The organism is Paraburkholderia sediminicola, assembly GCF_046027825.1.
Lineage (GTDB): Bacteria > Pseudomonadota > Gammaproteobacteria > Burkholderiales > Burkholderiaceae > Paraburkholderia > Paraburkholderia sediminicola_D.
The window spans coordinates 1-57,671 of sequence record NZ_JAQQDU010000016.1; the positions used below are offsets into that span (position 1 = coordinate 1).

Annotated in this window: 48 protein-coding genes (1 of these 48 running past the window's edge); 32 read left to right on the forward strand and 16 right to left on the reverse strand. The window is 61.6% G+C overall.

Annotation, left to right across the window (positions count from 1 at the left end; all coding sequences use genetic code 11):
- Window positions 1-319: 319 nt before the first annotated feature.
- Window positions 320-2,149 (reverse strand): ABC transporter ATP-binding protein, encoded by a 1,830-nt coding sequence (locus PQQ96_RS11275; protein WP_408291613.1) that lies wholly within the window; start codon window positions 2,147-2,149, stop codon window positions 320-322.
- A 311-nt stretch (window positions 2,150-2,460) separates the two neighbouring features.
- On the opposite strand from PQQ96_RS11275, the gene katE reads away from it, so the two are divergent.
- Window positions 2,461-4,566 (forward strand): catalase HPII, encoded by a 2,106-nt coding sequence (gene katE / locus PQQ96_RS11280; RefSeq protein WP_408291614.1) that lies wholly within the window; start codon window positions 2,461-2,463, stop codon window positions 4,564-4,566.
- Window positions 4,567-4,710: 144 nt separating this feature from the next.
- Here the strand turns inward: katE and PQQ96_RS11285 are convergent, their stop codons facing one another.
- The 7 genes from PQQ96_RS11285 to PQQ96_RS11315 form a co-directional block, all read right to left on the reverse strand.
- Window positions 4,711-6,234, reverse strand: coding sequence for a fumarate hydratase (locus PQQ96_RS11285; protein WP_408291616.1), 1,524 nt, complete (start codon window positions 6,232-6,234; stop codon window positions 4,711-4,713).
- A 97-nt stretch (window positions 6,235-6,331) separates the two neighbouring features.
- Window positions 6,332-7,159: a helix-turn-helix transcriptional regulator gene (locus PQQ96_RS11290; RefSeq protein WP_408291618.1), complete on the reverse strand. Its 828-nt coding sequence runs from the start codon at window positions 7,157-7,159 to the stop codon at window positions 6,332-6,334.
- 133 nt (window positions 7,160-7,292) lie between these two features.
- Complete coding sequence (locus PQQ96_RS11295; protein WP_408291620.1) at window positions 7,293-8,288, reverse strand: fumarylacetoacetate hydrolase family protein; 996 nt, start codon at window positions 8,286-8,288, stop codon at window positions 7,293-7,295.
- Between the two features lie 13 nt (window positions 8,289-8,301).
- Window positions 8,302-9,252, reverse strand: coding sequence for an MBL fold metallo-hydrolase (locus PQQ96_RS11300; protein WP_408291622.1), 951 nt, complete (start codon window positions 9,250-9,252; stop codon window positions 8,302-8,304).
- 6 nt (window positions 9,253-9,258) lie between these two features.
- Entirely contained in the window at window positions 9,259-9,453 is a 195-nt protein-coding gene (locus PQQ96_RS11305) for a DUF2783 domain-containing protein (RefSeq protein WP_408291623.1), read from the reverse strand.
- Window positions 9,450-11,141, reverse strand: coding sequence for an FAD-dependent oxidoreductase (locus tag PQQ96_RS11310; protein WP_408291625.1), 1,692 nt, complete (start codon window positions 11,139-11,141; stop codon window positions 9,450-9,452). The genes PQQ96_RS11305 and PQQ96_RS11310 overlap by 4 nt, the downstream gene beginning before the upstream one ends.
- A gap of 2 nt (window positions 11,142-11,143) precedes the next feature.
- Complete coding sequence (locus PQQ96_RS11315) at window positions 11,144-11,662, reverse strand: VOC family protein (RefSeq protein WP_408291626.1); 519 nt, start codon at window positions 11,660-11,662, stop codon at window positions 11,144-11,146.
- A 207-nt stretch (window positions 11,663-11,869) separates the two neighbouring features.
- On the opposite strand from PQQ96_RS11315, the gene maiA reads away from it, so the two are divergent.
- The 3 genes from maiA to PQQ96_RS11330 all read left to right on the forward strand — a co-directional run bounded on the left by maiA (window position 11,870) and on the right by PQQ96_RS11330 (window position 15,089).
- On the forward strand, window positions 11,870-12,514 hold the full coding sequence (maiA, locus tag PQQ96_RS11320) for a maleylacetoacetate isomerase (RefSeq protein ID WP_408291628.1): 645 nt from the start codon (window positions 11,870-11,872) through the stop codon (window positions 12,512-12,514).
- 76 nt (window positions 12,515-12,590) lie between these two features.
- A complete protein-coding gene (locus PQQ96_RS11325; protein ID WP_408291629.1) occupies window positions 12,591-13,913 on the forward strand; it encodes an MFS transporter in 1,323 nt (440 codons plus the stop codon).
- 51 nt (window positions 13,914-13,964) lie between these two features.
- Window positions 13,965-15,089 carry a porin gene (locus tag PQQ96_RS11330; RefSeq protein WP_408291630.1) on the forward strand — a complete coding sequence of 375 codons (1,125 nt, stop codon included), beginning with the start codon at window positions 13,965-13,967 and terminating at the stop codon, window positions 15,087-15,089.
- Between the two features lie 99 nt (window positions 15,090-15,188).
- On the opposite strand, the gene PQQ96_RS11335 is transcribed toward PQQ96_RS11330, so the two are convergent.
- From PQQ96_RS11335 to PQQ96_RS11355, 5 genes are all read right to left on the reverse strand, one after another.
- On the reverse strand, window positions 15,189-15,962 hold the full coding sequence (locus tag PQQ96_RS11335) for a hypothetical protein (protein WP_408291632.1): 774 nt from the start codon (window positions 15,960-15,962) through the stop codon (window positions 15,189-15,191).
- A 10-nt stretch (window positions 15,963-15,972) separates the two neighbouring features.
- The gene (locus PQQ96_RS11340) at window positions 15,973-16,839 is read right to left on the reverse strand and encodes a DUF2092 domain-containing protein (RefSeq protein ID WP_408291634.1); all 867 of its coding nucleotides are present in this window, start codon (window positions 16,837-16,839) and stop codon (window positions 15,973-15,975) included.
- Window positions 16,840-16,886: 47 nt separating this feature from the next.
- Window positions 16,887-17,207, reverse strand: a complete 321-nt coding sequence (locus PQQ96_RS11345) for a hypothetical protein (protein WP_408291635.1) — start codon at window positions 17,205-17,207, stop codon at window positions 16,887-16,889.
- 90 nt (window positions 17,208-17,297) lie between these two features.
- Window positions 17,298-17,864 carry a lipid-binding SYLF domain-containing protein gene (locus PQQ96_RS11350; protein ID WP_408291637.1) on the reverse strand — a complete coding sequence of 189 codons (567 nt, stop codon included), beginning with the start codon at window positions 17,862-17,864 and terminating at the stop codon, window positions 17,298-17,300.
- A 211-nt stretch (window positions 17,865-18,075) separates the two neighbouring features.
- Window positions 18,076-20,601, reverse strand: a complete 2,526-nt coding sequence (locus PQQ96_RS11355; protein ID WP_408291638.1) for a hypothetical protein — start codon at window positions 20,599-20,601, stop codon at window positions 18,076-18,078.
- A 240-nt stretch (window positions 20,602-20,841) separates the two neighbouring features.
- On the opposite strand from PQQ96_RS11355, the gene PQQ96_RS11360 reads away from it, so the two are divergent.
- Window positions 20,842-21,603, forward strand: a complete 762-nt coding sequence (locus tag PQQ96_RS11360) for a bestrophin-like domain (RefSeq protein ID WP_459252138.1) — start codon at window positions 20,842-20,844, stop codon at window positions 21,601-21,603.
- 56 nt (window positions 21,604-21,659) lie between these two features.
- On the opposite strand, the gene PQQ96_RS11365 is transcribed toward PQQ96_RS11360, so the two are convergent.
- Window positions 21,660-22,631, reverse strand: coding sequence for a transporter (locus PQQ96_RS11365; RefSeq protein ID WP_408291642.1), 972 nt, complete (start codon window positions 22,629-22,631; stop codon window positions 21,660-21,662).
- A gap of 214 nt (window positions 22,632-22,845) precedes the next feature.
- Here PQQ96_RS11365 and PQQ96_RS11370 point away from each other — a divergent pair, with 214 nt between their 5' ends.
- From PQQ96_RS11370 to PQQ96_RS11435, 14 genes are all read left to right on the forward strand, one after another.
- Entirely contained in the window at window positions 22,846-23,130 is a 285-nt protein-coding gene (locus PQQ96_RS11370) for a hypothetical protein (protein WP_408291644.1), read from the forward strand.
- A gap of 242 nt (window positions 23,131-23,372) precedes the next feature.
- Window positions 23,373-23,576, forward strand: coding sequence for a hypothetical protein (locus PQQ96_RS11375; RefSeq protein WP_408291645.1), 204 nt, complete (start codon window positions 23,373-23,375; stop codon window positions 23,574-23,576).
- A gap of 238 nt (window positions 23,577-23,814) precedes the next feature.
- A complete protein-coding gene (locus PQQ96_RS11380) occupies window positions 23,815-25,020 on the forward strand; it encodes a PAS domain-containing sensor histidine kinase (protein WP_408291647.1) in 1,206 nt (401 codons plus the stop codon).
- A gap of 5 nt (window positions 25,021-25,025) precedes the next feature.
- Window positions 25,026-25,661 (forward strand): response regulator transcription factor, encoded by a 636-nt coding sequence (locus PQQ96_RS11385; RefSeq protein ID WP_408291649.1) that lies wholly within the window; start codon window positions 25,026-25,028, stop codon window positions 25,659-25,661.
- A 220-nt stretch (window positions 25,662-25,881) separates the two neighbouring features.
- Window positions 25,882-26,268 (forward strand): response regulator transcription factor, encoded by a 387-nt coding sequence (locus PQQ96_RS11390; RefSeq protein ID WP_408291651.1) that lies wholly within the window; start codon window positions 25,882-25,884, stop codon window positions 26,266-26,268.
- 192 nt (window positions 26,269-26,460) lie between these two features.
- A complete protein-coding gene (locus PQQ96_RS11395) occupies window positions 26,461-26,934 on the forward strand; it encodes a glycine zipper domain-containing protein (RefSeq protein WP_408291652.1) in 474 nt (157 codons plus the stop codon).
- Between the two features lie 27 nt (window positions 26,935-26,961).
- Window positions 26,962-28,170, forward strand: coding sequence for an efflux RND transporter periplasmic adaptor subunit (locus tag PQQ96_RS11400; RefSeq protein WP_408291653.1), 1,209 nt, complete (start codon window positions 26,962-26,964; stop codon window positions 28,168-28,170).
- Window positions 28,171-28,182: 12 nt separating this feature from the next.
- Complete coding sequence (locus PQQ96_RS11405; protein WP_408291655.1) at window positions 28,183-31,422, forward strand: efflux RND transporter permease subunit; 3,240 nt, start codon at window positions 28,183-28,185, stop codon at window positions 31,420-31,422.
- A gap of 1 nt (window position 31,423) precedes the next feature.
- A complete protein-coding gene (locus PQQ96_RS11410; RefSeq protein WP_408291657.1) occupies window positions 31,424-33,058 on the forward strand; it encodes an efflux transporter outer membrane subunit in 1,635 nt (544 codons plus the stop codon).
- Window positions 33,055-34,353, forward strand: a complete 1,299-nt coding sequence (locus PQQ96_RS11415; RefSeq protein ID WP_408291659.1) for a paraquat-inducible protein A — start codon at window positions 33,055-33,057, stop codon at window positions 34,351-34,353. Before PQQ96_RS11410 ends, PQQ96_RS11415 begins: the two co-directional genes overlap by 4 nt.
- On the forward strand, window positions 34,346-35,962 hold the full coding sequence (locus PQQ96_RS11420; protein ID WP_408291660.1) for a PqiB family protein: 1,617 nt from the start codon (window positions 34,346-34,348) through the stop codon (window positions 35,960-35,962). The genes PQQ96_RS11415 and PQQ96_RS11420 overlap by 8 nt, the downstream gene beginning before the upstream one ends.
- Entirely contained in the window at window positions 35,959-36,546 is a 588-nt protein-coding gene (locus PQQ96_RS11425) for a PqiC family protein (protein ID WP_408291662.1), read from the forward strand. The genes PQQ96_RS11420 and PQQ96_RS11425 overlap by 4 nt, the downstream gene beginning before the upstream one ends.
- A gap of 138 nt (window positions 36,547-36,684) precedes the next feature.
- Window positions 36,685-36,969, forward strand: a complete 285-nt coding sequence (locus PQQ96_RS11430) for a c-type cytochrome (RefSeq protein ID WP_408291803.1) — start codon at window positions 36,685-36,687, stop codon at window positions 36,967-36,969.
- A complete protein-coding gene (locus tag PQQ96_RS11435) occupies window positions 36,966-38,159 on the forward strand; it encodes a monovalent cation:proton antiporter-2 (CPA2) family protein (RefSeq protein ID WP_408291664.1) in 1,194 nt (397 codons plus the stop codon). The genes PQQ96_RS11430 and PQQ96_RS11435 overlap by 4 nt, the downstream gene beginning before the upstream one ends.
- A 35-nt stretch (window positions 38,160-38,194) precedes the next feature.
- On the opposite strand, the gene PQQ96_RS11440 is transcribed toward PQQ96_RS11435, so the two are convergent.
- Window positions 38,195-39,241, reverse strand: coding sequence for an AraC family transcriptional regulator (locus PQQ96_RS11440; protein WP_408291666.1), 1,047 nt, complete (start codon window positions 39,239-39,241; stop codon window positions 38,195-38,197).
- Window positions 39,242-39,712: 471 nt separating this feature from the next.
- Here PQQ96_RS11440 and PQQ96_RS11445 point away from each other — a divergent pair, with 471 nt between their 5' ends.
- The 13 genes from PQQ96_RS11445 (at window position 39,713) to PQQ96_RS11505 (ending at window position 56,976) form a co-directional block, all read left to right on the forward strand.
- Window positions 39,713-42,112, forward strand: a complete 2,400-nt coding sequence (locus tag PQQ96_RS11445; RefSeq protein ID WP_408291667.1) for an arylsulfatase — start codon at window positions 39,713-39,715, stop codon at window positions 42,110-42,112.
- A complete protein-coding gene (locus PQQ96_RS11450; protein ID WP_408291669.1) occupies window positions 42,109-43,737 on the forward strand; it encodes a GMC family oxidoreductase in 1,629 nt (542 codons plus the stop codon). The genes PQQ96_RS11445 and PQQ96_RS11450 overlap by 4 nt, the downstream gene beginning before the upstream one ends.
- Window positions 43,722-43,994, forward strand: a complete 273-nt coding sequence (locus PQQ96_RS11455) for a hypothetical protein (protein WP_408291671.1) — start codon at window positions 43,722-43,724, stop codon at window positions 43,992-43,994. The genes PQQ96_RS11450 and PQQ96_RS11455 overlap by 16 nt, the downstream gene beginning before the upstream one ends.
- Window positions 43,995-44,106: 112 nt before the next feature.
- Window positions 44,107-45,240 (forward strand): CaiB/BaiF CoA transferase family protein, encoded by a 1,134-nt coding sequence (locus tag PQQ96_RS11460; protein WP_408291673.1) that lies wholly within the window; start codon window positions 44,107-44,109, stop codon window positions 45,238-45,240.
- Between the two features lie 194 nt (window positions 45,241-45,434).
- A complete protein-coding gene (locus PQQ96_RS11465; protein WP_408291675.1) occupies window positions 45,435-46,220 on the forward strand; it encodes an enoyl-CoA hydratase/isomerase family protein in 786 nt (261 codons plus the stop codon).
- Between the two features lie 25 nt (window positions 46,221-46,245).
- A complete protein-coding gene (locus tag PQQ96_RS11470; protein WP_408291676.1) occupies window positions 46,246-47,487 on the forward strand; it encodes a thiolase family protein in 1,242 nt (413 codons plus the stop codon).
- Between the two features lie 21 nt (window positions 47,488-47,508).
- Entirely contained in the window at window positions 47,509-48,666 is a 1,158-nt protein-coding gene (locus tag PQQ96_RS11475) for an acyl-CoA dehydrogenase family protein (RefSeq protein ID WP_408291677.1), read from the forward strand.
- Between the two features lie 70 nt (window positions 48,667-48,736).
- Window positions 48,737-49,513, forward strand: coding sequence for an SDR family NAD(P)-dependent oxidoreductase (locus PQQ96_RS11480; protein WP_408291679.1), 777 nt, complete (start codon window positions 48,737-48,739; stop codon window positions 49,511-49,513).
- Between the two features lie 52 nt (window positions 49,514-49,565).
- Entirely contained in the window at window positions 49,566-51,119 is a 1,554-nt protein-coding gene (locus PQQ96_RS11485; RefSeq protein WP_408291681.1) for a class I adenylate-forming enzyme family protein, read from the forward strand.
- 121 nt (window positions 51,120-51,240) lie between these two features.
- Window positions 51,241-52,734 (forward strand): coniferyl aldehyde dehydrogenase, encoded by a 1,494-nt coding sequence (locus tag PQQ96_RS11490; protein ID WP_408291683.1) that lies wholly within the window; start codon window positions 51,241-51,243, stop codon window positions 52,732-52,734.
- Complete coding sequence (locus PQQ96_RS11495; protein WP_408291684.1) at window positions 52,731-54,032, forward strand: MFS transporter; 1,302 nt, start codon at window positions 52,731-52,733, stop codon at window positions 54,030-54,032. The genes PQQ96_RS11490 and PQQ96_RS11495 overlap by 4 nt, the downstream gene beginning before the upstream one ends.
- A 265-nt stretch (window positions 54,033-54,297) precedes the next feature.
- A complete protein-coding gene (locus PQQ96_RS11500; protein ID WP_408291686.1) occupies window positions 54,298-55,566 on the forward strand; it encodes an anaerobic sulfatase maturase in 1,269 nt (422 codons plus the stop codon).
- A 285-nt stretch (window positions 55,567-55,851) separates the two neighbouring features.
- A complete protein-coding gene (locus tag PQQ96_RS11505) occupies window positions 55,852-56,976 on the forward strand; it encodes a porin (protein ID WP_408291804.1) in 1,125 nt (374 codons plus the stop codon).
- Between the two features lie 305 nt (window positions 56,977-57,281).
- Here PQQ96_RS11505 and PQQ96_RS11510 read toward each other — a convergent pair whose 3' ends face one another.
- On the reverse strand, window positions 57,282-57,671 hold the 3' end of the coding sequence (locus PQQ96_RS11510; RefSeq protein WP_408291687.1) for a bifunctional DedA family/phosphatase PAP2 family protein. Its footprint extends 1,617 nt past the window's final position; 390 of the gene's 2,007 nt are visible here — the last part of the coding sequence; the start codon falls outside the window, past its right edge; it ends in the stop codon at window positions 57,282-57,284.

The following is a 57,671-nucleotide window of genomic DNA, read 5'->3' on the forward strand; positions in this document are numbered from 1 at the left end:
ATCAGGATAATCTGGAGCAACCAAAGCGATTCCACGTCGTCATCGACGAGAAGGATGGTAGACATTTCAAGAATCCGAGGATATTCCGGTTTTCCGCAACACCCATGCCTGCCAGACCTGTGTGGGGCCCGCGTCGCTTTCGAGTTATGCATGCGCCGTCGTGATCTTCCCGACTCGGTAAAGCCAGAATAAGTCCACAGTCGCCGCACCGAAGACTGTTCGTTTGAGCGTTGGGCGCGACGATCGATGCCATGGCAAATAGAAGCGAGGGTTGGCCAGAACATGGAAAGGCCCAGCGACCGCACAGGTCACGCTTTCTTCAGGATACGTCCGGGGAGGCCATGCGCCTGCGCTGGCGTGCAAGCGTCTCACGATAGATGCCGGGGACGGCGGCCAGCTCCGTCGGCGAGCCGTCCTGAACCACACGTCCTCGATTGATCACGACGATGCGATCGAACGTCTGCAGAGTGGAGAGGCGGTGGGCAATGGCGATAACAGTACGGTTTTGCATCAACCGTTCAAGGGCTGACTGTATCGCGAGCTCTGAAACCGTGTCGAGTGCTGAAGTGGCTTCATCGAGCAGAAGGATAGGCGAGTCCTTGAGAACAGCGCGCGCGATGGCGATTCTTTGACGTTGGCCGCCCGATAACTTTGCGCCGCGGTCGCCAGCGGTGGTGTCGAGTCCTCCCGGCAAGGCGGCGAGGAAATCCATACAGTTTGCGTCCTCGCACGCACGGCGAACATCGGCTTCCGTCGCGTTTGGGACGCCGTAGCGAATGTTATCCAGCAGGGATCGGTGAAAGAGGGGCGCGTCCTGCGGCACGATTGAAAGTGCCGCTTGCAGACTATGTTGGGTTACACGGGAGATATCCTGCCCCGAAATCCGCACGCTGCCTGTCTGCGGTCCGTAAAAGTGCTGGATCAAAGCGAAGATGGTCGATTTGCCGGCGCCAGAAGGACCAATCAGACCCACCCGCTCGCCAGCGCGAATGTGCAGGTTAAATGCGCTGAGCACCGGCCGGCGGCCAGAATAGGCGAAGGACACGTTGTCGAAGTCCACGGTGGCCCGTTCTATATGCAGGGGCTGCGTATTGCCGAGCTCTGTCATCTCATGCGGGATAAGCAGAGTCCGCGTCGCCTCGCCTAGACGCGCAATATGTTGCGTGAGGTCGACAAGCGCCACCGCGAGATCCCGAGTGCCGTGGAGGATTGCAAAGCCGAGCGAGCTGATGAGCACTACGTCACCGGTCGTCGCACGTTCCTGGCTCCACAGCCACAGTATCCAGCCCAGAAGTCCTGCGGAGAAGAGTGCCGTAGTAGCGGAGTGCAGTAGACGAAGTTTTTCGAGGTAAAGTAGGCTTTGCGTGCGGGCGGCGCCTTCGGTGTGCAGGTGTGCGTCGAGCCGTTGACACTCCAGCGGCACCGCTGAAAATGTGCGTATAAGTCCCATGTTACCGATCACGTCCACGAGTTCGCCATCCACCGATGCGGCCTGCGCGGCAAATGCCTGATGTCGCGCTGTTCCTTTGCTCGCAAGCCGGAAGAGCCACAACGCGAGCCCAACGGAGACTGCGACGAGCGCGAGGCTCATCGGCGCGCTGACAACAGCGACCATGGCAATGGCGCCCACCATGGTCAGGCACGGCGGCAGTGCCGTCCATGCAATAGTATTTTCTACGGTGTAAACAGCGTTCGCCATGGCCGATACCCGGCTGGACAGGACACCAGGCTGCTTGTCGGCGAAGAATGCCGGAGCATGTCCCGACAGGTACGCGAACATCTCGTTGCGGATATCGCCCGTCACTCCGACGAACGCTCGCGCGGCGATCCAGCCTCCGACTCGCCAGAACAGGTTGTCGGCCAGAATCAGTATCACCAATAGTGCGAAGGCGCGAATCACGGTCTCCGGATGTGCACGTCCGGCCGGCAGTGCATCGATAAGGTTCTTGATGCCGTATTGCGATGCCAGCGCGCACCCCACCGCGATCAGGACGCTTGCCAGCACTGTGGCATGGGCTAGCTTGCGGCGGCCAATATAGCGCCAAAGCAAGCGGATCGGCTTGCCCGCGTATCTCGAGATCTCGCGTGAGCGCCGACGACGGCGCACGCGTCCAGCCCGGCTATTGTCAGCATCATCTGCAAGTTGCATCGTTTAACTCCGCGGCGGCGACGGAGCGATAACCTGGTTGCGGCGACGACTGCAATCGGCGGCGACAAAGAGGATGGAATGATTCGCTCCCGAGACATGCAGGCGCAACCGCCGTGCCACGCGGCACGCTCTCAACCTGTCAATATCCGCCAAACGCGAGGTCTGGCATGCGCATTCCGGATCTTTCGTTCTACTGCACGAGCCTGACCGAAGTGGGCAGGGTCCCCTTCGGCGGGAACAACGCTTGCTGATCCCGACGTTCGAGCCAGTGCGAATCATCGCCTGGCACCGTCAACGCAAGGAGTGTTTCCATGGCACGTAAAACCGGCCCCCGCCAGCCCACCACGCCGGCCGACGACAGTAAATCGCAGGATCTTGAAGCGTTCCGCGTGCGTCCCGGCGGTGAGGCGCTGCGAACCAACCAGGGCGTCAAGATCGCCGACAATCAGAACACATTGCGCGCCGGCCCGCGCGGTCCCTCGCTGCTCGAAGACTTCATCATGCGCGAGAAGATTACGCACTTCGATCATGAGCGGATTCCCGAGCGAATCGTGCATGCACGCGGCTCCGCCGCACACGGCGTGTTCCAGTTGTACGAGGCGATGACCGAATATACAAAAGCCGCGTTCCTGCAGGACCCGGCCGCGCAGACACCGGTCTATGTGCGCTTTTCGACCGTGCAGGGGCCGCGCGGCTCGGCGGATACGGTGCGCGACGTGCGCGGTTTCGCGGTGAAGTTCTACACGCAGGAGGGCAATTACGATCTGGTAGGCAACAACATGCCGGTGTTTTTCATCCAGGACGCGATCAAGTTCCCGGACTTCGTCCACGCCGTCAAACCGGAGGCGCCCAACGAGATGCCCACCGGCGGTTCCGCGCATGACACGTTCTGGGATTTCGTGTCGCTGGTGCCTGAATCCGCGCACATGGTGCTGTGGACCATGTCTGACCGCGCTATCCCACGCAGCCTCCGCACGATGGAAGGCTTCGGCATTCACACCTTCCGCTTCGTGAATGCGCAAGGCAAGGCGCGATTCGTCAAATTTCACTGGCGCCCGGTGCTGGGCTCCTATTCGCTGTTGTGGGATGAAGCGCAAAAGCTCGCCGGCAAGGACCCCGACTTCCATCGGCGCGACTTGTGGGAAGCGATCGAACGGGGCGACTTCCCCGAATACGAACTCGGTGTACAGATCGTCGAGGAACACGATGAACACAGCTTCGGTTTCGATCTGCTCGATCCGACCAAGCTGATTCCGGAAGAAAGCGTACCGGTAAAAATTATTGGCAAGATGACGCTCAATCGTAATCCGGACAACTTCTTTGCCGAGACCGAACAGGTTGCATTCCATCCGGGTCACGTGGTACCGGGCATCGACTTCAGCAATGACCCGTTGCTGCAAGGGCGGCTCTTTTCGTACACGGATACGCAGATCAGTCGGCTAGGCGGCCCGAACTTCCACGAAATTCCGATCAACCGGCCGGTGTGCCCGTTCCAGAACAACCAGCGCGACGCGATGCATCGCCAGGCGATTCATGTCGGGCAGGCGTCCTATGAGCCCAATTCGCTGAACGGTGGCTGGCCGAAGGAAACCGATCCGGCGCCGTCGGACGGCGGCTTCGAGAGCTATCAGGAACGCGTCGACGGCGAGAAGATCCGCGTGCGCAGCGAGTCCTTTGCCGATCACTTCTCGCAAGCCGCGCTCTTCTATCGCAGCATGTCCGAGGTCGAGCAGGAGCACATTAGCGCGGCCTATCAATTCGAACTCGGCAAGGTCACGAAGCCGGAGATTCGCGAACGTGTGGTGAACGAAATTCTGGCCAATTTCGACGCCGGGCTGGCCGCCAAGGTCGCGGCCGGGCTCGGTTTGCCCGCCCCGAAGAAGGGTAAAGCGCCACCCGCCTCGGAGCCGCAGACTTCGCCGGCGCTTAGCCTGCTCAATCGTGTAAAACCGGGCATCAAGACATGCAAGATCGCGCTGCTCACGGCGCCCGGCGCCGATACCGCGTCGATCCATACGCTCCTGACGGCGTTGCGGGGCGAGGGCGCCACGCCGCTCCTCATCGCACCGACCCTTGCTGCGATCGACGGTTTGCAGCCGGACGCGACGATTGCCGGGATGCCGTCGATCATGTTCGACGCGGTGATCGTCTGCGGCGGCGAGGCCAGCGCAAAAACGCTGGCGCAATCCGGCGAGGCGCGGCATTTCGTGCTCGAAGCGTTCAAGCATCTGAAAGCGATTGCCGCCCTCGGGGCGGGGCGCGACGTGCTGGCCGCGGCGCAACTGCCCGATCATGCCGACGGGGTCGCGACCGGCGGCGATGGCCAGAGCGCCGACGTGCTGAAGGCGTTTATCGCGGCGGCGGAGCAGCACCGCGTGTGGTCGCGCGCGACGTTAGCCGAGTCCGTGCCAGCGTAAGGACGGTCAAGGCAATCGCGGCCCCGTTTGCCTTGACGTACCGAGGCCCGATCGGGGCACGGCGAAGTCTGCGGGGCGGGAGCGAGACAAATAAGCCTGCACCTGGCAGGCCGGGCATACCACCGGGCATGCCAGGTTACTCACTCATGCAACCCGTGTGGGAATGCGTTCGGCACGAATCATGTGCTGCCAGTAGTTGGGCCCGCTTGTATGAATCGACTCACCCAGCAAATCGATGCCGACGGTAACGGGCATGTCTTTGACTTCGAACTCATAGATGGCTTCCATGCCGAGATCGGCGAACGCGACCACGCGCGCGTGGCGGATGGCTTGCGAGACCAGATAGGCCGCACCGCCGACCGCAATCAGATACGTGGTGCGATGACGGTGAATAGCCTCGCTCGCTGCCGGTCCGCGCTCCGCCTTGCCAATCGTCAGCAACAGGCCCGTGGCGCCGAGTACGCGATCCATGAACTTGTCCATCCGCGTCGATGTGGTCGGCCCAGCAGGCCCGACTGCTTCATCACGCACAGGGTCGACCGGGCCGACGTAGTACAGCGCGCGCCCGGTAAAATCGGCCGGCAACGGTTGTCCAGCGTCCAGTAACTCGACAATGCGGCGATGCGCTGCATCGCGTGCCGTCAGCAACTTTCCTGACAGGAGCAGCGTCTGTCCGGCGCGCCAGGTGGCCATCTGTTCTCGCGTGAGCGTATCGAGGTCGACGCGCACCGCATCGGCCGCGGCGGACCAGGTCACGGCTGGCCAACTGTCCGTCGCCGGTGGAGTGAATGTCGCAGGGCCGCTGCCGTCCAGCGTGAAGCTGATATGCCGGTCTGCTGCGCAGTTCGGAATCAGTGCGACCGGTAGCGATGCGGCATGTGTCGGATAGGTCAGTAGCTTGACGTCGAGCACGGTGGTCAGGCCCCCCAGTCCCTGCGCACCGATACCCAGCGCGTTGATCGCCTCGTATAGCTCGATACGTAACGCCTCCACCGGAGATTGCGGGCCGCGCTCCAGCAAGTCGTGCATATCGATCGGTTCCATCAGCGATTCCTTGGCAAGCAGCATTGCCTTCTCCGCGCTGCCGCCGGCACCCAGGCCAATGATCCCCGGCGGACACCACCCCGCGCCGAGCGAAGGAATGACGGAGAGCACCCAGTCACGCACGCTGTCCGACGGGTTGAGCACCGCGAAGCGACTCTTGTTTTCGGCGCCGCCGCCTTTGGCCGCCACCGTGCAGCGTACGCTGTCGCCGGCCACGAGACGCACGTGCACGACGGCCGGTGTGTTGTCACGCGTATTGATCCGCGAGAACAGCGGGTCGTCGACAACCGACGCGCGCAGTGGATTGTGCGGATCGGTATAGGCCGAACGTACGCCCGCATTGACCAGCGTTTCAACATCGTGCGGCGTATTCCAACGCACCGCCATGCCGATCTCGAGGAATACGTTGACGACACCCGTGTCCTGGCACAACGGTCGTTGGCCCAGCGCGGCCATGCGCGAGTTCGTCAGGATCTGCGCGATCGCATCGCGTGCAGCCGGTGAACGTTCGCGAGCGTGAGCGCGAGCAAGATGGGCGAGATAAGGCGCCGGGTGGTGAACAGCAATGAACTGCAGTGCGTCCGCAATCGAACGCACGAAATCATGTTCGTGGATGACGGTCATAGGTCGGCGGAAAGAGACGCGCCCGCCCGCCGGCCGCGCCGGTCGGTGCAGAGGCGCGTGGGAATGCGTGAGGAAAAGCGGCTGCCGAAGCGTGCGTCTAGGCTGTCAGCCCGAACAGTTGCTTCAGGTCGTGAATGCCGAGCTTCAGATAAGCGTTCTTGCGATGCGTGACGACGCTGGTCGGCGCGATCTCGAGGTGCCGGGCGATCTGTTTCGCGGTCAGCCCGGCGAGAATGCCCTCGCACACTTCGCGCTCGCGGCGGCTGAGTTGCGGGAAACTTGCGGCGAGCCGCGCAGGCGCTGCGTCGCGTCTGGCGCCGGACGATGCCGCCACCTGCGTGGCCAGTTGCGCCTGCATTTCGGTCATATGCAGATGACGTTCGGTGGCGCTGGTGACGATGGGCGCCACCGTGCTGAGCAGATCGAGGTCGCTGTCCGAGAAGAATCCCTGCGAACGATCGCGATAGATGTTGACTGCAATCCACGTATCGCTGCCTGCGCAGCGTGCCTGAACCACCGAGACGCGATCGATGATGCCCGGCTGGTCGTAACACGAAGCACGGTAGCCATCGTCGAGCACATCGTGCGAGCGTTGCCGTTGGACGAACAGCGCCTGACCGTTCAGCGTGCGACTGGCCTCGCGCAACGACAGCGTCGGGTCGGCGAGGTAGTGGCGATCCAGATAGACGAAGGCGGTGTCGTGGGCGATACCCGGCGACACCACGCTGCTGGTGCCGAGCAATTGTGGCGCGTAGTGCGGCCGGAACGCAAAAGCGGACAGATGCCCGACGCGCAGGATTCGCGCGAGCGAGCTGATCAGGTCGCCGGCAAAACCTGCTTCGCCGATCCGCCCGACAATCGCGGCGGCTATCGACGCGCAGTCGGCCGGCCCGGCGGGCGACAAATCGATCGTTCGCACTTCCACGGCGTCCTCCTTGTGCAGGCAGGTCGAACCTGCCTGTAGCCGACGGTTGTCTCGCTGTCCCTGCGTCGACGGGGTGCTGGCAGGGTATCGCCGGTATTGTCCGCATCGCGTTCAGGCCGTCAATCCGTGAATGTCAGGATGCCGGCGGGACATACTGAACCACGCGCTGGTCGATCGCACCGAAGATCGATTGTCCGCTTGCATCGAACATCTCGACTCGCATCCGGTCGCCAAAGCGCAGGAGCGGTGTGACGGGCGCGCCGTCGCGCACGGTTTCGAGCGCCCGGCGTTCGGCGAGGCACGCCGAGCCGACGCTGCGATCCGCATTCGACACCGTGCCGGAGCCGATCACCGTGCCGGCGCCCAATGCCCGGCTCTTTGCCGCATGAGACACGAGGCGCGGAAAATCGAACACCATGTCCGTGCCGGCATGCGGGGTGCCGAGCACGGCGTCGTTGACCTGCACCGTCAGCGGCAAATGCAGCCGGGCGCCGTCCCAAGCATCGCCGAGTTCGTCGGGCGTCACGGCCACCGGCGAGAATGCGGTCGACGGTTTGCTCTGGAAAAAGCCGAAGCCCTTCTTGATTTCCGCCGGGACGAGCGCGCGCAGGCTGACATCGTTGACCAGCATCAGCAGCCGGATGTGGCGGCCGGCGTGCTCTGCGCGCGACCCCATCGGCACGTCGCCGGTAATGACGGCGATCTCGCCTTCGAGGTCGATGCCCCAGCTTTCCGATTCGAGCGCGACGTCGTCGCGCGGGCCGAGAAAGGTGTCCGAGCCGCCCTGATACATCAGCGGGTCTTGCCATAACTCTTCGTCGAGCAACGCGCCACGTGCGGCGCGCACCAGTTCGCTGTGGACCAGGTAGGCGCTGCCGTCGGCCCACTGATAAGCGCGTGGCAACGGCGCGGCCAGCGTCGTGGTGTCGAGCGCAAACGCGGATGCGGCACGACCAGCGCTGAGCGCGTCATAACGTTGCGACAGCGCGGGAGCGACAGCCTCCCAGTGGTCGAGCGCGGTCTGCAGCGTCGGGGCGATGTCGGCGGCGCTCACGCCGTGACTGAGGTCGCGGCTCACCAGCAGGAGTTCGCCGTCGCGCGTGCCGTTTTTTCGGGTTGCAAATTTCATGGGATGTCGCCGATCAGTTGTGCAGGGTGTTCCAGAGGGCCTGGTCGCGCTCGGCGGTCCAGACGCGCGGGTGTTCGATGCCGGTCAGTTCGTCGTAGGCGCGGGAGACGTCGAAGGCCAGCACGTGCTGGTAGATCGGCCAGTCGCCGAACTTCGGCCGCATCGCCGCATCGGCTAGCGCGTGACAGGCTTTCAGATCGCAACCGTCACGCAAGCCGGCGCCCACTGCGTCGAGCAGCGTCGAGATAAAGTCGCGGGTGCTGTCGATCGCCGCATTCACGTCCTCGCGCGAACGCAGTGCGGCGCCGCGGCCGGGCACCATCGTCGTCGCACCGAGGCTGCGCAGATGGCCGAGCGTGACGGTCCAGTCGCGCAGATAGGCGTCGCCCGTGTAGACCCCGCAATGATTTTCGACCAGATCGCCCGAGAACAGCACGCCGCAATCGGGCAGCCAGCACACCGAATCACCGTTCGAATGACCGCGTCCCAGATGCATGAAACGGATCTCGTGCTTGCCGAACCACATGCTCATCTCACGTTCGAACGTCACGTGCGGGTAGGTGAGTCCGGGTACTTCTTCAACACCATTGAAGAGCCGCGGAAAGCGGCCTACCTCGGAGTGGAAGTCGGCCTCGCCGCGCTCGTGAATCCAGTCGTGGGTGGCGCGTGACGCGAAGATGGTCGTATTGCCGAACGCGGCAGCACCGAGTACCCGCACCGCGTGATAGTGCGTGAGAAAGATATGGCGCACCGGCTTGTCGGTGACGGTCCGGATGTCGGCGAGCCAGTCGCGTGCGAGTTGCGGCGTGGCACGCGTGTCGATGGCCAGAACCGAATCGTCGCCGACGATGAACCCGCAGTTGGGATCGAACTCGCTGATATAGCCGTAGACGTTGGACGCGAGTTCCACGAGTCGCGGTTTCTGTTCAAGCAGGTCGGAAGCGGATGCGAATGAGGTGGTCATGATGGTTCAGTGTTGGGAAGTTGGATTGCGGGCGGCGCGCAGGCAGGCAAGCAGCACGTCGTGATCGCCGACCTGGTTGGCAAGCAGGAACAACAGCCGGGCGTTGAGCCTGGCGCTTTCGGCGCTTTCCAGTCCACGATGGACGTCGATCAGCGCGGCGTAGAAACTGTCCGCCTCGGGAATGTTCAGGTGGGTTTTCATGCGGTGATCTCCAGTGGCTGGGCGAGCGCGGCGGCGAGTACGTGATCGAGTGCTTCAGACGTGGGGGCCAGGAGGCGTGCGGCGAGATAAAGGTCGGGCCGCAGAAGCAATAGCGTGCCGGGCGCTTCGTCAAACGCACCGCCGTCGTCGAGATCGGCGCCTGGCGCACAGACGGCGATATGCAGCAGCGACCATTTGTCCTGATGTGCTCGCAAGTGGCTTGCGGTCGCGTCGTTCTCGTTCAGCGGAAAGTAGAGCGCCAGCAAGCGGGTCCCGTTTGACAGGCTGTAGCGCGCGAGCGTGGTCGGTCCTCGCGGGGTTCGCACGGGCAGGTTCTGGAGCGATTCACCCGCGCCGTCAATACCGGCAGCATTCGGATATCGATTCGGCACGGACAGGCGACCCGTATTGACCAGCGCACGGGCGAACGGATAGGCGCGTGCCAGCGACAGTACGGCGTCGCGCAGCAGCCGTTCCACATCGCTCTGCGGTGACAGAAAGCGCGCGGTGCGTTTGGTGACGGCGATGTTTTCCGCGGCGGCGGCGCGTCGTTCGGTGCAGTACGAATCGATTAGCGCATCGTTTGCCTGGCCGTTGAGGACCAGTGCGAGCCTCCAGCCCAGGTTGTCCGCGTCCTGAATGCCCGAGTTGCCGCCACGCGCGCCGAACGGGCTCATCGCGTGCGCCGCGTCGCCGATGAACAGCACGCGGCCGAGGCGAAAGTGATCGAGCATCTGGGTGCGGTAATGCCATGGGCCAATCCAGACCATGTCGAATTCGACGTCTTCGCCGAGATGGGCGCGCACACGTTCGCGAGCGACGTCGGGGTGGCTGACGCGCTCCGGGTCGCAGTCCGGGGCCATCTGGTAGTCGAGACGCCAGACATCGTCCGCCATAGGATGCTGCCAGACCGCCCGTCCTTCGTTGAACGGTGCGGCGACCCATGTCCAGCGTTCGGCCGGCAACGGCTTTTTGAAGCGAACGTCGCAGATGCACCAGCGGTCGGTGCCGTGCTCCGGCTGGATCGGTACGCCGAGATAGTCGCGCAACGGGCTGTTGGCGCCTGTTGCGTCGATGACCCAGTCCGCTTCGATCGCGTAGGCGCCCTCGGGCGTGTCGATCTGCAGAGCCGTGTGGTGCTCGTGACGTTCGGCGCCGGTCACGCGATGCTTCCAGCGCATGTCGGTGAGGCCAAGCTCGGCGATCCGATCGACCAGAAACCACTCCAGATAGAACTGTTGCAGGTTCAGGAACGGCACCTGCGCCGACAGGCTGGCGGGTTTTGCGTCGAAGCTATAGACCTCGTCGGTATCGGCGAGGGTTCGGCCAACCGACCAATGCACGCCTTTGGCCAGCAGGCGCTCATAGATGCCGAGCCGGTCGAACACTTCGAGACTCTTTTGCGCGTAGCACATGCCGCGGCTCGACGCACCGCGGACACCGACGGTATCGTCCTCATCGAGCACGACGGCGGCGATACCGCGGGTCGCGAGGTCACAGGCGAGCGTGAGGCCCACCAGCCCGCCACCGACGATGACAACGGAATAGCGCCTCGCTGCCGCGCCGGCGAGTTCGGGCGGCGTGACGAAAGGAAATACCGGCAACTGATAGCCGGCGCCGCCGTCGACCATGGTGTGCGTGGCCGGCGATGACGGCGGAGTGGTGATCGTGCGTGTGTTGTCCGGCATGCTCACGCTCCGTTCGCCTGGCGGCGCGCTGCTTTTCTGACCGTCCAGCGGTCGAGCTCGCCACGCGCGGCCGCCTTCTTGCTGCTCATGTACTCCGGCGAGCCGACATGGGTGGTCAGTTCAAGCCGGATGCCGTTGGGATCATGGAAGTAGATCGAGCGGATGAAGTGATGATCCACCACGCCGATCACGTCGATACCGGCCGCTTCTAGCCGGGCCTTTGCGTCCTTTAGCGCGGCTTCGTCGTCCACCTGCAGCGCAAGATGATTGACCCAGCCCGGTGTATTCGGCGACGGCGCCGCGATCGTGTCGTCACCCAGGTCGAAGAACGCCAGATGCGAACCGTCGCGCAGCCTGAAAAAGATGTGCACGTACGGGCAGTATTCGCCGGTGCTCGGCACGTTATCTGCCTGAACCAGGTGTACGAGCGGCAACCCGAGGATGTCTTCGTAGAAGCGGCGGGTTTCTTCTGCGTCGCGGCAACGCCATGCGAAATGATGCAAGCCATGAATCGGAACCATCGTGTCTCCTCAAATCAGAGTGTTGAACGCCCTGTTGAGGCTCATTGTGGACACGGGATGCCGGCATCGCATTCCTCCCGGAAGAGGAGGCCAGCGTGCGGGGGAGGGCGAAAGTCATGGCGCCGGGTCGGACTTCCTCTCTTGGGAGGATAGGCGGGGCGTCGCTAGCGGCGTAGAAATGAGCCCCATCCCAACTGGAGCCTAGCGATGCAGCTTTATTCGTATTTTCGTTCGTCCGCCGCCTACCGCGTCCGCATTGTGCTGAATCTGAAGGGTCTTCCCTTCGATACCGTGCCGGTTCATGTGCTGCGCGGCGGCGGGGAGCAGCACCACCCGCGGTATAGCGACATTCATCCGCTGCGGCTGGTGCCTTCGCTCGAAGTCGAGGGATCGCTGATGAGTCAGTCGATCGCTATCTGTGAGTATCTGGAGGAACGCTGGCCCACACCGTCCGTGTTGCCGGAGAGCCTTGAGGGGCGAGCACGCGTGCGCTCGATCGCCGCGGCCATCGCTTGCGATATTCATCCGCTGAATAACCTGCGAGCACTGCACTATCTCGTGAAGGAGTTAGGCCTCAGTGAGGCGCAGAAGCTCGACTGGTATCGACACTGGATCTTGTTGGGTATGGAGGGCGTGGAGCGGATGCTGGCCGATTCTCCCCAGACCGGCACGTATTGCCACGGCGATACGCCGACGCTCGCTGATGCGTTCCTGGTGCCGCAGGTTGCGAACGCGTTGCGCTATCGGTGCGACATGGATGCTTATCCGATCGCAATGCGGATCTATGCGATCTGTTCGGCGCATCCGGCTTTTATCGCGGCAGCTCCGGATCAGCAACCAGACAGGGAGTAAGCGTATAGGCAGCAAGTTTGATCGTAGCAACATTAAATTTTGCATAACTACATAAAATAATGAATGGAGACAACCCATGGAAGGTACCGTCGCACTTGACAGCCCATTATCGGATGCTTCATCCGATCGCCTTTACCGAAAGATCACCCTTCGCGTCATTCCGTTCCTCTTCGTTTCATACGTCATCTCCTTTCTGGATCGCATCAATATCGGCTTCGCACAATTGCAGATGAAGCAGGATCTCGGCTTTAGCGACTCGATCTATGGACTCGCCGCGGGGATGTTCGCGGTGGGATATGTTCTCATGGAAGTGCCGAGCAACCTGATGCTGGAGAAGGTCGGGGCGCGCCGGACCTTCTCTCGGATCATGTTGTGTTGGGGCGTGATCTCGTCCTGCATGATGTTCGTGAGCTCGCCGTGGCAGTTCTACGTACTGCGTTTCCTGCTCGGCGCGTTCGAGGCGGGCTTCTTCCCGGGGATCGTGCTCTATCTCACGTACTGGTATCCGGCGAAATACCGCGCGACGGTTGTATCGTGGTTCTTCGCCGGGGTGGCAATCGCCGGTCTGGTCGGTGGGCTGGCTTCCGGATGGATCATGCAGGGCATGGCGGGTGTCGGCGGCATGCATGGCTGGCAATGGATGTTCCTGATAGAAGGGGCGCCCGCCAGCGTTCTCGGTGTCATCGCTTACTTTCACCTGGTCGACGATCCGCAGAAGGTCGCATGGCTGTCCGACGCGGACAAGCGCAAGCACGCACAGACGCTTGAAGCTGATCGTATCGCGCGTGGCAGCGATCATCCCCACACGTTTCGTGCGGCGCTCAGGAGCGCCAGAGTCTTCGCCCTTGCGTTTGTCTATTTCACGCTGGCCTGTGGGTCGTTTGCGATCAGCTTCTGGGTTCCGACACTCATCCGCGGCTTCGGCGTCAAGGACGTGCTGTCGATCGGCCTGTATAGCGCGATTCCGTACGGAATTGGCGCGCTCGGCGTCGTGTTGATCTCGCGGCGCTCGGATGCACGGCTCGAGCGGCGGCGCCATTTTGCCGTATGCGCCGTAGGCGGTGCCGTCGCGCTATCGCTGCTGACGATACACAGCAGTAGTTTGCCGTTGATGCTCGCGATCCTTAGCGTCGCCATCGTCCTGGTGTATGCCGCGCTTCCGGTGTTCTGGACGGTTCCACCCGCGCACCTGGGCGGCGCCGCAGCCGCCGGCGGCATTGCATTGATCAGCAGTATCGGTCAGACCGGTGGTTTCGTGAGTCCCTATCTGATCGGCCTCATCAAGTCGCAAACCGGCAGGCTCGACTACGGGTTGTATCTGATGTCGATATTGCTGTGCCTCGGTGCCCTTGTGCTCTTCGTCACGGTTCGTGACGAACCCAAAGTGGAATCTTCCTAAGCCTTGCTTCCGGCTGGGAAAACAAAAAAATATCTAAAAGGAGACGCGTCAATGAAGAATCGATGGTCATGCGCAACGGCGCTCATGCTCGTATCGTGTCCTGTGCTTGCGCAAAGCAGTGTGACGATTTACGGCCTCATATCCGAAGGAATTGGCTGGGTCAACAATGAAGGTGGAGCACACAACACCAAGCTGATCAGCGGCCCCAATCAGAACAACCGCTTCGGCTTCAAGGTCGTCGAAGATCTGGGCGGCGGCAAGCGCGCGGTTGCGCAGCTTGAGAACGGCTTCGACATCACGAACGGCAAGTTCGGTCAAGGCGGCCGGATGTTCGGGCGTCAGGCATTCGTCGGCCTGTCGAGCAATACCTGGGGCACGGTCACCGCGGGGCGCCAATACGATATGTTCTGGGACTATATGGCGCCGCTATCCACCGCGTCTGCGACGGGCGGCCTGGCGGCTCACCCCGGCGATGCCGATAACCTGATGGGCAGTTGGCGCTACAGCAATTCGATCAAGTATGCGTCGCCGACCTTCGCGGGACTGAATGCGGAGGCGCTGTATGCGTTCAGCAATGCGGCCGGGGCATTCGCATTCAATCGCGCGTACAGCGCGGGAGTGGGATATGAGTACGGGAGGCTGAAGGTCGCGCTTGCGTACCTGCAGATCGACAATCCGGGTCTTGGCAACCCGAACGGTGCAGTGTCGGACGATTATGCGGGCGCGCCGTTCTTCCTGTTCCGGACGAGTCCACTGAATCCGTTGGCCGGTGTCGACAGGCAGCGCAACGTGGGTATTGGCGGTCGCTATGACTTTGGTCATGGGGTGCGCTGGAATGTGATGATCGACAATATTCAGTATTCCTATCACGACGGAACCAGTCTCACGTTGACCAATTACGATACGTCACTCACCTACAGCGCGACGGCTGCGCTAACGCTTGGCGCGGGGTACATCTACACCCATGGCAAATACGGAGGCTTGAACGCCAATCCACACTGGCATACGGCTCAGGTCAGCGTGGACTATCTGCTGTCTAGGCGGACCGATATCTATATCTTCGACGACTTTCAGCAAGTGTCTGGGCCGTATGCGGTTGCGGATATCTATCTGAATGCGCCGTCGAAGAGTCGGAACCAGAACCTGTTGCTGGCTGGGATTCGCCACAAATTCTGATTGGCATCGGGGCTGTCTTCTCGTCTGGATTTCACGATCAGGCAAGGCTGACGACGCGCGATGAAGCTTGAATTGGCGGCTGCTGAGCGCCCTGCAGTGTCAGGGCGCAGGCACGACGCGGTAGTAAACCCCGTTGGCGCCGTACGCGGGTTGGAACCACGTATTCCCGCACAGATAGTAGGTCGTGCCGTGAACGTTCGGCGAGGCGCAGCCTGCGGGCAGCGCTGCGTAGATCGCGCCCATCGCGAAACCCGCATTGCCGGCGGCGCCGGCCGCTCCGGCGGCCACGCCGGCGTTGTATGCATTCGAGGTCGCCGCCGCCGTGTTGGCGGAGGCGATCGCAGCACCGGCCGCGACGCCGACTGCCGCGCCTGCCGCGGCGGCTCCTGCTGTAGACCAGCCTCCGCAGTTGTAGCATCCGGAACCGTAATTGTTCACGGCGACCGGGGGATGGTAGGCGGGGTATCGCGCGCCATAGTAGGCGTTGTGGTAAGCCGTCGCTCCGGAGGCACTGGTGTAGGTCGTGGTTGCGGATCCCGTGGCATGGTACGCGCTCCCGCCATAGCCGTTGCTGGCAGATGTGCCCTGGCCGTACGTGTGAGTCGCACTCCCGCCGTATTGATTGGTCGCGGTCGTCTGGCCCGAGCCTGCCTGATGGGTGGCCGTGTCGCCATAGCGGCCCGTCGCGGTCGTGCCTTGTCCATAGGTGTGCGTTTCGCTGCCACCGGCATAGTCGGTGCGGGTTGTCGACCCCGAGCCGGGCGCGTGATATGTGCCGCCCCCGTACGCGTTCGCATGCGACCACGCGCCGACATAAGCCGGGACGAGTGCGGGGATGAGCAGAACCGCCAGACGGATGACGACGTTGTTCATGTGCGTCTCCTCACTGGGCTTTTTGACGCAGGACCTTAGGCGGCGGCTTCATACCCGGTGCATCCGTGGCATCCGGACGCGCAAAAGCGATCCGCGCCGCGCCACTCGCATCCGCGGCGAGGAAAGCGTCAGCCGGCACAGCGATATCCAACTGCCAGTCCGACAATTCCAGTACGTGACGCAGGCGAGCGCGATCGTTGAGGTAGATGGCGTAAATGCGGCGCGGCAGCTTGTCTTTTTCGCCGATCCATATCTGGATGAACACACCGTTGGTGACGTATGCCACCATGTCCGTGGTTGTGCCGCCAACCACGTTCGATTGCCCGATATAGAACGCGGTCGTCAAACCGTCGGCGATGTCTTTGTACGGATCCGCGACGATCACATCGCTGAACGGAAAATAGATCGCACCGGAAACGAACGCGGCCTGCAGCGCGGCGTCGATGGTGGGCGGGGCATCGGCGATGGCGACGAGTTTCTCCACGGGCGCGAAGGCCGTCATGGTTTTGCCGTCGTAGTAGAAGTCGGAAGGCGGCCCGTCGCCGAGCGTGACGACCTTGAGCTTGTCGGGCCGTTGCATCGTCACCTCCGACCGGGTGGAGTAGACGAGCGGGAGACCGAGGCGGCTGGGGCTTTCATACGAGACGACCGCGGTGAAGGACATCGAGTGGGCGGCAGCGAGGCGGGCACACGCCTGCTTGAGAATATCGACGGCACGCGGCTCGAGACCGGCTTTGAATGCGGGCACAACGTTCTGCGCGACCGGCTTCGCTGCTGCTTTTGATGTGTTGTGCGTCTGTTGGGCATAGCTGCCCACAGTCAGCGCCAGGCAGAGCGCGACGACCGCAAGGCGCCTGAGCAGTTTCGCGTGGGTCATCTGTGCCTCGTCGAGTCAGACGATTGACGGCGTGCGGCCGGCGGCAATCACGGGATCATGCCGCATTCGAACAGCTTGTTGGCAATCGGCGCGGCGACCTTGTCGATGAACGCGGCGCGCATCTGCGGATCGTTACGCAGCAACTGCACGGCTTGCTGTTCCCGCTCGGACTTGGGTTGGCTATTTTTCTGCGCGCGTTCCTGCCATAACTGCTCGCAAGTCGATCCCTGGTACTTCTGAACGACTTTGCCTGCGACCATGTCGATAGCCGGATATTGCGCAATGGCCACGGTACCGAACAAAGCCACCGAAACAATTGCCAACCATCTGAGACGCCTGGCCATGATGATGCCCTCGCTTCGTTGCATTGCGGTTGCGGCCTTTCAAAGCGGACCGCGATACGAAACAAGGCTCCTCACGCGCAACGTTCAACTTGCGCGAGGGAGCCGGCTACCGGATCACGGCGTGTATTTGGTGATCTTTTGCCCTTGTACGCCGAGACCTGCCATCAATCCTTGCTGGCCGAAGATGAACGCATAGACGTCGTCTTTCAGGGTGGTGGTGGTCATTGATTTACCCATTCCCTGGTCCACGACCACCACGCTCGGACCGACGCCGACCGACCATCCGTCGCTCGAGTTGAGGTAATTGACGGCTTCATCGGTCATCAGGAACATGGCTTCAGAAAAGGTCTGTCCGCCGGCCTGCAACCCCCAGGAGACGGCTCGCGCGCTGTAGTAGCCCAATACTGTTCCATCCGGGCCGAACATCACACCCTTGCCGCCCTGCGCGCCGGCAATGAATCCCACTTTGAGAATATCGGGGAACACGAGCACGGCTTTTGCCCTTTGCTGAAGTTGTGGCGTCCGTGGCGCGGTATTAACCAGTTGTTGCAGCGCCGCGCGAGCTTTCGCTTCGAGCTCCGGGTCGGTCCCAGGCGTCGCGCCAGCCTGTTGTTGAGTCGAACAGGAAACCGCGAGCAGCATGAGTGGGACAGCAAGGATAAGCCGAAGGTACTTGAACATGTTCGTGCTCCATTCAGGGAAATGACGTCACGTTGTGAACGCGGTTGGCGCGTCGGATTGTTCGCGGCTTGGAACGACGGTGAGGGTGCGGCCCATGCCGGTTGCAGGACGCTTCGACTGGAATAAATAGTGGTGTTGCGCTCACATAAAGACAATTGGACCTTGGTCCAATAGCGTTTCATGGCTTCCCCCGTACTAGCTCGCGCCGTCGCTAGCGGCGAAAACTTCCGCCTCCACCGCCACCCCGCGCGCCCATGCTGCTGCCTGCGGCGCGACCGGCGCCCGCGGGTTGGGCGTAGCGTTGGCTCTGTGCGGCGCCTCGCTGCCGATTCTGCATCTCCTGATTAAGATCGGCGGAGTAGGGCTGCGCGCTGGCCCGGTTGATTCCGCCGGCGCCCCTTTGAGCTTGGGCAGTGGGCGTCACTGGAGGACGTGCTTGCGGGTTGGCCTGGGTGGTTTGCTGCGGTGCCCGCACGGTATTGGGCTGTGCTGCGGCGGGGCGTGGCGGCTGATTGTTCGGGATATTCTTCGCCGAGGTTGCGGCGTTGGTAGATTGAGTGTTCGTGGCGCGTTTCGGCTGGGTGTTCTGCTGAACGGCGGCCGCGTTCGCCGTGCCGGTCGTTTGCCGCGTTTGTGTGCTTGCCGGTCTTTGCGCAGCGGACTGCGACACCGATTGAGACGCCGGCTTGTTCACCGTGGACCAGGAGCCGTTGTCGTACTTCTGCCAACTGCCACCGGTGTTCTTGTAGACGTTCCCGTCTCGCCCTGCATACAGATCGCCGTTGGCGGTCTTGCCCGCAACCGCGCGGCCGTTGGCCGTGCTGCCGGCGACGGCGTTGCCGCCTGCTGAATTCTGATAGCGCGCAACCGTGCCATTCGCTGTGGTGGTGTGTTGCGTCGCGGCCCACTGATTGCCCTTCGTCACGACCGAGCTCCCCCACTGGCCATACGCGTTCGATCCCTGATGGCTCGCGGCGTAGGCGCCGGTATAGGGGTTATAGGTTTGCGCGACGCTCGCGCTGCCGTAACGTCCTGAGGCCGTCGCGCCGCGTGCATAGGTGCCTGTATAAGGGTTGTACGAAGCGCCCCAGCTTGCACTGCCAGCCGGGCCATAAACGCCTCCACGTACGCTGCTTGCACCCGTATATGGGTTATAAACCGGATAGCCATAGGGCGCGGGGCGCGGATAGTAAACCGGATACGGCCCGTAGCCGATGCGTACGTACGGCGGATAGTAGTAACCGTTGCCTTGCGCGACGATCGCACCGATCGCGGCGCCCGCGATGAACACGCCGAGATATCCGGCGGTGTAGCTTGCTTGAACCGTTCCGCCCGGCACCACCTGCTGGGTTACGTAAGTCACGTTATAGACAGGCGAAGCCGGTGGGATCGTATAAATCACTTGTGGGACGGACGTGCTGGTCGTCCACGGTCCGCTTGGCGACGGCGAGTCGAACCATACGCCGCGCGAGCAAAGGTAATAGTGATTCTGGACTTTGATTATCTTGTCCGGGGTGTTGGTTGCATAGGCGAGCGGCGTGCCTTCGATCGGTGCGAATTGCGGCTCGCCGCTGTAGGCCACTTTGATCTCCGCCGCGGCTGCGACGGGGTTCACCTCGACGGTCGTCGGAATCTGCGCGAGCAGCACCGCGTCGTTCGCCTCGGGCGTGCCAGGTACCGACGCGAGCACGCGTGAGGCGGGGCTATCGCGGGGAATTCGAGCGAAATCGGCGGGCAGTTGGTCGGTCGCGTAAGCCCAAGGACCGCTGGGCGCGGTCGATGAAAACCAGCGGCCGGCCGTCAGGTAGTAATAAGTTTTCGTCGGCGTATAGACGAATACGTCGCTGTCCGTGTTCTTCGCGAACACCAGCGCGGTTCCAGGAATCGTGCTGTAGACCGGTTGGCCGTCGAAGCTGATCAACTCAGCAGGCGTGCTGCTATAGAACACTGCGGGGGCCTTGCCGGTGTGCTTTGCCGGTGCCGGGATAAAAGGTTTCAGGTCCGCCCAGGTGGGGTCGGCGGACACTTTCGTCATCTTCGCGGGGAGCGTTCTGATTTCTGCCCAGCCCGTTTTCATATCCGTCGACGTCATCCACGAACCGCCCGTGAACAGATAGTACTGATGGGTGGCGTTGTCCACGAAGAGCGGCCAGCTCGCGTTGACGACAAAGGCGATGTCCGAGTCTTTGATCGGCGCCAGCACAGGATCGCCATCGACGAACAGCAGCAGCCCCGGGCCAAAGCTGACAAAGATGGCGGGCGGATCGCTTTTGATCGGGACAGCCGGCGCAGCCTGTTTTTTATCGATGCTGGCCACCAATCGATCCATCGACAACGTTAGCGTCGCCTGAGGATTGAGAAATTTTCGCACCACCTGATCGAGTTTCTGGGTCGCCGCCCGGTCGGCACCGGGAAACGATGTCCCGGTAATTTTCGGATCGCTCAAGCGTGCGTTGCGACTGTCGATATCCACATCGGTGTGCGCTTGCATCGTCACGACACCCAGCTGCGGCTTGCCGCCGCGCAGGGTCACGCTCACCGCCATGCGGCCGGTCAACTCCCTGAAATCCTTCCAGTCGTCGATCTGGGGCTGGTAATAGGTGAGCGTTGCATCGTCGCGGACAATCTCACGCGGCCAGCCGGGATCGAGGTTGGAGGCGCGATTCGTCTGCACCGCGGCTAACAGGAGTGACAGCGCCAATGTCAACGTTCGCAGGCGTGGTCTGAAGATCGGCATGCTGTGCTCCTCGCCGGACAAAGGCGCTTGCGCCGTGCGACCGCTGCCAGTGATGGAGAACGAAATCGCAGTCACGGGTCCAGCTTTCGCGAGCTGGGTCGTTGTCGCCCACCGCAGGCAGCTAAAACCATAAGTGCCCAGCGTTGCGTGTGCAATTGGACCTTGGTCCAATTGCACACTGCAGCGCGGCGCGCAAGATGTCGAATCGCTAAGTGTGTGACCAGGACGGAGGACAGCCGGGTGAATCACCTCGTCGACGCGGCAATCGTATTCGTATGCGTTTTCGGCAGCGCACTGCTCGGTTCGTATCTGCGCCGCGTGCTGCCGCAGCACCACCTCAGCGAGGAATCCATCGGTGTCGTCAAACTGGCGACCGGTCTCGTCGCAACCATGGCCGCATTGGTGCTGGGCCTGCTGATATCATCGGCAAAAGGCTCTTTCGACACGATGAATACGGAGCTTTTGCATAGCGCCGCCGCTATCGTTCGCCTTGATCGCGTACTGGCTCATTATGGTCCGGAGACGCAGGATATTCGCAGTGCGCTTAAACGCACGACCGAAGCTTCTATTGCGGCGATGGTTTCCGGCGATCCTGCTCAACTGGCCAAGCTGAGCAGCCCCGAGACGGTCGCCCGCGGAGAAGCATTCCAGCGTCAAGTGGAGGAACTCTCGCCGCACAGCGACATGCAGCGTCAATTGCAGGCTCGGGCGCTGCAAATCGTCGACGATGTACTCGCCACGCGGTGGCTGGCGCTTCTTCAGCAAACCGGCTCGGTTCCGGTGCCGTTGCTGATTGTCCTGGTGTTCTGGCTGGCGATCCTCTTCGGCACGTTCGGGCTCGTCGCGCCCCGAAACGGCACGACGATGACGGCGCTTGTGATGTGTGCGCTGTCGACTTCCGGCGCGATCTTCCTGATCATGGAAATGAATACACCGCTCGACGGAATAATCAAACTATCGTTCGCACCGATGCGCGCGGCGCTCGCTATTCTCGGGCACTAGGCGCCGCGCCGTGCTTTGAGCGAACCCGTTACATAGGCCAGCGCGCCTGAGCGGGTTCAATGATTAAACCAACGGTACTGAAGCGTGATCGAGACGGTCTGGAAATTGCCACCCACACGCGTGACGAGACCTCGCGACCACGCGAGCTTGGCGGACCATTTCGCGGCGAGAGGAACGGACAGCGTGACACCGTATCGCGCGCTGATCTGGTAGTCCTGATCCTCGACTCCGTCGACATGAGTGCGTCCGCCCGTAAAGTACGTCACATCAGCGGCGAGCCATAGTCCGGGGCGCCAGGTGTAGCCTCCGTGCCATTGGAAAGTTGGCATCGGATCCTGGCTGCGCCGGTGGCCGCCGAAGAAATCGTCGTTGTCGGTGAAGAGCCACACACCTGCCGCTGCGTCCATGAACCAGTTGCCGAAGGGTTGGGACAGCCCGACCTCGGGTTTGAACGACCAGCGGTTGGCGCCGATGTTGATGAGACGGGCGGGCACGTACTGGCCTGTCGGCGCCACCGCGCTCAGGCTGACGCCGAGGACCGTGCTGGGTGTGCGTCGCGCGAATTCTTCCGGGGAGAGCGCCGGGTCGCCGAGCAGGTTCGCCGCGATCCTGAAGTGCACATCGCCGAGACCGGAGCGGTATTGCTGCTGATAAATGCCCTTCACGTCGCCATTCACATTCGCGTTTGCATAGGGCTCTGATACCGCGACACTCACCGTATGTCCCGCGACGCCGAAACTGTGCGAATACCCGAGGGTAAACGTGTTGATATGCGCCTGCACGTTAGTGATCGGTAACGACGGATCGAATGACACATCGCCGCTCGATCGCGCGTAGTCGAACACCACGAAATTGGTCCCCACCGGCACGGCAGAATAGGCGCGTGGCTCCATCTCCTGCGCGTGAACCGGGGGGGCGGATATCGAATACACGAGAGCGGCGCCGAACCACGCGAGCCGAAAGCGCCGCGGCTGCGGGAGTGTTCGGCTCGAATAAGTCGATGCATGCAGCATTGCGATCAAGTCCACTTCACTTGTTGCGTGATGTGCCGGGCGAACCGTCGCGAGCCCGGCGCGCAAGCATTGAGCCAGCGCTCCCGCTGCGGAACGATCTCCATGAGGCGGCTGAAATGGCGCGGCTTGCAATAGGACTAAAGTCCAATAGGCACGCGAAAGGATGGGGTTAATCTGGAAGACGTGGCGGGCGCAGCCGTGCCTGTGCCTGCTGCTTCAGGAGACGATCATGAAAGTGTTGCTCGTGTTGATAGCCTGTGCGCTGTCTTCCAACGTATTCGCGGAGTGCGCCACTAACGCGCGAGGGATGACCGAATGCAACAACGGGCAGGCGGCCGGTGGGTACAACCCGAACACCGGAAACGCATGGAAGTCGCAACGGAATCAGAATGGTGTCGCGACCACAACGACGAGCAAAGGCGGAGAAGCCAAAACCAAAAACGGTAAGGGTGTATATAAGAGCCCAAGCGGAGAGACCTGCTACCGCACAGCCAATAGTCAAGGTTGTCGCTGACAGTAGGTGAACCCGTGGCGCCAATCGATGAAGTACGTGGACAGCCAGATCCGGCTCTCATTCGCCGGCGAACTGTAATATATGCAAAAGAAATGCCTTAATTAACGTTTACATGTTCTGTTGTCCGTACTACGATTATTTTTACCGGTTGAGACGCTTTCTCCAGATGTAACTCTTGCCGGTACGCTCGTTCGGCCTGCATCGACATTAAGAGCGTGTCTTCGTTAGCTTCCAATGAGACGATGAGCCTGCTGTTCAAGAGACATAGTCTCTCGCCGGTGTTCAGCAAGACTTTTGGCAGCCAATCTCGCGGTGCCGATCCTGAGAGGCAGTTCGGTCATGAGCGTCGTCATGCCTGCTATCGTCATTTTGCAAACAGCAATCATTCTGGGATTGCTGGTGCTGGGATTGCGGCATCGCGCATCTGCGCCGCTCGGCAGTGTTAATCCGCCAATTAGTAAAGCGAATTATCGCGAACGCAGGATGTTCGGTCGACGCGCGGCGCATTCGTTTCCTCTCAAATTGGCGGATAAAGCGGATTTATCCGAATCCTTAAATCAATCTCGGCAGTCGGAACGTCTGCGTCCTGGGCATCTTCCCACCCCCCTTGAGTTTTCCGGCGAGCCAGACAGCGGTTTGCCTGCGTCGCGCGCGAGACGGCGTTTTACGGATCGACTCCGCACGATGGCTTCCGCGAGACCTGCACGCAGGAAAACGTGTGATGGCGGCGAACGAGCGGCCTTCGAGCATGATTCACACACGGATGCCGACGAACAGGTAAGCGGCGAGCACTATTTTCGTGAAGCACTGGCATTATTGCCAGTGGCGACGTTGATGCTCGACGAGCGCGGTCTGATGGCCGTGGTCAATCCGCAAGCGAACCGGCTTTTCGGTTACGAGTGCGACGAGTTAGTCGGCAAGCCGGTGGAATTGCTGGTTCATGCGCTGCGTTTCGACAGCCACGGACCGCGTTGGGGCGATCCCTTAGTCATACCGCAAGTGCGCGAACTCGCGCCGCTGGGTGATCTGTGCGCGCGCCGCAAGGACGGCACGGAGTTTCATGCAGAGGTCGAACTCAGTGCGTTTTGCTTCGATGGTGGAAACGTCACGCTTGCATTCGTGATCGACAAGACGGAACGGTATGAGTTATGCCGTCAACGCCAGGATCTTGCGCATCTCACCCGCGTATCGACGATGGGGCAGCTGGCTTCGTCGCTCGCGCATGAGTTGAATCAGCCACTTACCGCGATACTCAGCAACGTGCAGGCTGCACAGCGTTTCATGACCGCCGATCCGATCGATCTGGCCGAACTGCGCGATATTCTGAACGATATTGTCCAGGACGATTACCGGGCTAGCGAGGTCATCCGTCGAATTCGCGCAGTCGTCAAGAAGGGCGATCTCGAGGTGATGCCTCTCGACCTCGCCGGCGTGATGCGCGATGTGGTGGCGCTCGTGCATAGCGATGCGATCGTACGTGGCACGCGCGTGACACTCGATATCGACACGAATTTGCCACCCGTGCGCGGCGACCGGGTTCAACTGCAGCAGGTCATGTTGAATCTGTTGCTGAATGCGTTCGACGCGATGAACGAAGTTCCACCCGTCGACCGTATGGTGTGCGTCACGCTGAAATCGGCCGACAACGGCATGGTGCTGATCGCTGTTCGCGATCGGGGTCATGGATTGACCGCCGATAAACTGGACAAGATTTTTAAGCCGTTTTTCACATCAAAACCCCAAGGGCTCGGTTTGGGATTGTCGATCAGCCGTTCCATCATCGACATGCACCGCGGGCGCCTATGGGCCGAAAACAACAACGATCGAGGCGCGACATTCTACGTGGCATTGCCGGCCGGCGATGCCACGCCGGAGGATAAGTCGCGATAAAGGCCATGACTGAATCCGATTCGCTTGTCTTCGTCGTCGACGACGACGATTCCGTGCGCCGCGCGTTGTCGCGTCTGATCCGCTCCGCGGGCTACCTTGTCGAAGCATTCGGCGATGCCCGCGCATTTCTTGAACGGCTGCGCGAGGTCGATTCTCCGGCCTGCCTGGTTCTCGACGTGCAGTTGCCGGACCTTGACGGGTTGGCATTGCAACGCGAACTCAAAGCGGTGCTGCCGATCATCTTCGTCACCGGTCACGGCGATATCGCGATGACGGTGGGCGCGATGAAAGCGGGCGCCACTGATTTCCTGGCAAAGCCTGTGAACGATACCGATCTGCTCCGCGCCATCGAAGCCGCCTTCGAACGCGTGGAGCAGACTCGCGTCGTGCGCTGTGAGCTGGACGCGATTCGTGGCCGACTCGACAGGCTCACGCCGCGCGAAAGGGAAGTCATGGCGCTCGTGGTCACGGGGCGCCTGAACAAGCAGGTGGCAGGCGAGCTTGGCACGGTCGAAAAGACGATCAAGGCGCATCGCGCGCGCGTCATGGCGAAGATGGAAGTGACTTCACTCGCCCAGCTCGTGCGTGTCGCGGATAAGGTCGGCCTCGGCGGTGCGGGTGAAGCCCACGTTTCGCGCTGAAGTCGTCGCGGCCGGTCAGCGATAGCGTGGCCCGGTTCCGGTGCGTGCGTCGCCGAAGGGCTGCAGGTGGGTCCATATACGGATTGCCAGAGGTCCGCGCCCGGTCCGTACTCGATCGATGCGGGACCAAGGTCCAATATCCGCGAACCTTTCCGCCTCGTAGGCTTTCGTCTGGGGGACTGTGCTGACTCGCGCATTCCCGGACACCGGACTACTCTCCATGGGAACACTCAAACCATTCGTTGTCGTCGTCGATGACGATGAATCGGTGAGCAGGGCAATCAGGCGATTGCTGCGCTCCATCGGGATCGCCTCCGAAGCGTTTGCCAGCGGCGACTCGTTCCTCGACGTTCTCGCATCGATGCCGTCGTATCAACCCGACTGCGTCATTCTCGACGTGCAGATGCCCGGGCTCAATGGACTCGAAGTCCAGCGGCGCCTGTCCGGTACAGGCATGCCCGTGATCTTCATTACCGCACACGACGAGATTGGCGTGCGCGAGCACGCGCTTGCGGCCGGTGCGGTTGCCTGGCTGCGCAAACCGTTCAATGACGAACTGTTCGTGAAGACGGTGCGCGCCGCGCTCGACGGCGTTCCGCCTGTCTGATGAGCCGTTGCATGATCCCGTACCGCGAATTCACGCGTTATGGGACCAAAGGCCAATTGCCATCGCTCGACGCGAAATCCAATAATTGACTCGACTGATCAGGGTTGAAGAGGGTGCCCGGGTTCGACATCAGGCGCACGCATAGGCGTGTGCCGACGGTTCGCCCCCAGAGAAATCGAACGGAATCTGACCATGCTACCGATCGTGCGAGGGCTGACGGGGGTGCTTGTGCTGACGCTGGCGTGTTGGGCGGCTGCGCAGCAGCCCATCATTTATCCGGCGAAAGGCCAAAGCGCCAGCCGGCAGCAAACCGATACCGCGGAGTGCCAACTATGGGCGAAGCAGACGACCGGCGTCGATCCGGTCGCGATTGCCCAGCAATCCGGTCAACCAGGCGCCGCGCCAAAGCAGGGTGGAGCGGTCAAGGGCGCAGCCGGCGGCGCCGCCGTGGGCGCCGCAGTGGGTGCCATCGCGGGCAACGCTGGGAAGGGCGCTGCGATAGGCGCGGTCACCGGAACAGCGGCAGGCGGCGTACGCCAGCGCCGCGCCAACCAGGCCGAGGCCAACCAGCAGCAGGCGGGTCAGCAACAGACGTCGCAGCAGATGGCGACCTTCAACCGGGCAGTGGCGGCTTGCATGACCGGTCGCGGCTACACGGTTCAGTAGACATCGATCGGGACGGCGGAGACAGCCATGAGCAGAAACCACCTAAGTCTCACGATTGCCGGGCTTGTCGCGCTTGCGCTATGCGCCGGGTGCCACAAACCTGCTGCATTGCCGGTCGCCGGAGAGACCGAGGTCACCGTGATGAAGGTGGTGCAGAGCGACACGCCCGTCGATTTCGAATTCACCGCGCAAACGCAGAGTTCTCGCGAAGTCGAGATTCGCGCGCGGGTGGATGGCTTTCTCGACAAACGGCTCTATACCGAAGGGCAAATGGTTCACGCCGGACAAACCCTCTTCCAGATGGACCCGAAGCCTTTCGATGCCGCGCTGCAAACGGCGAAAGGCCAGCTCGCGCAGCAGCAGGCGCGCTTAACGGTCACGAAGGCGAATCTCGCCCGCGTGATTCCGCTCGCCAAACAGAATGCTTTGAGTCAGAAGGATCTGGACGACGCAACCGGTAACGAAAAGCAGGCCGAAGCCGCGGTGCTCGCAGCACTGGGCCAGGTGCAAACCGCGCAGTTGAACCTCAGCTATACGACGATCAAGTCGCCGCTCACCGGTTTATCCAGCTTCGCGAGGCAACAGGACGGCAGTTTTGTCACCGCCTCGGCCTCGGGCTTGCTGACGTATGTCTATCAACTCGATCCGATGTGGGTCAACTTCAGCATTTCGGAAAACGAGCTGCTGAAGTACCGCGAAGAGGTCACGGCCGGCCGGTTGCGGTTTCCAGCCAATGACGACTTCGAAGTGACGCTGATCATGGCGGACGGCACGGAGTTTCCGAACCACGGTCATATCAGTTTCACGAATCCCGCCTTCAGCACCGAGACCGGCACGTTCCTCGTGCGGGCATCGTTCGCGAATGCGAAGGGCCAGTTGCGTCCCGGACAGTTCGTGCGGGCACGCGTGTCCGGCGCAACGCGCCCGAACGCGATCCTCGTGCCGCAACGCGCTGTGTTACAGGGGGCGAAAAGTCACTTCGTATGGGTCGTCGACAATGACTCCAAGGCGCATCAGCGTGTCGTGGAAGTGGGCGAGTGGCATGGCGACGACTGGTTTATCACCCAGGGGCTGCAACCGGGCGAGCGCGTGGTGGTGGACGGCGCGATTCGCGTGGCCGCCGACGTACCGCTGAAAATCGTCGCGGCCCCGGCTGCGCACGCGGCGGCCAACGTGCCAGGAGGCGGGGAGAGCAGTTCGACGGCACACCCGTCCGACACGACCACCGCGCAGTAAGGGGATGGCGACATGAATATCTCCCGTTACTGCATCGACCGGCCGATATTCGCCTCGGTGATTTCGATTGTCATCACGCTCGGCGGTGCGGTGGCGATGTTCAACTTGCCAATCGCCCAGTATCCGGACGTCACCCCGCCACAGATCACGATTTCCGCCAATTATCCTGGCGCGAGTGCCGACGTGGTGGCCAACAACGTCGCCGCACCGATCGAGCAACAGGTGAACGGCGCGGACAACATGATCTACATGAACTCGTCGAGTTCATCGACGGGCAATCTGACCATCAACGCATACTTCCAGATCGGCACCAATCCGGAGCTGGCCCAGGTCGACGTACAGAATCGTGTGAACCTCGCGTTGCCGCAACTGCCCTCTTCGGTGCAGTCGCAGGGCATTCAGGTGCAGAAGAAGTCCTCGGCGTTCATGATGGTGATCGCTATCTACTCGCCGAGCGAGCGCTACGACGCGACGTATATCGCCAACTACGCGAATATTTACGTGCTCGATGCGCTCAAGCGCATTCCAGGTGCGAATCAGTCTGCGATCTTCGGTACGCCCGATTACGCGATGCGAATCTGGCTCAAACCCGACCGCATGGCACAACTCGGTATTACGGCGGGGGATGTGCAGCGGGCGGTCGCCAACCAGAACCAGCAGTTCGCGGTAGGCCGCCTCGGCCAATCGCCGACCGGCGCGCCGGTTGAGCAGTCGTTCGCCGTGACCACCACCGGCCGCCTGAGCCAACCCGAGGAGTTCGAAAACATCATCATCCGGGCCGCCAACGGCGATGCCGCCATCGTGCGCCTCAAGGACATCGGCCGCGCCGCGCTGGGCCAGAAGGACTATTCGATCCGTAGCCGCTTTCAGGGCAAGCCGGCCACCGTCATCGCCGTGTATCAACAGCCTGGCGCCAACGCGCTAGACGTCTCTAAGCAGGTCCACGCGGCACTCCAGGAAATGAAAAAGACCTTTCCTGAGGGCCTCGAATACGATATCGCGTTGGATACGACCGACTTCACGCGGGCGTCGATTTCCGATGTCGTTCACACGTTTTTCGAAGCGCTTGTGCTCGTGGTGATCGTGGTGTTCGTCTTCCTGCAAAGCCTGCGCGCGACACTGATTCCGGTTCTGGCCGTGCCGGTGTCGATCATGGGCACCTTCATGGGAATGCTCGCGCTCGGCTTCTCGATCAATATGCTAACGCTATTCGGCATGGTGCTGGCGATTGGCATCGTGGTGGACGATGCGATTGTGGTGATCGAGAACGTCGAGCGGAATATGACCGTCCACAAGCTGAGTCCGAAGGATGCCGCGAGACGCGCAATGGACGAAGTGGCCGGCCCGGTGGTCGCGATCGTGCTCGTGCTGTGTGCGGTGTTTGTGCCGGTGGCTTTTCTCGGCGGCATTACGGGGCAGTTGTACAAGCAATTCGCCATCACCATTGCGATTTCGGTCATTTTCTCCGGGGTGGTTGCACTGACGCTGTCACCGGCACTGGCTGCCTTGCTGTTGAAGCCTGGTCATCACGAGAAGAAAGGCTTCTTCAAATGGTTCGACAGGAACTTCGAGAAGATGACGAACCGCTACACGTCCCTTGTCAAACTGGTGATCAAACGCTTCATGGTCGCGCTATTGCTATTTGTTGGCATGGTCGCGTTGGCGGTGGTGATGATGCGCACCATTCCGACTTCGTTCCTGCCACCTGAAGACCAGGGCTATCTGCTCGGCGCGATCATCATGCCGGACGCGGCGAGCCTTGATCGAACCGGCGACGTGTCGCGGCGCGTGACTGATTACTTCATGAAACAGCCTGCGGTAGGCAGCGTAACGATCGTTGATGGTTACAGCCTGCTCGACAGCCAGAACAAGAACAACGCGAGCACGTTCTTCATCGGCTTCAAGGGTTTTGATGAACGTTACAAGTTCGCTAATATCAAGACCCAGAATGCAAAGGCGGTGCTGATCGACGCCTACAAGGCGCTCTCCCAGGTCAAGGAAGGGATCATCCTGCCGGTCAATCCGCCGTCGATCCCGGGTCTTGGCACGACGGGCGGCACCGAGATGTGGATTCAGAGCAAGGGCGACGCAACCATCTCGCAGCTTGCCGGCGTGGTGGACGATTTCCTCGCCAAGGCAAAAAGCCGGCCGGAACTGGCGCGTGTCACGTCCACGTTCAACGCGTCGTCGCAACAGTTGCTGGTCGACGTGGATCGCGACAAGTCGGAAACGCTCGGTGTGCCGATCGAAGAGGTCTATAGCGCGATGCAGACAATGTTTGGCTCGCTCTACGTCTCGCAGTTCAACCGGTCGAGCCGGCTGTGGCAGGTCATCTTGCAGGCCGAGCCGCAGTACCGTCTGACGCCGCTGGATCTGAACCAGCTTTACGTGCGCAGCAAGACCAACAACATGGTGCCGCTGAAGGCGGTGGTGACCTCGAAGTATGTCACCGGACCTGACCTGATTACGCGCTTCAACAATTTCCCGGCTGTCAAGATCACGGCGAATGGCGCGCCTGGCTACAGCTCCGGGCAAGTCATCAACGCGCTGGAGGAAGTGGCCGATGAGGTGATGCCGTCGGGCTACGGCGTCGGCTGGAGCGGCGAGGCTTACGAGGCGCGGCAATCCGGCGGCACTTCGGGGCTTGTGTTCGTGTTTGGTCTCGTGATGGTGTTCCTGATTCTCGCCGCGCAATACGAGAAGTGGAGCCTGCCGTTTGGCGTGCTGCTGGCGGTGCCGTTTGCGTTGTTCGGCGCGTTGCTCGCGATTCTTCTGCGCGGCCTCGAAAACGACGTGTATTTCCAGATCGGCTTGACCATGCTGGTCGCGCTTGCTGCCAAGAACGCAATTCTGATCTTCGAGTTCGCGGTGCTCAATCGTGAAGCGGGCGAGTCGGTGTACGACTCGGCGGTCACGGCGGCAACCGAACGCTTGCGGCCGATCGTGATGACATCGCTCGCATTCATTCTCGGGTGCGTGCCGCTGGCCATTGCGCTTGGCGCGTCGGCCAACAGCCGGCATTCGATCGGCACCGGTGTGATCGGCGGCATGCTCGGCGCGACGGTGATCGCGGTGTTCTTCATTCCGATGTTCTTCTACGTGCTCGAAACCATGTCGGAGAAGAGCGGCGGCAAGAAGACGCCGGGAGCAAGCGGCGGTCCGGCGGTGGGCGATGAAACGGGTCCGATTGCGCCCGGGGGTTCCGGTGGCGGTACTGCGAGCACGCCGTCCGCGCAACGTGAGGGTGACTGACATGCGAGGCTTTGCGTTTGTGCTGCGTGTGGTCCCCGTCTTGCTGCTGGCGACGGGACTGGGCGGTTGTCTGTTCGGTCCTGACTACGTGCGCCCGAACGTGGCGACGCCCGCGAACTATCGTTTCGAAGCCGGTGAAACCGCGGCGGTCGCCAATACGCCGTGGTGGGAACAGTTTCAGGACCCGGTTCTGAACGATCTCATTCTGGCCGCGCTCACGGACAACAAGGATGTGAAGATCGCCGCCGCTCGCGTCGATCAGTTTCTTGGCCAATTCGTGACGACGCGCTCGGCGCTGTTCCCGCAGATTAGCGCCGGTTTCGACGCATCGCGTCAGCGTGTTTCGCAGTCCGGGCCGACGCCGCTGCCAACGGGCTTCGGTCCGGTCTACAACTCATTCTCAGCACCCTTGTCGGTGGCGTGGGAACTGGACCTCTTTGGGCGGGTACGTCGTGAGACCGAATCGGCGCGTGCAAGCCTGCTCGCGAGCGAGGAGGGACGGCGCGCGACGATTCTGTCGCTGGTCGCTTCAGTGGCCACTGCGTACATCAATCTGCGCGACCTTGATCAACAACTGGCGATCGCCAAGGCGACCACCGACAGCCGCGCCGGATCGGTCAGCGTATTCCAGGCGCGGTTTTCCGGTGGCGATGTCTCGCAGATGGAACTCGCGCAGAGCCAGTCCGAATACGAAGCTTCGCTCGCGACGATTCCGCAACTCGAGACGCAGATCGCGCAGCAGGAAGATGCTTTGTCAGTGCTGCTCGGCCGCAACCCTGGCCCGATTCTGCGGGGCCGTGAACTGACCGAACTGGTGCTGCCCGCCGTGCCGGCAGGTCTGCCGTCCGATCTGCTCGAGCGCCGTCCCGATCTGCTGCAGGCCGAGCAAAACCTGGTTGCGGCCAATGCGCTGATCGGCGCGGCGCGCGCGCTGTATTTTCCGCAGATCTCGCTGACAGGTCTGTTGGGCTCGACGAGCGGGCAGTTCTCGAAGCTGTTCACCGGGCCTGCGCGCATCTGGTCCTACGCAGGCTCGTTGACAGTGCCGATCTTTACGGCGGGCAGCATCAGCGGTCAAGTCAGCCAGGCAGAGGCGCAGCAGCAACAGGCGCTGTTCCAGTATGAGGAGGCTATCCAGACCGCATTCCAGGAAGTCGACGATGCGCTGATCGCGCTCCAGAAGTCGCGCGAGCAACTGATCGTGCAGGCACGCCAGGTGGATGCGCTGCGCACGTATGCGCGGCTCGCGCGGTTGCGCTTCGAGGGCGGCTATACGAGCTATATCGAGGTGCTCGACGCCGAGCGCAGCCTGTTCAACGCGCAACTCAGCTATACGCAGACCAATGGCCTGGTGTTCGCCTCGCTGATTGGTCTATACAAAGCGATGGGCGGCGGGTGGGTTGTGCAGGCCGAGGCCATGACCGGGCGGGTGATGGGGCAGAAGGCGGTGGCACAGGCGGCCGGTCAGGCCGGCGATCAGTCAGGGACTCAGTTAGCGAATCCGGCCGCGGACTCATCAGCGAGCCCATCAGTGAGTCCACCTGCGAATCCACCTGCGAATCCACCTGAGAGTCCCGCCGCGAGCCCATCGGCGACTCCGACAACCACCTCACCCAGCGCGAAGCAGCCTAAATGACCACCGCCCCGGCAAATGAGGCAAACGAGGTCGGCCCTATTCCTCTCGTTGCCTGCCACGAATGCGATCTGCTGCAGCGCGAATCCGCGGTGCCGCCCGACGGCACACTGCGCTGCTGCCGCTGCCACGCGGAACTCTATCGCGCGCATCCCAACAGTACCGACCGGGCGCTGGCTTTCACGCTGACCTGCGTTGTGCTGTTCTTTATCAGCAATCTGTATCCGATTGTCGGACTCGCGGTGAACGGCGATCTTGTCGAGACGACGTTGCTCGGGGCGGTTCGCGTGCTCTACAAAGACGGCATGTGGCCAATCGCAGGCCTCGTGCTTGCCACCACCTTCCTGATGCCGTTGTTGCAGATGACGGCGATGGCTTATCTGCTGGTGCCGTTGCAGCTCAACCGCCGCCCGTATCACGCCGATCTTGTGTTTCGCCTGATGCATCTCGCGCAGCCATGGGGCATGACCGAGGTCCTGATTCTCGGCATGCTGGTGGCGCTGGTCAAGCTCGCGCACATTGCGAGCGTCGTGCCGGGTGTCGCATTGTGGTCGTTCGGCGCGCTGATGCTGCTGCTGGCGGCGGCCGCATCAGCGTTCGATCCGCGCGCGCTCTGGCAGCGCGTGGGGGGCTTCGACGATGTGGCCTCGAAGGCGGAAGCGGCAGCCGCCGCATCCGCCCATACCGCGCTGCGTTGCGGCATGTTGAGTTGCCATAGCTGCGGCCTGCTGGTGAAGTCGACGGCTCATATCCACGGCGCTGCATGTCCGCGCTGCGGCTCCCATCTGCATGCACGCAAACCCGAAAGTATCGCGCGCACCTGGGCCTTCCTGATTGCGGCCATCGTGATGTATATCCCGGCGAATGCGCTGCCCGTGATGAACACCAGTTCGCTGTTCGGCTCGGAGAAGGACACCATCATGAGCGGCGTGGTTTATCTCTGGACTTCAGGCTCATGGCCGCTCGCCGTGGTGGTCTTCATCGCCAGCGTCGCGGTGCCGATGCTGAAGATCCTGGCGCTGATGTACCTCGTAATTTCCACGCAGCGGCGCTCCGTCATGCTCGTGCAGGAGCGAACGCGCATCTATCGACTGGTGGAACTGGTGGGCCGCTGGTCGATGCTCGATATCTACGTCATCACCATTCTTGTCGCGCTCGTGCAGTTCAACGCGCTCGCCACGATACAGGCGGGACCCGCCGCGGTCGCGTTCGGCTCGGTAGTCGTGCTGACGATGTTCGCCGCGATGTCGTTCGACCCGCGCCTGATCTGGGATGCTACGGAGGATCATCATGTCTAGACCCCCCGGGCCGCCTGAGCTTCCCGAAGCGGTGGCGACGCGGCGCTCCCGCTGGCGCATGCAGGTGGTGTGGCTGGTGCCGCTGGTGGCGGTGCTGATCGGCGGCTGGCTCGCGGTCAAGGCAATCCTCGAACAGGGGCCGACCATCACCATCAGCTTCCAGACCGGCGAGGGGCTCGAAGCCGGCAAGACCAAACTCAAGTTCAAGAACGTGGACATCGGCGTGGTCAAAAGCGTCACGTTGTCAGGCGATCATCGCAATGTGATCGCTACGGCCGAACTCTCGAAAGACGCGACCGGTCTGCTGGTCGACGACACACGCTTCTGGGTCGTGCGGCCGCGGATTTCGGGCGGCACGGTGTCGGGCATCGGAACCTTGATCTCCGGGTCATTCATCGGCGTGGATGTGGGGAACTCATCCACGCCCAAGCGCGACTATGTCGGGCTCGAGTCACCGCCGGTGTTCGCGAGCGGTGTGCCGGGCCGTGAGTTCATCCTGAAGGGCGACGACATGGGGTCGCTCGATGTCGGTTCGCCGATCTATTTCAGACGCTTGCAGGTCGGCCAGGTGACTTCGTACAAGCTAGATGACAACGGGAAAGGCGTGACGATGCATGTCTTCGTTAACGCGCCGTACGACAAATTCGTGCAAAACGATACGCGCTTCTGGCAGGCGAGTGGTATCGACGTTTCGCTCGACGCGACCGGTGTGAAGGTCAATACGCAATCGCTAGTAGCCATTCTGATCGGCGGCCTCGCTTTCCAGGCACCAGATAGCGCGGTCGATCGGCCGGAGGCGGATGCCAGCGCCACGTTTACACTGTTCTCCGACAAGACCGAGGCGATGAAACGCCACGACACTATCGTCGATCACTACGTGCTCAATTTCAAGGAGTCGGTACGCGGTCTGTCGGTCGGTGCACAGGTCGATTTCCTCGGCATCGTGGTGGGCGAGGTAGAGGCGATTCACACGCGGTTTGATCCCGTCAACAAGCAGTTCAGTATTCCGGTGGATATCAAGCTGTTTCCCGAGCGCTTCACGTCGCGCTTTGCGTCGGGAGCGCCCGGCGGCAGGCTGGCCACCGACGCCGATCGGCAGCAACTTGCACAAGCGCTCGTCGATCATGGCTTGCGAGCTCAACTGCGCACTGGCAATCTGCTGACCGGGCAGCTCTATGTCGCGCTCGGTTTTTTCCCGAACGCAGCCAAAGCGAAGGTGGACTGGAGTTCGTCTCCGCCCGCCATGCCAACCGTGCCAGGCGGACTGCAATCGCTGCAGGATTCGGTGACGACGCTCATCGCGAAGCTGAACAAGATCCCGTTCGAAGCGATCGGCAACGACGCGCATCAGACCCTGCACGACGCCGATGCCTTGCTCAAGCGACTCGATACTGAAGTCGCGCCGCAAGCGACGCAGACGCTGGCCGCGGCGAAGTCCGCGCTCGACTCGGCGAATAACGCGTTGCAGCCCGACTCCGCGCTGTCGCAGAACACCGGTGATGCGATGAAGGAACTGGCGCGCACGGCAGCGGCCTTCCGCACGCTGGCGGACTATCTGGAGCGCCATCCAGAGGCACTGATCCGCGGCAAGCTGGAGGATAAGAAATGATGCGCTCATCCTTAACCGTAGCCGTGGCGTTGGCGCTTGCCGCGTTGGGCGGTTGCGCCTCGTCGCCCAGGTCGGACTTCTACACGCTGAGTGCAGCGGCGCCGCAGACGGGCAACCCGCCCGCCGTGCCGATCGCGGTGCTGATCGGCGTGGTGACGGTGCCCGACCTCGTCGACCGGCCGCAGATCGTGGTTCGCAGCGGCGACAACACGGTGGATATCGACGAATTCGCCCGCTGGGCCGATCCGTTGAAAAGCCAGATTCCGCGAGTGGTACGCGCCGATCTGGGTCAGTTACTGAACAGCTCGATGGTGTCTACCTATCCGATGGGGGGTGATTCGGCGTCGGCTTACCGGGTCCAGCTCGATATCCAGCGCTTCGATGCGGCGCTTGGCGATGCCGTGACGGTCGACGTGCTGTGGTCAGTGGCGCCACCCGGGAAAAAGCCGCCGCTAAGCGGTCGGAGCACGGTCCATGAGCCTTGCACCGGCGCCGGCTTCGATGGCGTGGTGGCGGCATACAGCAGGGCGCTCGGAACGGTGAGTCGCGATATTGCCGTCGCGATCCGCCCGGCATCGCCTTGAAGGGTGGTCAGGCATGACGTCGCGCGTAGGCCGGCATTGGTGTATTGGATCCTGGCCGGCGCGTCGCGACACGGGAGAGGTATCGTGAAACGAGTGGGGAATCTGTGTTGCGGCGGGGCGCTCCTCAGCATCGTGCTAATGGTTTCCGCGGATGCACTCGCTCAATCCGCAGTGGCGGGGTTGGTCGAAGAGCAACACTGCATGTTCTGTCATACCACCGAAGGGGCCGATCTGGCTCCGTCGTTCCCCAAGATCGCACAACGCTATCGCATGTCGCCGGGGGCGAGCGTCATGCTGGAAAAGAAGCTGCTGGCTGGCGGAAAACCTCACTGGGGCGATATCACCATGCCGGAGGCCGATCCGGTTCCTCCGCTTTCAGCCGACGATGCACACACGCTCATTCAGTGGGTATTGGGCCAATGACAAAGTTGCTGATCGATGTGGTCATTTTCCTCATCGCGGCGCTGATCGCTGTTCCGCTCGCGACGCGGCTCGGTTTCGGCGCGGTGCTCGGCTATCTGGTGGCTGGCATCATGATCGGGCCGTGGGTGTTGCGGCTCGTGACCGATGTCGATGCCATTCTGCACTTTGCCGAGTTAGGCATCGTGCTGATGATGTTCGTGATCGGCCTCGAAATGCGCGTGGAATTGCTCTGGGCCATGCGGCGCAGCATCTTCGGTTATGGCGCGATGCAGATGGCCCTCTGCGCCGCCGTGTTGACCGCAACGTTTCTGATCTTCGGTACGCCATGGCGCATCGCGCTGACAGGTGGACTCGCGCTGGCGTTGTCGTCCACGGCGATGGTGATCGGCGAACTTCAGCAACGCAAATTGATGGACACGCCGACCGGCCGCGCGGGCTTCGGCATTTTGCTGTTTCAGGACATGGCGGCCATTCCATTGATTGCGCTTCTGCCGCTACTCGGGCCGGCGGCGGGGGCAGCCGCCACAGAGCCGGGCTGGCTCGTGGCAATGAAGGCCATCGCCGTGCTCGCGGTCGTGCTGGTGGTGGGTCGCTATGTACTGAAGGCAGTGTTGCCTTTGGTCTCGCGTACCGGTGTGCCTGAGATCTTCACGGCGTTCGCGCTGCTCTGGGTGATCGGTATCGCGCTGCTGATGGAGAGCGTGCATTTATCGATGTCGCTGGGCGCGTTTGTCGCGGGTGTGATGCTCGCGGACTCCGAATTTCGCCACGATATCGAAGTCGATATCGCCCCGTTCAAGGGCCTGTTGCTCGGCTTGTTCTTCATCGCGGTAGGCATGTCGATCGATTTCGGCGTGCTGGCGCGCGAACCGGTGCGGGTTGCGGGGCTGGTGGTGGCACTGGTCGGTATCAAGACTATCGCGCAGTGGTTTCTGGCGAGCCGCTTCGACGTACCGTTGTCGCAACGCGGCTATTTTGCCATTCTGCTTTCGCAAGGCGGTGAGTTCGCATTCGTGGTTCTGGCGGCGTCACTGGCGGCGCAAGTCGTCGACCAACGCCTTTCTTCGCTTGTGACGCTGGTCGTCGCGCTCTCGATGGTCTCTACGCCATTGCTGCTGCTTTTGCAGCGCCGCTTCTCACGTTTCGGCGGTGATGGCGGGCTGGAAACGACCGCTGAGCGCAAGGTCTAGGCGCGCAAGGTTCGAGGCGCAATGGAAACAGAACCTCACGCACTCTGAATCTTTGCGTCCCTGCGATAGTCGCTCGGCGAAACGCCTTCCCACCGCTTGAACGCGCGAGTGAAGTTGCTTGAGTCGCTAAACCCCAGCAAGAACGTGATTTCGGTAATCGACAACGCCGATTGCTGGACATAGCTGGAGGCCAACTCCCTGCGCGTCGCATCGAGCAGCTCATTGAAATTCGTATCGTGCTGCGAGAGCTTGAACTGCAGAGTGGTCGGGCTGATGCACATGGCGTCGGCGACTTTGTCTCTTGAGCAGTCGCCGTTGGGCAGATACTCAATGATCTTCTGCCGCACTGTGCTCACCACATCGTGTTTGTCGAGACGGGCGATGTAGCTAGTGGCGAGGTTGTCGTGCAATTGCGCCAGCTCAGCGCACGCGCCGGCCAGCGGTTGTTGCAGATCCGGTTTGGAAAACACGAGTTCCGGTGCGGCCTGGTCAAACTCGACCGGTGAGCGAAACAGTTTCTCGTAGGGGGCGCTGCCTTCGCGCGGCATGGCGTGAGAAAACGCCACGCGAAGCGGATTGAAATCGGCGTGGTAAAGCTGGCGCATGGACAGCACGACAAAACCCATCAACGCATCTTCCGTTTCGGCGCACACGGGCACCAGAATTCTTGTGCGCAGCGAGACCTCGTTGCCGTTCTCTATGAGGTTGATTTCGGCGGCGTGAGAAGCGAGCCTGAAAAAACGTTCCAGCCGTTGGCAGAATGCCATCAGGTTCGAACTGGCGGCGAGCGCATAGCCGAGTGCGTGCAGATTCGAAACGTGGATGAACCTGGCAACCGTCAATCCGAAGTAGGGGTTGTGCGTCACGTCCACGCAGACTTTATAAAGCCTGGCCATCGTGGCGACCGGCAGCCGCGTCATGGGATCGTTCTTCAGCAGTGACGGGTCGATACCGGCCGCCTGAAAAATCCGCGCGCTATCGACCCCGTTGTGCTCGAGCGCGCGTGAAATGGCCAGCCCATAGCCACCGATCGTCGTGAGAACGGCGTCGCTATCGAAGCGGGAGGGGATGGTTCTCTGCATGATGGACCGCAGTCATTGCTGGGCCGGCATGCTGTCTATCACCGGCGGGCGGGGTGTGGGAGAAATACGCTCGGGCGAAAGTGCGTTTGCGTCGATGAGTGTGCGTCGACCAGCGCAATAGCGTAGTCGCGATTGCACTGCAAACTCCATCGGCGTAAATGCCAGGTCTGCGATCGTCACGCGCTTCCTGCTTTTCTGCACGAACTCGAGTCAATGATCGTAGCACCGTCGAGCGGTTTTCGGCGGCGCAACGCACTTTTCTGGCCACTGGCCTCGATCCGCTTTGCCTCCGTGTTTACCCGCCCCGTGAGTCAGGTGGCGCGTCACGCAACGCGCAAGACCGCTGGATTGTCTTCAAAGACCAGCGCCGCTCGGGATGCGGTTCATAAAATGCCCTCCGATCAGTCTATGACCCGCAGACCCGCGATCCGGCGGCTGGCGTCACGTTTCAGTCCATGACAGGAGACCCTCATGACCCGCGAATTCAACCCTGCGGCATCCGATTCCGCTCCGACGGAACCGTCTTCCGAAGAGGCGGGCTCAGTCGAGCAGCCCCATCTCACCGGTGTGGCCGTAGCAGGAACGCAGGATCTGCCGTTTCCCAAAACGCCGACAGCCAGTCTCGCCGCGCGTACGCTGGCTGAGTCCAAGCATCAGTGGCGCAGCAAGGCCACCCATTTGCGCGCCGACGCGCCGAACGTCCTGATCATCATGCTGGACGACGTCGGCTTTGCGCATGCCGATACCGTCGGCGGCGCGATTCATACGCCGACGCTTAGCCGCATTGCCGATTCCGGCGTGCGCTACAACGCCTTTCACACGACCGCTATCTGTTCGGCGACCCGTGCCTCGCTGCTGACGGGGCGTAACCACCATCGTGTCGAATCCGGTACGATCACCGAGCTGGCGAGCGATTTTGACGGCTACACCGGCGAGATTCCGAAGACCTCGGCGACCATACCGGAAGTGCTGCAGCACTATGGCTACAGCACCGCTGCATTCGGGAAGTGGCATAACACCCCTGCCCAGGACGTCTCCGCCGCCGGTCCCTTCGACCGCTGGCCGACCGGCTGTGGGTTCGATCATTTTTACGGGTTCATGGGGGCGGAGTCTTCGCAATACGAGCCGAATCTGTATCGCAACACCACGCCGATCGAGCGGCCCAACGATCCGAAATATCACCTGAGCGAAGATCTGGCGGCTCAGGCCACAAGCTGGTTGCGCCAGCAACATGCGCTCGCGCCGGATAAGCCGTTTCTGATGTATTGGGCGCCGGGCGCGGTGCATGGCCCGCATCAGGTTTTCGGGGAGTGGTCGGATAAGTACAGGGGACAGTTCGACGGCGGCTGGGACGTCTACCGCGCGCAGGCCTTCAAGCGTCAGAAGGCGCTCGGCTGGATTCCGGCAGACAGCATCCTGACGCCGCGTCCGGACACGATGCCTGCGTGGGATAGCCTCAGCGACGATGAAAAGCGATTTCAGGCGCGCCTGATGGAGGTGTACGCCGGATTCCTCGAGCATGCCGACACGCAGGCCGGCAAGGTCGTGGATGAACTGGAGCGGCTGGGCCTGCGTGACAACACGCTGATCTTTTACGTACTGTCGGATAACGGCGCGTCCTCGGAAGGCTGGAGCGGCACCATCAACGAGATGCTGACGCTTAACGGTGTACCGATGCCTTTCGCGCAACAGATGAAAATCCTCGAAGAAGAATACGGCGGTTTGCCCGCCCTGGGCGGTCCGAAGGTGGCGAACATGTACCACGCCGGCTGGGCCTGGGCCGGTGAAAGTCCATTCCAGGGCACCAAGCTGGTGGCGGGATACTTCGGTGGAACCCGTGTACCGATGGCAGTTTCCTGGCCCAAGGGTATACAGGCCGATGCCAACGTGCGTGGGCAGTTCCACCATGTCAACGATATCGCGCCGACCATCTACGACGTCATCGGCATTACGCCGCCTGAGTCGGTCAATGGCCTGAAGCAGGATCCGCTGGACGGCGTGAGTCTCGCGTATACGTTCGCCGACAATGAGGCGACCACGCAGAAAACGCATCAGTACTTCGAAGTGTTCGGCAGCCGCGGGATCTACTCGGAAGGCTGGATGGCGTCTGTTTTTGGGCCGCGTGTGCCATGGTTGCCAGGCGCCTACGCCGCCTATGCGAACTGGAATCCGGATGAGGATGTGTGGGCGTTGTACAAACTCGACGGCGACTATTCACAGTCGAACGATCTTGCGCGCGACTACCCGCAAAAGCTCGCTGAAATGAAGGAGAAGTTCGATAGCGAGGCGCGTGCCAATCACGTCTATCCGATCGGCGCGGGTCTGGGACCACTTCTCAATCCCGATGCGCGTGTCGGAACGACTCAGACCGAATGGCACTTCAATACGGAGATCACGCGCCTGCCCGAATTCTGTGCGCCTAATCTGCGCGCGCGCAACAGCCGCGTAACGGTAGATGTCGAGGTGGCCGCGGAGGGCAGCGGCGTGCTCTATTCGCTAGGCGCGGTAGCCGGCGGTCTGGTGCTCTATATGGACGACGGTTACCTCCACTACGAATACAACTTCCTGGGTGTGGTAAGAACGCGCTTACGTTCAGCGGACAGGATCGCGCCGGGTCCGCATCGGTTCGATCTCGAGACCGTGATGAGCGGACCTGCACCCGGCGCGCCCGCGACCCTGGTGATGGGCGTCGACGGTGTGGAAGTGGCGCGGGGCACCACGCCGTTCACCGTCCCGCTTGCGTTCAGCGCGAGCGAAACCTTTAACGTCGGCGTCGACCTCGGTTGCCCGGTTACGCTGGATTATCGCGATCGTGCGCCGTTCAGATTCGATGGCCGGATCAATGACGTCCATATCGTCTACCTGCCATGATCGATTACATCATCATCGGCGGTGGGTCGGCGGGCTGCGTGCTGGCAGCTCGCCTGAGCGAGGACCCACAGGTACAGGTCTGCCTGCTAGAAGCAGGCGCATCCGATAACAGCCCATTGATTCAATGCCCGGCGGGTCTCGCCGCGTTGATTCCCTATCCCATCTTCAACTGGGCGTTCAAGACGATTCCGAATCGCGGGTTGAACGGCCGGATCGGCTACCAGCCGCGCGGCAAGGCATTGGGCGGAAGCAGTTCGATCAACGGAATGATGTACATCCGCGGCGATCGGACCGACTACGACGAATGGGCAGAAGCGGGCAACGTCGGCTGGAGTTACGACGAGGTGTTGCCGTACTTCAGGAAGTCGGAGAACAACGCGTTCTGGGGCAGCAATGCGTATCACGGCGCAGGCGGCCCGCTCAATGTCGCGGACGTGCTGGAACCGAGCGTCTATGCAAGAGCGTTCGTCGAGGCGGGCGTGCAGGCGGGTCATTCGCCCAACCCTGACTTCAACGGCGATCATCAGTTGGGCGTTGGACTGACGCAGGTTACGCAAAAGAACGGCGAACGCTGCAGTACCGCCAAGGCTTTCCTGACACCGAATCTCGACCGGCCGAACTTGCAGGTCATCACCGGTGCGCAGGTCACGCGAATTGTGATGGAAGGCAAGCGGGCGATTGGCGTCGAGTTTCGGCAAGGTGGCGCAATCAAGGTTCTGAAGGCCACGCAGGAAGTCCTGTTGTCGGCCGGCGCCTTGCAGTCGCCCCACATCCTGATGCTGTCGGGCATCGGGCCTGCCGGGCATTTGCAGCAGCATGGCATTGACGTCGTTCACGATGCACCGGGCGTCGGCCAGAACCTGCAGGACCATATCGATATTGTTCACAGCTACGAAGCCGGCGCGTCGCGAGGGCTGTTCGGTCTGTCGCTGTCGGGCGTGTGGTCCGTGGCGAAGGGCATGCGCACCTGGGCGAAATATCGGTGCGGTGTGCTGACGTCTAACTTCGCGGAGGGCACGGGCTTCGTGAAGACGCTGCCAGAAGAAACGCGCCCGGATGTGCAACTCGTCTTCATCGTTGCAAAGCTGATCGACCATGGCCGGAAGATATTGATCGGCAATGGCTACTCGGTTCACTGTGGCCTGTTGCGTCCGAAATCCCGCGGCAGCGTTTCATTGGCGAGCGCCGATCCGCTGGCGGCGCCGCTGATCGATACGAACTTTCTTGCGGATCAGGACGACGTGAGCCGCCTGATACGCGCTTTAAAACTGGTGCGCGGCATCATGCGTCAGCCGGCCCTGGCGCGATTTGGCGGCAGGGAATCCAGAAACTCAAGGGGTGCACAGACCGATGCGCAGATCGAAGCGTTCATTCGCAATCACGCTGACTGCGCCTATCACCCTGTCGGAACCTGTCGCATGGGTAATGGCGCACTCGACGTGGTCGACGATCAATTGCGCGTCAAAGGGGTGCAGGGCTTGCGCGTCGTCGATGCGTCGATCATGCCGAACATCGTGTCCGGCAACACCAATGCGCCGACGATCATGATCGCGGAGAAAGCCGCTGACCTGATCAAGGCGGCGGCGTTGGCGGTGACCCAAGAGGGCACGTGCTGTACGTCCTGAAGGCGGCTTGCATCGCGATCTATGGCTGCGCGCTTGCAAGCCTTGTCATGCCCGGCTCCGCAAGCGGACTCGCGTTCGCCGTGGAGATCGTGGCGATGGCGTTCCTCGTCATCCACGCATGCGAAGTCGTCTTCGTGTTCGGGCGACTGCGGCTGTATCGGGGGCCGCTCGCGCTTAGCGTGGTGCTTACGCTGCTGTTCGGCGTACTGCACTGGATGCCCCTCATGAAAGCGCAATCGCGCCGCTCAAACAGCTAGAGGCGCTGCGGCATCGGGGCAGGAGGCGAAACGCAAAGCGCGTTCCGCCTCACTGCGCCGTTTAGCAAGCGCCGCGACGCCTCATCATCTTTATCTCCAAAGGAGCAGAACCATGGGTGTTCTCGACGGCATTCGCGTCGTGGAAATTGCCGGCATTGGCCCGGGGCCATTTTGCGGCATGTTGCTTGCGGATATGGGCGCCGAAGTCATCCTGATCGAGCGCGCGGACGCCAGCGATGGCGGCATGCTCGATCTCGGCAAGAGCGCGATCGTCAATCGCGGCAAGCAGTCCATTGCGCTGAACCTGAAGGACGCGCGCGCGATCGATGCCGTCCTGCGGCTCATCGAGGACTCGGATGCGCTGATCGAAGGGATGCGCCCGGGCGTGATGGAACGGCTCGGACTCGGGCCGGACACGTGTCTGGCACGCAATCCACGCCTCGTATATGGCCGCATGACCGGATGGGGGCAGACGGGGCCATTGGCGCAAGCCGCCGGGCACGACCTGAATTATATCGCGCTCTCCGGCGCGCTCTGGTTCGCGGGCGAACCCGGCAAACCACCTATGCCACCGCCCACGCTGGTGGGTGATCTGGGCGGCGGCGCGCTGTATCTTGCGATGGGCGTGCTGGCCGGCATCCTGGGCGCTCGCCGTACCGGTCATGGCCAGGTGGTGGATGCGGCGATCGTGGACGGCAGTGCCAATCTGATGAACCTGCTGCTGTCGGTGCACGCCGCGGGGCATCAACCGATCGAACGCGGCCGCGGCCTTCTGGACGGCCCACACTGGAGTGGCACCTACGCGTGTGCCGACGGCCACTTTGTCAGCGTGCAGGCGCTGGAGCCGCAATTCAATGCGCTGCTCTTCAGCAAACTCGGGCTCGGTGACGATCCGGATTTCCGGCAGCCCTATTACCCGCATCGATGGCCTGCCCTGCGTGAACGGTTGGCCGCGGTGTTCGCCACGCAACCCCGGCAGCATTGGGTCGATTTGCTTGAAGGCAGCGACGCCTGTTTCTCGCCGGTGCTAACGCCGGTCGAAGCCATGACGCATCCGCATATGGCCGCTCGTGGCGTCTATGCCGAGCGCGACGGGGTACTGCAGGCCGCCCCGGCGCCGCGTTTCTCTGCGACCCCATCCGGCGTCGCTAAAGCCGTACCGCAGCGTGGCGAGCACGGCATTGCGATTCTCCGAACCATTGGGCTTGGCGAAAGCGAGATCGCACATTTGCTCTCCGCGCATTGAAGCTACGCAACTGAGGCTACGTAACTGAGGCCAGATCACGCGCCGGGTCTTACGCGACCTATCGCCGGGACCTGCGACTTCATTCCAATGACCTGTTGCTGGACGCCGTTCTCCATACGATCAGCACACTCGCCAATTTCTTGAGGCCGGCGCATTCGTCGAGCGTCCTGATCACTAAAAAGTATGGAGATGTCATGAACGAAGACGTTTTGTTATACGACGTCGATGGGTCCGTCGCCCGTTTGACGCTGAACCGCCCGAAGGCGATGAATTCGCTGAACCTGGCGATGCTGGCGGAGTTGGATCGCCGTCTGACGCAGATCGAAGCCGACGACGAAATGTGCGTACTGGTACTCACCGGCGCTGGCGCGGCCTTCTGTGCCGGCGCAGATCTGAAGGAAGTGCTGGCGGGCCAAAGCCTCAGTCCCGGTGAAGCGGATTTTCTCGATCGTGCGAACCAGGTGTTTGGCCGGCTGCGCGATTTCCCGAAGCCCGTGATCGCCGCGTTGAATGGCGTCACGATGGCGGGCGGCCTGGAACTGGCGATGTGCGCGGATCTGGTGATCGCTGCCGAGAGCGCCACGCTAGCAGACGCGCATGCCAACTTCGGCGTGTATCCGGGCGCGGGTGGCGCGGCCGTCCTGCCGCGGCTCATTCCGCTCAACATGGCGATGTATCTGCTGCTGACTGGCAAGTCCTTGTCGGCCACCGAGATGAAGGCATGCGGTCTCGTCTGCGAAGTGCATCCGGATGCGGAACTGGCCGAGGCAGTGCAGAAGCTTGCCGCGCACATCGCGCGAAAGAGCCCCATTGCGTTGCGCCGCATGAAAGAGGTCGCGCGGCAGTCCGTCGACAAAACGCGCGACGACGCCTTGCTGCACGAGCAGGTGATGCTGCGCCAGCACATGCGCACCTTTGACTTCCACGAAGGCTTGCAGGCCTTCGCCGAAAAACGCGCGCCCCGGTTTCAGGGCCGTTGATTCACATCGTCACGAGAACGGAAACATGAGCGATATTTATGTGGTCGGCGTCGGCATGACTGCCTTTGGGCGTCTGCTTGAAAAGTCCGTGTACGACATGGTCGGAGAAGCGGTCGCGCTTGCGTTGAAAGACGCGGGTTGCGGCGCGGCCGACATTGGCTCCGCGTATTACGGGACCATGACGAACGGCCAGTTTCAAGGCCAAACCGCCATCCCCGGTCCGATTGCGATGCGCCGCCTCGGCATTGAAGGCGTGCCGGTATTTACAGTGGAAAACGCTTGTGCCACGGGTTCGTCGGCTTTTAATCTGGCGACGCTGGCGTTGCGCTCGGGTAGCTGCGATATCGCGCTGGCCGTCGGCGCGGAGAAGATGAATATTCCGGACAAGGCCAAGATGTTCGCGGCTTTCGACGGTGGTTGGGATGTGTCGACAGTGGAGCACAACAAGGCGACCTTGCTCGCCATGGGCGAGGGCGTGAAGCCGCCGCCAGGCTCCATGTCGGAGCGCCCGTACAGCGTCTTCATGGATGTGTACGCCGCCATCTGCCGCAACCACATGCTGCGTTACGGCACCACGCAGCGGCAGATTGCTGCGGTTGCCGCAAAGAACCACCAACACTCGGTGCACAACCCGCTGGCGCAGTTTCAACAGCCCTTCAGCATCGAAGAAGTATTGGCGTCGCCGCCGATCGCTTATCCGTTGACCACATTGATGTGTTCCCCCATCAGCGACGGCGCAGCTGCGGTCGTGTTGTGCAATGCAGCGGGGCTGAAGCGGCTCAACGGTGCGGCTAAACGCGCGGTGCGCGTGCTCGCCAGCGTCGTGCAGACCGGCACCACGCGCGGCCTGGATGAACCGCACAAGATCATTGCCCACCTCGCGGCCAAACAGGCCTACGAACAGGCCGGCGTGGCGCCCGCGGATGTCGATGTCGCCGAGGTTCACGACGCCTCCGCGATCGGCGAAATTCTCAATGCCGAGTCGTTGATGCTGGTGCTTTTCGGTGAAGGCGGACCAGCTGCGGAGCGTGGCGACTTTACGGTCGGCGGCCGCATGCCGATCAACCCTTCCGGCGGCCTCGAATCCAAGGGTCACCCTATCGGCGCAACCGGTCTCGGCCAGATCCACGAACTGGTAACCCAGTTGCGCGGCGAAGCGGACAAGCGGCAGGTGGACAACGCCCGCATTGCGATTCAGGAAAACGGCGGCGGTCTTTACGGTATCGAAGAGGCCGTGGTGGCCATCACGATTCTCGCCAAACAGTAAATCATTCAGGGAACTCGAAAGATGGGATACGTATTCAGAACGGAAGAGCAGCAAGGCGCAGTAGATGGATTGCGGCGCTATCTGGCAGACAAAGCCGATCCGATGTTCAACAAGGAGTATCGCGACAAGTTCGTGCCGAAGGAAGTGATGGGCGAGTTCATGCGTGAGCTTAGCCAGTTCGGCTTGATCTCGGGTGTCGTCGGTGAAGAACATGGCGGCCTCGGCCTCGATTGGCTCACGATGATCATGCTGTTCGAAGAAGTGGCGGCTACCTCGGTCGATCTGTCGGTGCCGGTGTTGATCAATAGTTTCTGCGCACAGATGCTGGCGAGGCTGGCCCCCGCGCATCTGCGTGAGCGCTATCTGCCGGGTCTGCTCAAGGGTGAGCTGTTCTGCAGCGCAGGTATCTCCGAACCGGACGTTGGCTCCAACGTGCTGGAGATCAAGACCCGCGCCCGGCGAGATGGGGATCACTACATCATCAATGGCGAAAAGACCTGGATCAGCAATGGCTCGTATTCGGACATTCTGATTTGCACCGCCCGGACCGGTGACGATCCGCGTCGCGGCCTGACGCACTTCCTGCTGGATCGCAAGGAGCATCCGTACGAAGTTCGCGACATTCACAAGATCGCCTGGAACAGCCAGTCGACCGCGCAGATCTTCCTCACCGATGTCCGCGTTCCGGCTAGCAACATGCTCGGCAACGAAGGCGAAGCGCTGAAGAACACGCTGGCGATGTTCGAACGCTCGCGTGTTTTCGTCGCCGCGCAAGGTCTGGGTATCGCCCGGCGTGCGTTGGAAGAAGCGACGCGCTATGCCACGGAGCGCAAACAACACGGCAAGGTAATCGCAGGGCACCAGTTGATCTCCGCGATGCTGGCCGAAATGGCCACGAATGTGGACGCCAGCCGTTTGTTGACCCAACGTGCCGCATCGATGATCGAGGCCGGTGTGCCGGCTGAGATGGAAGCCGCCATGGCCAAATATTTTGCCTGCGAAGCCGCGGTGACAATCGCCCGCCAGGCAGTGCAGATTCACGGCGGCAATGGGGTCACCAAAGAGTTCCTGGTGGAGAAGCTGGCGCGCGAAGCGATTGTCGCGCCGATTCCCGAGGGCACGACTCAAATCCAGCAACTGATCATCGGGCGAGCGCTGACTGGGGTCAACGCGTTCTGATGCGTGGCGGCGCCTAGGGCGCCGTCCGCACCAGGCCCTTTCAAATTCTCATTTTCTATTCGGATATCTCATGCGTATTCAGGACAAAGTCGTCGTTATCACGGGTGGTGCGTCGGGGCTTGGCTTGGCCACCGCGCTCTACCTCACGCAGGAAAAAGGCGCCCGTGTCGCCATTTCCGACTTGAATGTCGACGCCGGCGAGAAGGCGGTAGCCGACATCGGCGCCGATCGCGCGATGTTCGTTCATACGGACGTCAGCAGCGAAGAGTCGGTGCAAAAGTCCGTCGGTGAGGTGATGGCCCGCTTCGGCGCCATTCATGTCTGTATCAACGGTGCAGCAGTGCCGACGCCGTTCAAGGTGCTAGGCAAGGACGGTAAGGCCGCGCCGCTCGCCCGATTTGCGCAGACCACCGCGGTCAACCTCAACGGCGTGTTCAACGTCATGTCCAAATGCGCGGAACAGATGGCGAAGAACGAAGCGGAGGCCGGCGAAGAGCGCGGCGTGGTGATCAACGTTTCGTCCGGCGCCGCGTACGAAGGCCAGATTGGGCAGAGCGCCTATGCGGCGACGAAGGCTGGCGTGATCGGTCTGAACATGCCGGCCGCGCGTGAACTTGGCGCGGTTGGCGTTCGCGTCAATGCGATCGCTCCGGGCCTGTTTCTGACACCCATGGTGGCAGGGCTCGACGAGAAGGTGCTGGCGATACTCAAGGAGCAGACCGAAGCGCCGAAGCGTTTAGGCGACATGCGTGAGTTCGCTCATTGCTGCGCGTTCATCATTGAAAACGCGTACATCAACGGCGAAACCATTCGTCTCGATGCGGCGTCACGCCTGCGTGCGAAATAGGATCGGTTGATCCCTGAACGTTTGAGAGTTGGTGCTGGAGGAGATTAAAAGAATGAGATTGGCAGACTATTTCGATGCAGTAGCGCAGCTTCACCCGGACAACCTGGCGTTTGTCGATGGCGCCACGCGCATGACATACGGCGAGGCCCAGAAGTACGTTCACGCGGTAGCACATGGCCTGACTCGCGCGCGCGCGGCGGGCGCGGGTACGCATGCAGCTATTTATGCGCCCAACGACTATCGGGTCAGTCTTCTGCATCTGGGTGTCAACCTGGCTGACTCCGCCTGGTTGTCCGTTCACATTCGGAATTCGGTCGAGACCAATGCCGAGGTGCTTGAGTACTTCGATACCGACATTGTGTTCTTTCACAGCTATTTCGAGAGCAGTGTTCCGGTGCTGAAGAAGACGCTGTCGAAGGCGAATCTCTACGTGTGCATCGACCGTGCGTCAGAGCATGGGATGTCGATGGACGAGTGGCTGAAGGATTGCTGGAAGCCATTTCACAATCAGCCGGAAGACCCTGCCAATCGCGCTTTCCTGCAACCCACCGGTGGCACTACGGGGCCGTCCAAAGGCGCAGTGCATACGCATCGAGGCCTCGAATTCATGGGGCTGGGACTCGCTTCCGCCTTCGGCATTACGTCCAGTTCGCGTCACTTGTGCGTGGCGCCGCTGACGCATGCAGCAGGGCTCCTGGCCCTTGGCTTCACGATCAAGGGCGGTGTCAACATTCTGATGCCGGGTTTCGATCCAGAAGCCTTGTTGAGCTTGATCGAAGCGGAAAAGATCACGCACCTGTACCTGCCGCCCACCGCCGTCTACGGTCTGCTGGCGCATCCGAAAACGAAGGAGACGGATTTCTCGTCGCTGCAGGCGTTCATCGTCGGCGCGGCGCCGATCGCTCCAGACAAGTTCAAGGAAGCCGTGCGCGTGTTCGGCCCCATCATGTATGAAAGCTTCGGGCAAACAGAGACGCTGGTGCCGATTCTGGTCAAAGGTCCCGCCGACTATCTGAAGCAGGACGGCAGCTTCGACGAGGACGTGGTCAAGGCCGCGGGTAAGGCAGTCGACGTCGCATGTCTTGCCATCATGGATGCCGAGGGCAACCTGTTGCCTGCCGGCGAACGCGGCGAAATCGTCGTGCGCTCGTCGATGGTCATGCAGGGCTACTACAAGAAGCCGGATGACACGGCCGCCGTTTCCACCTTCGGCTGGCATCACACCACCGATGTCGGCGTGCGGGACGCACGGGGCTACATCACCATCGTGGACCGCATGAAGGACATGATCGTCACCGGTGGTTTCAATGTCTTTCCCGTCGAAATCGAGAAGGTCATTCAGGGCCATCCCGCCGTTCTCGATTGCATTGTGATCGGCGTACCCGATGACAAGTGGGGCGAGGCGGTGAAAGCAGTCGTGCAGTGCAAGCCCGGGCTGAGCGTTTCCGAAGAGGAGCTCATGGCGCTCTGCAAGGAACATTTGGGCAGCACCAAGACCCCGAAGAGCGTCGAGTTCTGGGTCGACCTGCCGCGCAGCGCCGTGGGCAAGTTGCTCAAGAAAGACGTGCGGGAAAAGTACTGGGACGCGCAGTGGCGATCGGTCTGAGTGTCTTTGTAACGATGCGCCGGCCGCATCGCGGCTGAAGCGCAAGGTGCGCTGGGATCAGGTACGCGAAAGGTGCGCGATCGAGAACGCGTCGAGAATGCGGGTGAACGGGAATGGCGAGATGAATGACTCGATTGAAGATCTGCGGGACGTATTGGCCCGGCAACGTGAGGCATGCCTCGCCAACCCCTATCCTGAACTCAGAGAACGCAGGCGCGCATTGAAAGAGGTACGAGAGGCCCTGAGCCGCTACCAGGATCGACTCGCCACGGCGATGAGCGACGATTTCGGTCGTCGCTCGGAGTTCGAATGCAAGACGCTGGACGTGATGTTTCCTGCGTTGCAGATCGACCACGCGCTTGCCAACCTGCGGCGCTGGATGAAGCCGCAACGGCGGCGCACGGACCTGCTGTTTCGTACCAACAGCGCGAAAGTGGTCTACCAGCCAAAAGGCGTCGTCGGCGTGATCGCGGCATGGAATTTCCCGATCGTCGAAGCAGTGGGGCCGATGATCACGGCGCTCGCAGCAGGCAATCGGGTGATGATCAAGATGTCGGAATTCTCGCCACGCAGCACGGCGGTCCTGCGCGAGATGCTGGCCGAGCTATTTCCGGAAGATCAGGTGGCGGTGTTCGGCGGCGGCGTGGAAGTGGCTCAGGCCTTTGCGAGCTTGCCGTTCGATCACATCGTGTTTACCGGCTCGCCTGCTGTCGGCAAGGAGATCATGCGCGCGGCCTCCGCGAACCTGACACCCGTCACGCTGGAGCTGGGCGGCAAATCGCCGGCTATCGTTGCCCCGTCTGCGAGCATCGCAGCCGCGGCGCGCTCCATCGCGCACGGCAAGGCATTCAACGCCGGTCAAGCCTGCGTCGCGCCGGACTACGCCCTGGTGCCGCGCGATCGGATCGACGCGTTCGTGGCCGCCGTGGTAAGCGCATTTCAGCACATGGTGCCCAACCCGGTCGACGATCCGGAGTACACGTGCATCGCCTCCGACCGTCACGCGAAACGTGTGCATGAACTGCTCGACGATGCGCGCGCCAAAGGCGCCACGGTGACCTCGTGCGGCACCGGAAACGGCTGGCGAGTCGTGCCCATGCAGATCGTGACGGATGTGACGCCGGATATGCGCATCATGCAGGAAGAGCTCTTCAATCCGATCCTGCCCGTGGTGCCTTGCGATTCGCTGGACGAAGGCATCCGGTACATCACGGCGCGGCCTCGTCCCCTGGCGCTGTACTACTACGGTACGGACGCGAGCGAAATCAAACGATTGGAACGGGACGTTCATGCCGGCGGTATGACCGTCAACGATTGGGCATGGCATGTGTTCCAGAGCGATTTGCCGTTCGGCGGCACCGGTAATTCGGGAATCGGAAGCTGGCGCGGACCGGAGGGATTCAAGGCGCTGTCGCACGGCAAGTCGGTGTTAAGGATGAGGCGCTGGTTCCCGATCGGTCTGTTTCGTCCGCCATACGGCACGCGCGTTCAACGGCTGGTATCGAAGCTATTCCTCGGGCATCCTGACCCGGCTTTGAACATTCCGTGTTCCTATGGGAATGAATCCTGTCGGTATGGTTCGACGGCGCAAGACACGAGCACGGAGTCAACATGAGAACGCTACATCTGATTCAGGCCCGTGGGGCGTCCGGCGCCGGCGCGGGCCAAGGCTCGAAGGCCTATGCGTGGACCGTGTTCGCATTGAGTTTCGGGTTGATCCTCTCGGACTACCTGTCGCGCCAGGCGGTCGGTGCCGTATTTCCGTTTCTCAAACCGGTGTGGGGTGTGTCGGATTCGCAATTGGGCGCGCTGGTCAGTATCGTGTCCCTGGTGGTCGGCGTGATGACCATTCCGTTATCGTTCGTCGCGGATCGTTGGGGCCGCGTCAAAAGCATTACGTTGATGGCATTCGTCTGGTGTTTCGCCACGATTGCGTGCGGACTGGCGACCAGCTACACGCAAATGCTTGTCGCCCGTGCAATGGTAGGGTTTGGCGAGGCCGCTTACGCGGCGGCCGGTGCGGCGCTGCTGGCTCACACGTTCCCGGAGGGCAAGCGCTCCGCGGTGCTGGGGGCGTTTCAATCGGGCGGCATTTTTGGCTCCGTCATGGGGGTGGTGATCGGCGGCGCGGTCGCGAGCCAGTTCGGCTGGCGCTATGCCTTTTTCGCCGTCGGCGCACCGGGTTTGCTGCTCGCCATCCTTTACCCCATCTTTGTTCGCGACTACAAGGTTCGTGCCTTGCAACAGGGCACTTCCGACCATAGCACCAATGGGCGGCTGCGGTTTACCGAAGTATTCAGGCACGTGTTCGCCGCGCGTTCCGGCAATTTCACGTTCGCCGCGTTCGGTTTGCAGATGGGGATCCCGGCCATCCTGATCGCATGGGTGCCGACGTACTTTAATCGCCTTTACGGCTATGACCCGAAGAAGGCGAGTCTGATCGCGGCGGTGGTTGTGCTAGTGCTGGGGTTGGGCATGCTCTTTGGCGGCGGCGTGGCCGATCGGCTGAGCAGGGGGCGGCCGCGCTATCGAGCGCTCGTGCCCGCCGCCTACGCGCTGCTTTCCGCGTTGATGCTGTTTGCGGCGTTCGCGATGCCGCCTGGCGTAGCGGGGCTTGTGCTGCTGCTCGGCGGCGCGCTCTTCGCCGCGGCGCATGGCGGGGCCGCGGTGGCGATGCTGATTGACGTCACTCATCCCGCCGTTCACGCCACCGTGACGGCAACCGCGGTGTTGGGCGCCAATCTGCTTGGCACGGCGCCGGGGCCTTATCTGGTGGGACTCCTATCCGACGTGACGAATCTGCGGACAGCGCTCACTGTTGCGCCGCTGATGTCGCTGGCTGCGGCGGTGCTATTTCTGCTTGCAGCGCGGTACTACGAAGCGGATATCGCTGCGAGGAAGGCGGCCGGTTAGGATCGGCAACTGCTTCTGTCTGCGCCGCGTGCCGTACGCCATACGCCGCACGATTCTGGCGACACTCTGAAAGACCACCGTTTTGGCCGCAATGACAGGCGCGGGAATCGCTCGTCCCATACGATGAACCATCGACGCAATACCGCCTGAACCGGCCGCATTGCGGGGTGATTTAGCCAAATCTCAAGCGGGTTGCTTGTTCGTCCAAGGTGATAGCCATGATTTCTATTTTGCATTCCCGAGTGGCCTACGGCCGCTGTCAAGTATGAATACCGAAGCCACGGTATCGCTGACCGGCATTCATCTGATGGCGAAGCCCATCGGCGCACTTTGCAATCTGGATTGCGGCTACTGCTTTTACCTCGAGAAACAGAACGCTTTCCCGCCACGCGAGCGCTTTCGCATGTCCGATGAGGTTCTCGGGGCCTATGTCCAGCGATATATTGCGACTCAGTCGGCGCCGGAGGTCGAGTTCACGTGGCAGGGCGGTGAGCCCACCTTGCTGGGGCTGGAATTCTTCGAGCGCGCCGTCGCATTGCAGCGCAAGTTCGCTCAGGGCAAGCTGATTCGCAACACCTTGCAAACCAACGGCACCTTGCTCGACGACGAGTGGGGGGCGTTTCTTCGACGCGAGCGTTTCCTCGTGGGCGTCAGTCTGGACGGTCCGCGTGCCCTCAACGACGTGGCACGCCCGGACAAGCGCGGTCATTCGAGCTACGACGATACCGTACGCGGTTTGGCCGTCTTGTCGCGTCATGGCGTGGATTTCAACGTGCTGGTTACGGTATCGAGCGCCAATGTGCATCAGCCGCTGGAGATCTATCGTCATCTCAAGGAATTGGGAGCGGGTTTTATCCAGTTCAATCCGGTCGTCGAGCGCGTGGCTCAGCCGCAGGAAAAGGTCATCGGACTGCATTTTGCCGTTCCGCCATCGCTCAGCCGGTCTGCCGCAGCAAAAGCGAAACCGGTGGCGCGACCAGAAACAGCCGTGACGCCGCACACGGTCAACGCGCTTGCGTACGGCACATTCCTGTCCACGGTATTCGATGAATGGGTTCGTCATGACGTCGGCACGATTCACGTGATGAACTTCGAATGGGCGCTCGCATCGTGGTGCCAATTGCCCGCGGGCGCCTGCATTTTCAGCCCGCGTTGCGGCAACGCCGCCATCGTAGAGCACGACGGCAGTGTCTACGCTTGCGACCACTTCATGTACCCGGAATATCGCCTCGGCAATGTCATGTCAGACGATCTGGGCAGCATGATGTCCTCGCAGGCGCAGACCGATTTCGGCATGGCGAAGGAAAGCACGCTCCCGAGCGACTGTCTGCGTTGCGAATTCCGTTTCGCGTGCCACGGCGAGTGCCCTAAAAACCGCTTTATCGAAACCGCGGATGGCGAGCCCGGCCTCAACTATCTGTGCGCCGGCTATAAGGCCTACTTCCGCAACATCACGCCCGCGATGAACATCATGGCGCGCTTGCTGGAGCAGGGAAAGCCGGCAGACGAAGTCATGGACCTCATTCGATGGTAGGGCCAAACCCATGACCTCTCGCATGATGATTGCGGCGGGACGTCCGGTCTGAATGACCCTCCGATACAACTGACGCGATCGACTCCAGGCGCGTATGGGACAGCGGTGCGTTGACGATCTGTCGTGCGGCGCTGCCCGTTGAAGGCTGATGAGCGGCTCACACAAGCCGTTCGACGGCTGACTGCTGACCACGAGTCTCGCAGATTGCTGGTTTTAGAAACTGATAGAGCACAGACATTTCTGGTTGCCACACGGACGCCGGAGCAGGTAATCCAAGGAGACACAATGAAAAAAGGTTTTGCAGCAGCGATCGCATTGGCAACAGTTGGTAGTACTGTGCATGCACAATCGTCAGTGACGTTGTATGGGGCAGTGGATACGGGGCTGCTTTATCAGACCACTTCGGCGGCCTCGTACAGCACCGCCGCGCCGAATACCGGCCACGTTTTCAAAATGAAGGACGGCGGAATTTATACCAGCATGCTCGGGTTTAAAGGAACGGAAGACCTGGGCGGCGGGTGGAAAACCAACTTCAAATTGCAAGGCGCGTTTGACAGTACCAGTGGCAAATTTGGGTTGAGCGGTACTGCCGGCGCGGCGGCGCAATTCAATCAGGAGGCGTCGGTTGGCCTCGCCGGCCCGTACGGGTCGCTCACCATGGGCCGGCAGATTATTCCGCTGACCTACGCGATGGCTTACACGGATGTGCGCCAGGGCGGCTACTTCGGCAGTATCTTTACCGCGCTGGTCAGCATGAATTCCGCTGCGGGCTGGCCCGGGACCAGCACGAACGCCCAACTCGGGGCGGTGTTCGACGACGACGCCATCGTCTATGTCTCGCCGACGTTCGGCGGCGTGACCGCCAGCCTCGAATACGCGCCGGGTGGCGTAGCGGGGCAGGCGCAGGGCGGCACACGGGAATCCGCGGTTTTGCAGTACGACAATTACGGACTGAAACTCGCGGCGGCCTACTACAACGGGCACGATACCAACCCCACTCCGACAACCGTGCCGAACGGGCTGGACAACAACCGGTTCTACTACCTCGGCGCGCTGTATTCGATCAAGGGTTTTACGGTCAGCACGTCGTTCAGTAACGGCCGCAACCCGGCGCATCCGAAGACCACCGACTTCGACATGATTTCCGGCGGCTTAGGCTATCGGTTCACGCCGGCTTTCGAGGTGACAAGCGGCGTGTATTACATCAAGGACGAAAATAATTCTGCGAACAAATCGACCGAATTTGTGCTCGGCGCGAACTACAGTCTTTCCAAGGCCACTACGCTATATGCCCAGGTGGGCTATGTGGACAACCAGGGCAAGATGAATCAGTCGATTGAATACGGACAGCCTGTTGCGCCGGGTTTCAATACGACGGCGGCGATGGTCGGCATCAGAAAGCGGTTCTGACGGCGACTGCCTGGGGATGCCGGGGGGGCCGCACCGAGGCGTCCCTCCTGGTTTTCGTCATGATTCGATTGCGTGCGCCGATGGCACATGGCGGCACTCGGCTCGCAGCTAATCCGGCGGGCCCGCGGGTCGCTATTACCCTTTCGGCTTCTCACCGGACCGCGTTGCGCAGGTTATCCACAGAAAATGTTCATATCCTTGTGGACAAGTCCTGGCCAAACCCGCCAAGTGGTTGAGCGCAGAGCGATTTCCTGATTAATACGGCCAACAGGCGCACCCAGGCAGACAGCACGACAACTTGCCGATCATTGCGCCGGAGAGGCCAGTAGCGACACCGGCACGCCATGACAACTCACACTGGCCACGAGCGCCGCGTCAAGGGCGGTACTCGTTTTTGTGTGAGCATCGAACGACGACGCTTCCTTATCGATCCGCAGAATGTTGATCGGCCACGATGCCCGGGAGAGCCGTTCGTGCGCGAAAGCCCCGACCCACAGCGGGGCGGCCGACGCGCCGTTCTCCACGGCATAGCCGCTCGGCCAGAAGCGCAGGACGTCGCGTTCGTCGCGGGTTTCGCCGGGGCGCATGAAGACGAGCGACGAAGGCACGCCGTTGTTCAGCTTCGGCAACACCGGCAGCGACACCGCCGCGACGTTCGGCGACGCAAGCGAGAGCAGGCTGTGCGCGGACAGGTC

Excerpts from the sequence above, each read along its gene's own strand:
- PQQ96_RS11300 (WP_408291622.1), bottom strand. The coding sequence starts at position 9,252 with ATGACCACCTCATTCGCATCCGCTTCCGACCTGCTTGAACAGAAACCG.
- PQQ96_RS11310 (WP_408291625.1), bottom strand. The coding sequence starts at position 11,141 with ATGCCGGACAACACACGCACGATCACCACTCCGCCGTCATCGCCGGCC.
- PQQ96_RS11315 (WP_408291626.1), bottom strand. The coding sequence starts at position 11,662 with ATGGTTCCGATTCATGGCTTGCATCATTTCGCATGGCGTTGCCGCGAC.
- katE (WP_408291614.1), top strand. The coding sequence starts at position 2,461 with ATGGCACGTAAAACCGGCCCCCGCCAGCCCACCACGCCGGCCGACGAC.
- PQQ96_RS11335 (WP_408291632.1), bottom strand. The coding sequence starts at position 15,962 with ATGAACAACGTCGTCATCCGTCTGGCGGTTCTGCTCATCCCCGCACTC.
- PQQ96_RS11490 (WP_408291683.1), top strand. The coding sequence starts at position 51,241 with ATGAATGACTCGATTGAAGATCTGCGGGACGTATTGGCCCGGCAACGT.
- PQQ96_RS11345 (WP_408291635.1), bottom strand. The coding sequence starts at position 17,207 with ATGCAACGAAGCGAGGGCATCATCATGGCCAGGCGTCTCAGATGGTTG.
- PQQ96_RS11430 (WP_408291803.1), top strand. The coding sequence starts at position 36,685 with ATGGTTTCCGCGGATGCACTCGCTCAATCCGCAGTGGCGGGGTTGGTC.
- PQQ96_RS11325 (WP_408291629.1), top strand. The coding sequence starts at position 12,591 with ATGGAAGGTACCGTCGCACTTGACAGCCCATTATCGGATGCTTCATCC.
- PQQ96_RS11395 (WP_408291652.1), top strand. The coding sequence starts at position 26,461 with ATGCTACCGATCGTGCGAGGGCTGACGGGGGTGCTTGTGCTGACGCTG.
- PQQ96_RS11505 (WP_408291804.1), top strand. The coding sequence starts at position 55,852 with ATGAAAAAAGGTTTTGCAGCAGCGATCGCATTGGCAACAGTTGGTAGT.
- PQQ96_RS11340 (WP_408291634.1), bottom strand. The coding sequence starts at position 16,839 with ATGACCCACGCGAAACTGCTCAGGCGCCTTGCGGTCGTCGCGCTCTGC.
- PQQ96_RS11305 (WP_408291623.1), bottom strand. The coding sequence starts at position 9,453 with ATGAAAACCCACCTGAACATTCCCGAGGCGGACAGTTTCTACGCCGCG.
- PQQ96_RS11475 (WP_408291677.1), top strand. The coding sequence starts at position 47,509 with ATGGGATACGTATTCAGAACGGAAGAGCAGCAAGGCGCAGTAGATGGA.
- PQQ96_RS11385 (WP_408291649.1), top strand. The coding sequence starts at position 25,026 with ATGACTGAATCCGATTCGCTTGTCTTCGTCGTCGACGACGACGATTCC.
- PQQ96_RS11485 (WP_408291681.1), top strand. The coding sequence starts at position 49,566 with ATGAGATTGGCAGACTATTTCGATGCAGTAGCGCAGCTTCACCCGGAC.
- maiA (WP_408291628.1), top strand. The coding sequence starts at position 11,870 with ATGCAGCTTTATTCGTATTTTCGTTCGTCCGCCGCCTACCGCGTCCGC.
- PQQ96_RS11380 (WP_408291647.1), top strand. The coding sequence starts at position 23,815 with ATGGCTTCCGCGAGACCTGCACGCAGGAAAACGTGTGATGGCGGCGAA.
- PQQ96_RS11495 (WP_408291684.1), top strand. The coding sequence starts at position 52,731 with ATGAGAACGCTACATCTGATTCAGGCCCGTGGGGCGTCCGGCGCCGGC.
- PQQ96_RS11375 (WP_408291645.1), top strand. The coding sequence starts at position 23,373 with ATGAGCCTGCTGTTCAAGAGACATAGTCTCTCGCCGGTGTTCAGCAAG.
- PQQ96_RS11350 (WP_408291637.1), bottom strand. The coding sequence starts at position 17,864 with ATGTTCAAGTACCTTCGGCTTATCCTTGCTGTCCCACTCATGCTGCTC.
- PQQ96_RS11330 (WP_408291630.1), top strand. The coding sequence starts at position 13,965 with ATGAAGAATCGATGGTCATGCGCAACGGCGCTCATGCTCGTATCGTGT.
- PQQ96_RS11405 (WP_408291655.1), top strand. The coding sequence starts at position 28,183 with ATGAATATCTCCCGTTACTGCATCGACCGGCCGATATTCGCCTCGGTG.
- PQQ96_RS11435 (WP_408291664.1), top strand. The coding sequence starts at position 36,966 with ATGACAAAGTTGCTGATCGATGTGGTCATTTTCCTCATCGCGGCGCTG.
- PQQ96_RS11425 (WP_408291662.1), top strand. The coding sequence starts at position 35,959 with ATGATGCGCTCATCCTTAACCGTAGCCGTGGCGTTGGCGCTTGCCGCG.
- PQQ96_RS11400 (WP_408291653.1), top strand. The coding sequence starts at position 26,962 with ATGAGCAGAAACCACCTAAGTCTCACGATTGCCGGGCTTGTCGCGCTT.
- PQQ96_RS11295 (WP_408291620.1), bottom strand. The coding sequence starts at position 8,288 with ATGAAATTTGCAACCCGAAAAAACGGCACGCGCGACGGCGAACTCCTG.
- PQQ96_RS11500 (WP_408291686.1), top strand. The coding sequence starts at position 54,298 with ATGAATACCGAAGCCACGGTATCGCTGACCGGCATTCATCTGATGGCG.
- PQQ96_RS11470 (WP_408291676.1), top strand. The coding sequence starts at position 46,246 with ATGAGCGATATTTATGTGGTCGGCGTCGGCATGACTGCCTTTGGGCGT.
- PQQ96_RS11370 (WP_408291644.1), top strand. The coding sequence starts at position 22,846 with ATGAAAGTGTTGCTCGTGTTGATAGCCTGTGCGCTGTCTTCCAACGTA.
- PQQ96_RS11465 (WP_408291675.1), top strand. The coding sequence starts at position 45,435 with ATGAACGAAGACGTTTTGTTATACGACGTCGATGGGTCCGTCGCCCGT.
- PQQ96_RS11275 (WP_408291613.1), bottom strand. The coding sequence starts at position 2,149 with ATGCAACTTGCAGATGATGCTGACAATAGCCGGGCTGGACGCGTGCGC.
- PQQ96_RS11480 (WP_408291679.1), top strand. The coding sequence starts at position 48,737 with ATGCGTATTCAGGACAAAGTCGTCGTTATCACGGGTGGTGCGTCGGGG.
- PQQ96_RS11415 (WP_408291659.1), top strand. The coding sequence starts at position 33,055 with ATGACCACCGCCCCGGCAAATGAGGCAAACGAGGTCGGCCCTATTCCT.
- PQQ96_RS11460 (WP_408291673.1), top strand. The coding sequence starts at position 44,107 with ATGGGTGTTCTCGACGGCATTCGCGTCGTGGAAATTGCCGGCATTGGC.
- PQQ96_RS11420 (WP_408291660.1), top strand. The coding sequence starts at position 34,346 with ATGTCTAGACCCCCCGGGCCGCCTGAGCTTCCCGAAGCGGTGGCGACG.
- PQQ96_RS11410 (WP_408291657.1), top strand. The coding sequence starts at position 31,424 with ATGCGAGGCTTTGCGTTTGTGCTGCGTGTGGTCCCCGTCTTGCTGCTG.
- PQQ96_RS11440 (WP_408291666.1), bottom strand. The coding sequence starts at position 39,241 with ATGCAGAGAACCATCCCCTCCCGCTTCGATAGCGACGCCGTTCTCACG.
- PQQ96_RS11285 (WP_408291616.1), bottom strand. The coding sequence starts at position 6,234 with ATGACCGTCATCCACGAACATGATTTCGTGCGTTCGATTGCGGACGCA.
- PQQ96_RS11390 (WP_408291651.1), top strand. The coding sequence starts at position 25,882 with ATGGGAACACTCAAACCATTCGTTGTCGTCGTCGATGACGATGAATCG.
- PQQ96_RS11450 (WP_408291669.1), top strand. The coding sequence starts at position 42,109 with ATGATCGATTACATCATCATCGGCGGTGGGTCGGCGGGCTGCGTGCTG.
- PQQ96_RS11445 (WP_408291667.1), top strand. The coding sequence starts at position 39,713 with ATGACCCGCGAATTCAACCCTGCGGCATCCGATTCCGCTCCGACGGAA.
- PQQ96_RS11355 (WP_408291638.1), bottom strand. The coding sequence starts at position 20,601 with ATGCCGATCTTCAGACCACGCCTGCGAACGTTGACATTGGCGCTGTCA.